The sequence below is a fragment of the Rhizobium sp. RHZ02 genome (genome assembly GCF_014851575.1).
GTDB lineage: Bacteria > Pseudomonadota > Alphaproteobacteria > Rhizobiales > Rhizobiaceae > Rhizobium > Rhizobium altiplani.
In genome coordinates this window covers 56,754-112,366 of record NZ_JACUZX010000014.1, presented here as the reverse complement: position 1 = coordinate 112,366, position 55,613 = coordinate 56,754, and the positions used below count along the sequence as shown (strand labels likewise).

56 protein-coding genes and 1 pseudogene (1 of these 57 only partly in view) are annotated in these 55,613 nt (G+C 61.1%); 32 read left to right on the top strand and 25 right to left on the bottom strand.

The window, feature by feature from the left end:
* Together IB244_RS19800 and IB244_RS19795 are read right to left on the bottom strand one after the other, a co-directional pair.
* A protein-coding gene (locus IB244_RS19800; RefSeq protein ID WP_018857509.1) for a DEAD/DEAH box helicase crosses the window boundary here: on the bottom strand, positions 1–1,340 show its 5' portion. The gene continues 343 nt to the left of window position 1, outside the view; 1,340 of the gene's 1,683 nt are visible here — the first part of the coding sequence; it begins with the start codon at positions 1,338–1,340; the stop codon falls past the left edge of the window.
* 321 nt (positions 1,341–1,661) lie between these two features.
* The gene (locus tag IB244_RS19795; RefSeq protein WP_082728539.1) at positions 1,662–2,048 is read right to left on the bottom strand and encodes a hypothetical protein; all 387 of its coding nucleotides are present in this window, start codon (positions 2,046–2,048) and stop codon (positions 1,662–1,664) included.
* A 283-nt stretch (positions 2,049–2,331) separates the two neighbouring features.
* Here IB244_RS19795 and IB244_RS19790 point away from each other — a divergent pair, with 283 nt between their 5' ends.
* Positions 2,332–5,178 carry a response regulator gene (locus IB244_RS19790; RefSeq protein WP_113471117.1) on the top strand — a complete coding sequence of 949 codons (2,847 nt, stop codon included), beginning with the start codon at positions 2,332–2,334 and terminating at the stop codon, positions 5,176–5,178.
* Here IB244_RS19790 and mnmD read toward each other — a convergent pair.
* Positions 5,168–5,884: a tRNA (5-methylaminomethyl-2-thiouridine)(34)-methyltransferase MnmD gene (mnmD, locus tag IB244_RS19785; RefSeq protein WP_113471116.1), complete on the bottom strand. Its 717-nt coding sequence runs from the start codon at positions 5,882–5,884 to the stop codon at positions 5,168–5,170. The genes IB244_RS19790 and mnmD overlap by 11 nt on opposite strands.
* On the opposite strand from mnmD, the gene IB244_RS19780 reads away from it, so the two are divergent.
* The 9 genes from IB244_RS19780 to IB244_RS19740 all read left to right on the top strand — a co-directional run bounded on the left by IB244_RS19780 (position 5,883) and on the right by IB244_RS19740 (position 11,727).
* A complete protein-coding gene (locus tag IB244_RS19780) occupies positions 5,883–7,061 on the top strand; it encodes an NAD(P)/FAD-dependent oxidoreductase (RefSeq protein WP_113471115.1) in 1,179 nt (392 codons plus the stop codon). The two genes, mnmD and IB244_RS19780, sit on opposite strands and share 2 nt — an antisense overlap.
* A 113-nt stretch (positions 7,062–7,174) precedes the next feature.
* Entirely contained in the window at positions 7,175–7,897 is a 723-nt protein-coding gene (locus tag IB244_RS19775) for a DUF1045 domain-containing protein (protein WP_018857513.1), read from the top strand.
* A gap of 99 nt (positions 7,898–7,996) precedes the next feature.
* Positions 7,997–8,920, top strand: coding sequence for an allantoinase PuuE (puuE, locus tag IB244_RS19770; protein WP_192305314.1), 924 nt, complete (start codon positions 7,997–7,999; stop codon positions 8,918–8,920).
* The gene (gene uraD / locus IB244_RS19765; RefSeq protein WP_018857515.1) at positions 8,920–9,417 is read left to right on the top strand and encodes a 2-oxo-4-hydroxy-4-carboxy-5-ureidoimidazoline decarboxylase; all 498 of its coding nucleotides are present in this window, start codon (positions 8,920–8,922) and stop codon (positions 9,415–9,417) included. Before puuE ends, uraD begins: the two co-directional genes overlap by 1 nt.
* 55 nt (positions 9,418–9,472) lie before the next feature.
* Complete coding sequence (locus IB244_RS19760) at positions 9,473–9,766, top strand: nucleotidyltransferase family protein (RefSeq protein ID WP_025660454.1); 294 nt, start codon at positions 9,473–9,475, stop codon at positions 9,764–9,766.
* A complete protein-coding gene (locus IB244_RS19755) occupies positions 9,763–10,125 on the top strand; it encodes a DUF86 domain-containing protein (RefSeq protein WP_018857517.1) in 363 nt (120 codons plus the stop codon). Before IB244_RS19760 ends, IB244_RS19755 begins: the two co-directional genes overlap by 4 nt.
* Positions 10,126–10,129: 4 nt before the next feature.
* Positions 10,130–10,630, top strand: a complete 501-nt coding sequence (locus tag IB244_RS19750) for an ureidoglycolate lyase (protein WP_192305312.1) — start codon at positions 10,130–10,132, stop codon at positions 10,628–10,630.
* Complete coding sequence (gene uraH / locus IB244_RS19745) at positions 10,627–10,983, top strand: hydroxyisourate hydrolase (RefSeq protein WP_018857519.1); 357 nt, start codon at positions 10,627–10,629, stop codon at positions 10,981–10,983. The genes IB244_RS19750 and uraH overlap by 4 nt, the downstream gene beginning before the upstream one ends.
* A 3-nt stretch (positions 10,984–10,986) precedes the next feature.
* On the top strand, positions 10,987–11,727 hold the full coding sequence (locus IB244_RS19740; protein ID WP_026371823.1) for a metallophosphoesterase family protein: 741 nt from the start codon (positions 10,987–10,989) through the stop codon (positions 11,725–11,727).
* A gap of 9 nt (positions 11,728–11,736) precedes the next feature.
* Here the strand turns inward: IB244_RS19740 and IB244_RS19735 are convergent, their stop codons facing one another.
* Together IB244_RS19735 and IB244_RS19730 are read right to left on the bottom strand one after the other, a co-directional pair.
* Complete coding sequence (locus IB244_RS19735; protein ID WP_018857521.1) at positions 11,737–12,879, bottom strand: alpha-hydroxy acid oxidase; 1,143 nt, start codon at positions 12,877–12,879, stop codon at positions 11,737–11,739.
* A gap of 76 nt (positions 12,880–12,955) precedes the next feature.
* Complete coding sequence (locus tag IB244_RS19730) at positions 12,956–13,924, bottom strand: quinone oxidoreductase family protein (protein WP_113471113.1); 969 nt, start codon at positions 13,922–13,924, stop codon at positions 12,956–12,958.
* 97 nt (positions 13,925–14,021) lie between these two features.
* Here IB244_RS19730 and IB244_RS19725 point away from each other — a divergent pair, with 97 nt between their 5' ends.
* Complete coding sequence (locus tag IB244_RS19725) at positions 14,022–14,873, top strand: LysR family transcriptional regulator (RefSeq protein WP_192305310.1); 852 nt, start codon at positions 14,022–14,024, stop codon at positions 14,871–14,873.
* 74 nt (positions 14,874–14,947) lie between these two features.
* On the opposite strand, the pseudogene IB244_RS19720 reads toward IB244_RS19725, so the two are convergent.
* The 3 genes and pseudogenes from IB244_RS19720 to IB244_RS19710 all read right to left on the bottom strand — a co-directional run bounded on the left by IB244_RS19720 (position 14,948) and on the right by IB244_RS19710 (position 17,114).
* Positions 14,948–15,690, bottom strand: a pseudogene (locus tag IB244_RS19720) (SDR family oxidoreductase).
* 24 nt (positions 15,691–15,714) lie between these two features.
* Positions 15,715–16,704: an aldo/keto reductase gene (locus IB244_RS19715; RefSeq protein WP_018857524.1), complete on the bottom strand. Its 990-nt coding sequence runs from the start codon at positions 16,702–16,704 to the stop codon at positions 15,715–15,717.
* A 14-nt stretch (positions 16,705–16,718) separates the two neighbouring features.
* On the bottom strand, positions 16,719–17,114 hold the full coding sequence (locus IB244_RS19710) for a cupin domain-containing protein (protein ID WP_018857525.1): 396 nt from the start codon (positions 17,112–17,114) through the stop codon (positions 16,719–16,721).
* A 123-nt stretch (positions 17,115–17,237) separates the two neighbouring features.
* Between IB244_RS19710 and IB244_RS19705 the strand changes: the two genes are divergently transcribed.
* A complete protein-coding gene (locus IB244_RS19705) occupies positions 17,238–18,131 on the top strand; it encodes a LysR family transcriptional regulator (protein ID WP_025660448.1) in 894 nt (297 codons plus the stop codon).
* Between the two features lie 56 nt (positions 18,132–18,187).
* Here the strand turns inward: IB244_RS19705 and guaD are convergent, their stop codons facing one another.
* Genes guaD through IB244_RS19690 form a run of 3 tightly spaced genes read right to left on the bottom strand, consistent with a single transcriptional unit; the run spans position 18,188 to position 21,206 of the window.
* The gene (guaD, locus tag IB244_RS19700; protein WP_018857527.1) at positions 18,188–19,495 is read right to left on the bottom strand and encodes a guanine deaminase; all 1,308 of its coding nucleotides are present in this window, start codon (positions 19,493–19,495) and stop codon (positions 18,188–18,190) included.
* A gap of 44 nt (positions 19,496–19,539) precedes the next feature.
* The gene (locus tag IB244_RS19695) at positions 19,540–19,971 is read right to left on the bottom strand and encodes a COG3650 family protein (RefSeq protein ID WP_192305308.1); all 432 of its coding nucleotides are present in this window, start codon (positions 19,969–19,971) and stop codon (positions 19,540–19,542) included.
* The gene (locus tag IB244_RS19690) at positions 19,968–21,206 is read right to left on the bottom strand and encodes a urate hydroxylase PuuD (protein WP_192305306.1); all 1,239 of its coding nucleotides are present in this window, start codon (positions 21,204–21,206) and stop codon (positions 19,968–19,970) included. Before IB244_RS19690 ends, IB244_RS19695 begins: the two co-directional genes overlap by 4 nt.
* A 199-nt stretch (positions 21,207–21,405) precedes the next feature.
* On the opposite strand from IB244_RS19690, the gene IB244_RS19685 reads away from it, so the two are divergent.
* Positions 21,406–21,576 carry a hypothetical protein gene (locus IB244_RS19685; protein WP_192305305.1) on the top strand — a complete coding sequence of 57 codons (171 nt, stop codon included), beginning with the start codon at positions 21,406–21,408 and terminating at the stop codon, positions 21,574–21,576.
* A 409-nt stretch (positions 21,577–21,985) separates the two neighbouring features.
* Positions 21,986–22,318, top strand: coding sequence for a hypothetical protein (locus IB244_RS19680; protein WP_018857532.1), 333 nt, complete (start codon positions 21,986–21,988; stop codon positions 22,316–22,318).
* Here IB244_RS19680 and IB244_RS19675 read toward each other — a convergent pair.
* Positions 22,315–23,220, bottom strand: a complete 906-nt coding sequence (locus IB244_RS19675; protein WP_113471110.1) for a LysR substrate-binding domain-containing protein — start codon at positions 23,218–23,220, stop codon at positions 22,315–22,317. The genes IB244_RS19680 and IB244_RS19675 overlap by 4 nt on opposite strands.
* A gap of 101 nt (positions 23,221–23,321) precedes the next feature.
* On the opposite strand from IB244_RS19675, the gene IB244_RS32320 reads away from it, so the two are divergent.
* Complete coding sequence (locus IB244_RS32320; protein ID WP_018857534.1) at positions 23,322–23,525, top strand: hypothetical protein; 204 nt, start codon at positions 23,322–23,324, stop codon at positions 23,523–23,525.
* Positions 23,526–23,573: 48 nt separating this feature from the next.
* Here IB244_RS32320 and xdhB read toward each other — a convergent pair whose 3' ends face one another.
* Genes xdhB through IB244_RS19660 form a run of 3 tightly spaced genes read right to left on the bottom strand, consistent with a single transcriptional unit; the run spans position 23,574 to position 28,190 of the window.
* Positions 23,574–25,913: a xanthine dehydrogenase molybdopterin binding subunit gene (gene xdhB / locus IB244_RS19670; RefSeq protein ID WP_192305303.1), complete on the bottom strand. Its 2,340-nt coding sequence runs from the start codon at positions 25,911–25,913 to the stop codon at positions 23,574–23,576.
* Entirely contained in the window at positions 25,913–27,379 is a 1,467-nt protein-coding gene (gene xdhA, locus IB244_RS19665) for a xanthine dehydrogenase small subunit (RefSeq protein ID WP_018857536.1), read from the bottom strand. Before xdhA ends, xdhB begins: the two co-directional genes overlap by 1 nt.
* Positions 27,380–27,413: 34 nt before the next feature.
* On the bottom strand, positions 27,414–28,190 hold the full coding sequence (locus tag IB244_RS19660) for a 3-hydroxybutyrate dehydrogenase (RefSeq protein WP_192305301.1): 777 nt from the start codon (positions 28,188–28,190) through the stop codon (positions 27,414–27,416).
* A 178-nt stretch (positions 28,191–28,368) separates the two neighbouring features.
* Here IB244_RS19660 and glpK point away from each other — a divergent pair, with 178 nt between their 5' ends.
* Entirely contained in the window at positions 28,369–29,862 is a 1,494-nt protein-coding gene (gene glpK, locus IB244_RS19655; RefSeq protein WP_113471108.1) for a glycerol kinase GlpK, read from the top strand.
* A gap of 39 nt (positions 29,863–29,901) precedes the next feature.
* Here the strand turns inward: glpK and IB244_RS19650 are convergent, their stop codons facing one another.
* Positions 29,902–30,984, bottom strand: a complete 1,083-nt coding sequence (locus IB244_RS19650; protein ID WP_018857539.1) for a hypothetical protein — start codon at positions 30,982–30,984, stop codon at positions 29,902–29,904.
* Positions 30,985–31,056: 72 nt separating this feature from the next.
* Between IB244_RS19650 and IB244_RS19645 the strand changes: the two genes are divergently transcribed.
* The 8 genes from IB244_RS19645 (at position 31,057) to map (ending at position 37,450) form a co-directional block, all read left to right on the top strand.
* Positions 31,057–31,464: an OsmC family protein gene (locus IB244_RS19645; protein ID WP_018857540.1), complete on the top strand. Its 408-nt coding sequence runs from the start codon at positions 31,057–31,059 to the stop codon at positions 31,462–31,464.
* Between the two features lie 125 nt (positions 31,465–31,589).
* Positions 31,590–32,516 (top strand): MYG1 family protein, encoded by a 927-nt coding sequence (locus tag IB244_RS19640; protein ID WP_025660439.1) that lies wholly within the window; start codon positions 31,590–31,592, stop codon positions 32,514–32,516.
* Positions 32,517–32,723: 207 nt separating this feature from the next.
* Positions 32,724–33,098, top strand: coding sequence for a YciI family protein (locus tag IB244_RS19635; protein ID WP_018857542.1), 375 nt, complete (start codon positions 32,724–32,726; stop codon positions 33,096–33,098).
* Positions 33,095–34,354 carry an RNA polymerase sigma factor gene (locus IB244_RS19630; RefSeq protein WP_192305299.1) on the top strand — a complete coding sequence of 420 codons (1,260 nt, stop codon included), beginning with the start codon at positions 33,095–33,097 and terminating at the stop codon, positions 34,352–34,354. The genes IB244_RS19635 and IB244_RS19630 overlap by 4 nt, the downstream gene beginning before the upstream one ends.
* 102 nt (positions 34,355–34,456) lie before the next feature.
* Entirely contained in the window at positions 34,457–34,924 is a 468-nt protein-coding gene (locus IB244_RS19625) for an SRPBCC family protein (RefSeq protein ID WP_192305297.1), read from the top strand.
* Between the two features lie 29 nt (positions 34,925–34,953).
* Positions 34,954–35,370 (top strand): DoxX family protein, encoded by a 417-nt coding sequence (locus IB244_RS19620; RefSeq protein ID WP_018857545.1) that lies wholly within the window; start codon positions 34,954–34,956, stop codon positions 35,368–35,370.
* A gap of 153 nt (positions 35,371–35,523) precedes the next feature.
* A complete protein-coding gene (locus tag IB244_RS19615; protein ID WP_192305295.1) occupies positions 35,524–36,585 on the top strand; it encodes an LLM class flavin-dependent oxidoreductase in 1,062 nt (353 codons plus the stop codon).
* A 106-nt stretch (positions 36,586–36,691) separates the two neighbouring features.
* A complete protein-coding gene (gene map, locus IB244_RS19610; RefSeq protein ID WP_192305294.1) occupies positions 36,692–37,450 on the top strand; it encodes a type I methionyl aminopeptidase in 759 nt (252 codons plus the stop codon).
* A 4-nt stretch (positions 37,451–37,454) separates the two neighbouring features.
* On the opposite strand, the gene IB244_RS19605 is transcribed toward map, so the two are convergent.
* Entirely contained in the window at positions 37,455–38,024 is a 570-nt protein-coding gene (locus IB244_RS19605) for a PadR family transcriptional regulator (protein WP_026371824.1), read from the bottom strand.
* A gap of 152 nt (positions 38,025–38,176) precedes the next feature.
* Between IB244_RS19605 and IB244_RS19600 the strand changes: the two genes are divergently transcribed.
* The gene (locus IB244_RS19600; RefSeq protein WP_210258319.1) at positions 38,177–39,361 is read left to right on the top strand and encodes a YbfB/YjiJ family MFS transporter; all 1,185 of its coding nucleotides are present in this window, start codon (positions 38,177–38,179) and stop codon (positions 39,359–39,361) included.
* 124 nt (positions 39,362–39,485) lie between these two features.
* On the top strand, positions 39,486–40,751 hold the full coding sequence (gene sbmA / locus IB244_RS19595) for a peptide antibiotic transporter SbmA (RefSeq protein WP_018857550.1): 1,266 nt from the start codon (positions 39,486–39,488) through the stop codon (positions 40,749–40,751).
* Positions 40,752–40,773: 22 nt separating this feature from the next.
* Here sbmA and IB244_RS19590 read toward each other — a convergent pair whose 3' ends face one another.
* Together IB244_RS19590 and IB244_RS19585 are read right to left on the bottom strand one after the other, a co-directional pair.
* A complete protein-coding gene (locus IB244_RS19590; protein WP_018857551.1) occupies positions 40,774–41,040 on the bottom strand; it encodes a DUF2277 domain-containing protein in 267 nt (88 codons plus the stop codon).
* Between the two features lie 134 nt (positions 41,041–41,174).
* Positions 41,175–42,173 (bottom strand): polysaccharide deacetylase, encoded by a 999-nt coding sequence (locus IB244_RS19585; protein ID WP_018857552.1) that lies wholly within the window; start codon positions 42,171–42,173, stop codon positions 41,175–41,177.
* Positions 42,174–42,290: 117 nt separating this feature from the next.
* Here IB244_RS19585 and IB244_RS19580 point away from each other — a divergent pair, with 117 nt between their 5' ends.
* The 3 genes from IB244_RS19580 (at position 42,291) to der (ending at position 45,103) form a co-directional block, all read left to right on the top strand.
* Positions 42,291–42,875, top strand: coding sequence for an NnrU family protein (locus IB244_RS19580; protein WP_018857553.1), 585 nt, complete (start codon positions 42,291–42,293; stop codon positions 42,873–42,875).
* Between the two features lie 104 nt (positions 42,876–42,979).
* Positions 42,980–43,663, top strand: coding sequence for a tetratricopeptide repeat protein (locus IB244_RS19575; RefSeq protein ID WP_018857554.1), 684 nt, complete (start codon positions 42,980–42,982; stop codon positions 43,661–43,663).
* Between the two features lie 15 nt (positions 43,664–43,678).
* The gene (gene der, locus IB244_RS19570; protein ID WP_018857555.1) at positions 43,679–45,103 is read left to right on the top strand and encodes a ribosome biogenesis GTPase Der; all 1,425 of its coding nucleotides are present in this window, start codon (positions 43,679–43,681) and stop codon (positions 45,101–45,103) included.
* Between the two features lie 14 nt (positions 45,104–45,117).
* On the opposite strand, the gene IB244_RS19565 is transcribed toward der, so the two are convergent.
* Entirely contained in the window at positions 45,118–45,555 is a 438-nt protein-coding gene (locus tag IB244_RS19565; protein ID WP_018857556.1) for a MarR family winged helix-turn-helix transcriptional regulator, read from the bottom strand.
* A gap of 159 nt (positions 45,556–45,714) precedes the next feature.
* On the opposite strand from IB244_RS19565, the gene IB244_RS19560 reads away from it, so the two are divergent.
* Positions 45,715–46,728, top strand: coding sequence for an alpha/beta hydrolase (locus tag IB244_RS19560; RefSeq protein ID WP_018857557.1), 1,014 nt, complete (start codon positions 45,715–45,717; stop codon positions 46,726–46,728).
* A gap of 5 nt (positions 46,729–46,733) precedes the next feature.
* Here IB244_RS19560 and IB244_RS19555 read toward each other — a convergent pair whose 3' ends face one another.
* Both IB244_RS19555 and IB244_RS19550 read right to left on the bottom strand, forming a co-directional pair.
* Positions 46,734–47,900, bottom strand: a complete 1,167-nt coding sequence (locus IB244_RS19555) for a glycosyltransferase family 4 protein (protein ID WP_083929858.1) — start codon at positions 47,898–47,900, stop codon at positions 46,734–46,736.
* A 156-nt stretch (positions 47,901–48,056) separates the two neighbouring features.
* The gene (locus IB244_RS19550) at positions 48,057–48,977 is read right to left on the bottom strand and encodes a sugar kinase (protein ID WP_018857559.1); all 921 of its coding nucleotides are present in this window, start codon (positions 48,975–48,977) and stop codon (positions 48,057–48,059) included.
* A gap of 151 nt (positions 48,978–49,128) precedes the next feature.
* Between IB244_RS19550 and IB244_RS19545 the strand changes: the two genes are divergently transcribed.
* Positions 49,129–49,362 (top strand): hypothetical protein, encoded by a 234-nt coding sequence (locus tag IB244_RS19545; protein ID WP_018857560.1) that lies wholly within the window; start codon positions 49,129–49,131, stop codon positions 49,360–49,362.
* 66 nt (positions 49,363–49,428) lie between these two features.
* A complete protein-coding gene (locus tag IB244_RS19540) occupies positions 49,429–51,078 on the top strand; it encodes an alpha-glucosidase (protein ID WP_192305291.1) in 1,650 nt (549 codons plus the stop codon).
* A 9-nt stretch (positions 51,079–51,087) separates the two neighbouring features.
* Here the strand turns inward: IB244_RS19540 and ade are convergent, their stop codons facing one another.
* The 3 genes from ade to IB244_RS19525 all read right to left on the bottom strand — a co-directional run bounded on the left by ade (position 51,088) and on the right by IB244_RS19525 (position 55,612).
* Positions 51,088–52,785, bottom strand: a complete 1,698-nt coding sequence (gene ade / locus IB244_RS19535) for an adenine deaminase (protein WP_018857562.1) — start codon at positions 52,783–52,785, stop codon at positions 51,088–51,090.
* A gap of 137 nt (positions 52,786–52,922) precedes the next feature.
* Entirely contained in the window at positions 52,923–54,026 is a 1,104-nt protein-coding gene (locus IB244_RS19530) for a branched-chain amino acid ABC transporter substrate-binding protein (RefSeq protein WP_018857563.1), read from the bottom strand.
* A gap of 257 nt (positions 54,027–54,283) precedes the next feature.
* Positions 54,284–55,612: an aspartate aminotransferase family protein gene (locus IB244_RS19525; protein ID WP_018857564.1), complete on the bottom strand. Its 1,329-nt coding sequence runs from the start codon at positions 55,610–55,612 to the stop codon at positions 54,284–54,286.
* Between the last annotated feature and the right edge of the window lies 1 nt (position 55,613).

Below are 55,613 nucleotides of genomic sequence, written 5' to 3'. Positions count from 1 at the left end.
CGACGCTCGCGGCGCTCCTCATTGTTGGCGCGGACTTCGTCGCCAGCTTCAGGGCGCGGACGACGCTCCGGGCGGCCACCTGCACGATGTCCTTCGCCACGGCGCTCACCGCCACGGTTTTCACCACCACGACCCTGGCCGCGGTTGCCGCCATTGCCATTGCTGTTGCCACTGCCATTGCCGCGGCGCGGAGTGGCGTTCATGTTGGCAGGCGCTTCACCACTGGCTACAGCGATGTTGATGTTCATCAGGCGTTCGATGTCGCGCAGGAGACGGGTTTCGTCAGGTGCACAGAAGGCGATCGCGATGCCGTCACGACCAGCGCGGGCCGTACGGCCGATGCGGTGGACGTAGGCATCCGGAACTTCCGGCAGGTCGTAGTTGTAGACGTGGCTGACGGCCGGGATGTCGATGCCGCGCGCGGCAACGTCGGTCGCAATCAGCGTCTTGACGTCGCCGTCACGGAAGGCCTTGAGGGCGCGCTCGCGCTGGCCCTGGCTCTTGTTGCCATGGATGGAAGTGACCGAATAGCCAACGTGGTCGAGGTGCTTCATCAGCTTCTCGGCGCCGTGCTTGGTGCGCAGGAAGACGATCGCGCGTCCGTCAGGGTTCTCGGTGAGTGACTTCTTTAGGAGGTCCGTCTTGTCGTTCTTGCCGTTGACGAAGTGGACATACTGCTCGACCTTGTCGGCAGCCTTGCCCGGAGGTGTCACTTCGACGGTGACCGGGTCCGTCAGGTATTCGCCGGCGAGGTCGGCGATCGATTTCGGCATGGTTGCCGAAAACAGCATCGTCTGGCGCTTCTTCGGCACCATCTTGGCGATCTTGCGCAGGTCGTGGACGAAGCCGAGGTCGAGCATCTGGTCGGCCTCGTCGAGAACGAGGTAGCGTACGGCGGTGAGGCCGATGGCGCGGCGGGCGACGAGGTCGAGCAGGCGGCCGGGCGTGGCAACGAGGATGTCGGTGCCCTTTTCGAGCTGCAGCTGCTGCTTGTTGATCGAGACGCCGCCCACGACGACGTTGATGCGCAGGTGCGACTTGCGCAGGAAGTTCTTAAGGTTCTGGGCGATCTGGTTCACCAGTTCGCGGGTTGGGGCGAGGATCAGCGTACGGGTGGTACGGTTGTCCGGACGCCGCTCTTCAGGGATGATCTTTTCGATGATCGGCAGGCCGAAGGCGGCCGTCTTGCCGGTGCCTGTCTGAGCAAGGCCGATAAGGTCGCGGCCTTCGAGAAGAAGCGGGATCGCCTTTTCCTGAATGGGGGTCGGCTTTTCGATGCCGAGCTGGAAAAGTGTGGCGACGATCGGCTTGGAGATGCCAAGCGATTCAAAATTGGTCAAGTCATAACCTTTTTAGGGCGCGCCAAAAAAATCGGCCGGATCGCAAAATGCGGCCCGGTGTCATTCTGGCGTCAAGAACCCCGCGTGAAGTGGGAACTTGTCTTGTTGGAAAAAGCTTTCCAGCGCTTCTTGCCCGCGTCTTGGGATGCGGCCTGTACGAAATGCGCTTTTGCCCTTCTTCCTGCTCCTATTTGCTGGCAGGGGCACGCTCACGCGGCGGCCGGAAGGTGAAAGCTGGCCTGCATTTGGTCTAGTTGGGGCCAAAAGTCAAGAGCACAGGCTCAACGCCCACCGCAGCGACACCCTATGCCAGCGCCGTTCTCAGTAGCAGACCCGTGTCCGGTAAGCGTCGCCCCAACCGTTGTGCCGCCATACGATATGGCACCGAGGCGCGTAGTAGTACCGCGAATAAGGCCTGTAATAGCTCCGATATGCCGGCCTGTAGTAGCCCCCATAATAGGGTTGGTAGTACGGCCTATAGTAGGACCTGTAATACGGCCGATAGTACGGTCGATAGTATGGGCCCGGATAGCCGTAATAGGCGTAGGGGCGCCCAACCTGCGACAGCAGCAGGCCGCCGACTGCTCCAACGGCAACGCCTCCCCAGAAGTCATGATTGGCGTTCGCGGGCGTTGCCGGGATGAGGGTTGTACCCGTCAGGGTCAATGCCATTAAGCCCGCCGCCATGCTTTTATGAAGTACGGACATGGTCGTCTCCTTTCGTAGACGATGCTTGTTCCTGAAGCCGTCAGGCGAAACCGTTCGGGTATACGGGCCAACTGAACGAGTTCATTTTAGAAACGAGTGAAACTATACCACAGTTCCGCAGGGTTTATTCGGTTTGAACTGCTGCATCGCAGCGGCCGCGCCGGCGCTAGAGCACAGGTTACCTGCGTCCTGCAGGGTGCCGCTGCATTATGGTTAAAGGGTTGTTAAAGAGCGCCCGTTATACTTGCTCGATGAGTAAGCTTTTCCTGACTGAGGACCAACTTTGACATCGAGCGGGGACCTTCTCGAGCTGGCCTGCCGCCGGATCGCGGATCTGGAGCGCCCCGCCTATGTCAAGAACAGCGAGCTTCGCTATGTGGCCGTCAACGAGGCCTATGCATCCTTCTTCGGAAGGGAGATCCCTGATTTCATCGGCTGCCGGAGCCGAGAACTTATCGATACGCCGGAAGAGGAGGCCCGCGAAGACAAGGAGCGGCGCGCGCTCGTCTTCGCGAGTGAGGAAAGTGCCGTTTGTTTGGACAGCAGGGGCTTCGGGCGCGAGCGGGTGCGGATCGAGAGTTTCTCGCCGTCCGAAGACCGCGTCTATGTGCTCGGTATTTTTGAAAGGACAGCTCCACATCAAGACGGCGGCGATCAGCTGACAGGGGCCAAGCCGACGCTTTCGGCATCCGACTTGGCTCGCAGCCGGGCGCTGACGGACGATCTTGAAGGCATTCTTCGTGCTCTCCCAGTCGGTGTCATGATCCTCGACGAAGAGCGCAACGTCCTCTACGCCAATGACGAGTTCTACGATGTCTGGGATCTACCACGTGACGACCGCTTCGACGGCTTGGCCTTCATCGACGTCATCCGTCGCAATCACCAACTCGGTCGCTATGGGGACAGGCTCACGCCGGAGCAGATCCTTGCCCGGCGCGAGAAGCATTTTGCTGCGGAACAGCAGCCGCCAATAGAACTGGGCTGGGTTAACGGCAAGCGGGTCCTGTTCGAGGGCGGCCGCCTTTCCAACGGTCGCGTCCTGCTTTCCTATACTGATGTCACTGCGGTCCGCCAGCGGGAGAAGGAAATTCACGAAACGCGGGCGGCTCTCGCGCATCTCGGCGACTTGATGGAGGACGCGACACGGGCGATGTCGCAGGGCCTCTTGATCGTTCAGGACGGCAACATCCTGCTTGCCAGCGAGCCACTCAGCGAGATCCTCGCCATACCACCTGAATATCTCGCAGTTGGACGGGGGTGGATCGATCTGTTCCGGTTTTGCGCCGAACGTGGCGACTTTCACGGGCAGGAAGATGAAATCCTGCAGAGCTGGCGCGATAACATCGCGGCCAAGAAGCCGATTTCGACGCCGTTCCATGTCGCCGGAGCGCGCTGGGTTAACCTGGATGCGACGATCAGCGAGCGGCAGCACTGGGTTGCGCTGTTCACCGATGTCACCGAAGCGAAGCAGCGTGAGGCCGAGCTTGAGCGGTTGCTATCCCGGGCGGAAGCCGCCGATCGCGTCAAGTCGGAGTTCCTGGCGAATATGAGCCATGAGATCCGAACGCCGATGAACGGCGTTCTCGGAATGGCCGAATTGCTGGCGAAGACCAATCTCGACACGCGCCAGAAGACGTTCATCGATATCATCGCCAAGTCGGGCAACGCCTTGGTGACGATTATCAACGACATTCTCGACTTCTCCAAGATCGACGCCGGCCAGATGACCCTCAGGCGCACGACGTTCGATTTGGTCGAGGCGATCGAGGACGTTACAACGCTCCTGTCTTCGCAGGCGGCTGAGAAGAACATAGAGCTGCTGGTGCGCGCGGCACCCGATTTGCCGTCGGCCGTGATCGGTGACGCCGGCCGCTTCCGCCAGATCATCGCCAATCTCGTCGGCAATGCCATAAAGTTCACCGAGCGCGGTCACGTCCTTGTGGACGTCGGCTTTACGCCGGGCGCGGAAGACGAAATCATGGCGCGCATCCGGGTCGAGGATACCGGCATCGGCATCCCGGGCGACAAGCTCGACTCCATTTTCGACAAGTTCTCGCAGATCGACTCATCCTCCACGCGTCGCCATGAGGGAACCGGGCTTGGCCTTGCCATCACGGCAGGGCTGGTCGACTTGTTCGGCGGCTACCTCGAGGTGGACAGCGAACCGGGGGAGGGCTCGGTCTTTACGGTAAACCTGCCTCTCACCGTGGCAGCGGCGCGCCTTGCTCCAAAGCCCTTGCCGGTCAACGTGACGGGTGCGCGCGTTCTCATCGTCGACGACAACGCGGTCAACCGACAGATTTTGGCCGAGCAGCTGGACCTCTGGGGCTTCGATGGGGCCGCCGCCGAGGACGGACCGGCGGCCATGGCAATAATCGCCGCAGCGAACGAGTTGGGCATCGAGATCGATGCGGTCGTGCTGGATTACCAGATGCCGGGCATGAACGGCGCCGACATCGCACGGAAGCTGCGCGCCGACAGCCGCTTTGAACGGCTGCCGATCATCTTCCTGACCTCAATGGACATTTCCGGGACGGAGAAAGAGTTCGCCGCGCTTAACGGTCAAGCCTATTTGATGAAGCCGGCGCGGGCCAACGTGCTGCGAAACACCATCGTTGACGTCGTGCGGGCAAGTCGCACGAAACAGATCGCTGCGGCGGGGAAGACGGTTCCGGAGGCAGCGCCGCCTCCGCTCGCCAAAGCTGAGCCTTCCGAATGGCCGCCGGCGGAGTTCATCGACGTGCTGGTTGCGGAAGATAACGAAGTCAACCAGATCGTCTTTACGCAGATATTGCAGGAAACCGGCCTCAGTTTTCTCGTCGTCGGCAACGGCGAGGAGGCGGTCGAGGCATGGGATCGCTGCGCACCACGCATCATCATGATGGATGTCTCGATGCCTGTCATGAACGGCCACGACGCGACGCGCGCAATACGCGATCGCGAACGCGTACAAGGTCATCGCGTGCCGATCATCGGAGTGACGGCGCATACGCTGGAGGTCGACCGCGATCTCTGCCTGGACGCCGGAATGGACGATTACATGTCAAAACCGATTAGCCCGGAACTGCTCGAAGAGAAGCTTGCGCTGTGGCTGCGCGCGAGCGAGCAGCACGCGGGGTCTAGGATTTGATGCCGCAGAGCATCTCGCGTTTTCCGGCAAAGCCGGCACGACGCTCCACCGCAAAGCCGGCGGCGATCAGGTTTCGTCGGACAAAGCCGGCCGCCGCATAGGTCGCGAAGGTTCCGCCTGGCTTCGTCTTCTCGCAGACGAGGCGCATCAATTCCTCAGACCACATGTCGGCATTGCGCGATGGGGCGAAGCCGTCGAGATACCAGGCATCGAAGCCGGCTTGCGCGGCCGCGACGCCTTCGAGAGCATGGCCGTGGATAACGCTGAGCGACGTCTGGTCATCGAGCCGCAGGAAGACGCTTGCTTCCGGCGTTTCCGGCCAGGCGGCCGCCAGGGCTTGCCGCTCGATGTCGATCTCGGCCCAATGAGAAAGCGCACGGTCGATTTCCCCACGCCGCATCAGATAAAGTTCAAACGACATGAAGTGTAGTTGCTGCCCGTTGCGCCGAAAGAGTTTCCATTGCCGCCACGTTTCGGCGAAATTCAAACCTGTGCCGAAGCCGAGCTCACCGATCAGGAAGTCGCCGTTATCCTGCCAGCGCTGCGGCAGGCCGTTGCCGGCGAGGAAAACGTGTCCGCATTCCAGCCGGCCATCGGTCTGGCAATAAAAATGGTCGCCAAAGGCCGGTGAATAGGGCATATCGCCGTCGCGCCACTCCAGCGGCTGGTGGGGGCCAGCACTCTTTTCGGGATCAGTATCTGTCATGCCAAAAGCCGATAGTCCGACCGCGCGTTCCGGTCAATCATCGACTGCCCTGCTGATCATCGGTGGCGGTATCATGGGGCTATGGGCAGCGGTTCAGGCGGAACGCCTGGGCATCAATGCATGGCTCATCGAAGCCGGCCGGCTTGGTCACGGCGCGAGCGGCGGTCTGCTCGGGGCGCTGATGCCGCACATGCCGGACAAGTGGAATGCCAAGAAGCAATTTCAGTTCGATGCGCTCGTTTCTCTGGAGGCGGAGATTGCAGCGTTGGAACGGCAGACCGGTCTTTCCGCCGGCTATAGGCGCTCGGGCCGCCTCATTCCGCTGCCGAAGCCGCATTTGCGCGAGATCGCGCTCGGTCATTCCCGGGATGCCAAGCATCGCTGGATCGCCGGCGAGCAGCGCTACCACTGGCGCGTGCTCGACAAGCCTCCCCAGGACAACTGGCTGGACGCAGCGGCAGGTGAAAGCGGCTTCGTGCACGACACGCTTGCCGCCAGAGTCGCGCCGCGGTCGCTCATCGCGCTCCTAGCGGCATCACTGCGCGACGCACGGAGCGTCCGCGTTGCCGAAAACGTTTCGGTCGATGATCTCGCTCTTGAGCGCAAGGTTGCGATTACCAGTGCAGGTGACATTGCTTTCAGACAGTGCATTGTCGCTGCCGGCCACCAATCCTTTCCATTGCTGCAGCGGTATACCGGTGGCCTTGTGAAGCCGCTGGGCCAGCCCGTCAAAGGCCAGGCAGCCCTGCTGAAAGTCGACATAGCCCCGTCCTTGCCGACGATCTTTCGCGACGGGCTGTATATCGTTGCGCATGAGGGCGGCCATGTCGCCGTCGGCAGCACCAGCGAGAATCGCTTCGACGAACCATTCTCGACGGACGAGCAGCTCGACGCGCTGCTTGAGGCATCTGCCCAATTGGTGCCGGCGTTGCGAGGCGCGCCCGTTGTTGAGCGGTGGGCCGGTCTGCGGCCGAAAGCGATCGATCGTGATCCGATGATCGGCGTCCATCCCGACCATGCCGGCCTGATCGCATTGACCGGCGGCTTCAAGGTCAGCTTCGGCCTGGCGCACCGTCTGGCTGCGGCAGCGATCCACCTCGCGGCCGGCCGCCAGCCGCCCTTCGCGCTGCCGGAAAGCTTCTTGCTCGCCAATCACATCTGCGTCGCTTCACGCTAAACGTGAATTAGCACCTCCTGCCTTTCGTTATTCTGTCATGCAAATCACCTATCTGCTAGCGCAACCGCGGCGCCGACGGAGGGCTGTGCCGTTTGTTCGACGGAGGAAATTGGATGCGCTATGCCATTTGCTTTACACCCGCTGCGAGCGACCCGCTTTCGCACGTGGCTGCAAACTGGTTGGGTCGAAACGTGTTCTCTGGCGAGATGGTCGAGCCGACAGCGATCCGCGGCCTGAGCATTCACGAGATTGCCTTCCATACGGCGCTACCGCGCCGCTATGGCTTCCAAGGTGTTCTGAAGGCGCCCTTCCGCCTCGCCGCCGACGTAACGGAGGCGCAACTTCTGCGGGATCTGATGCGCTTCTGTGGAACGCTGACGCCGTTTCACATCCATCAGCTTGAGGTGGCGAGGCTCGGTGTATTCTACAGTCTCGTTCCGTCGCGGCCTTGCGAACATGTCCACTATCTTTCCAGTGCCGTCGTTCAAGAGTTCGACCGATTCCGGGCGCCGTTGAGCGAGGCAGAAATCGAGCGGACGGACCCGGGTGGCCTGTCGGCGGCGCAGTTCGCCAATCTGTATCGCTGGGGCAGCCCTTTTGTGATGGACGAGTTTCGCTTTCATATGCCGCTGACCGGTCCTGTCAGCCACTGCGACATGCCACGGGTCGAGCAGGCGCTTCGGAACGCCTTCGAGCCAGTCCTCGCCGATCCCGTCAAGGTCGCCAATGTCGCGCTGATGGTCGAAGAGGGGAATGGCGGGCCGTTTAGCGTGCATTCGCTGCATCCGATGGGCAAGGTCAGCGCACGTCGAGATCGTGTTCCTACACTGGCCTAAGAGTTTGCGCCGCAAAGGCAAAACTCTGTTGCGTACTTTCCGTCTCGACATTCCTTCTCTGGATGCTACCGTTTCGCCGACTTTCAGGAAGGTGATTTCATGGTATCCGAAACTTATCCGCGCAATCTGATCGGTTACGGTCGCAACACGCCCGACCCGAAGTGGCAGGGCGATGCCTGCGTGGCCGTTCAGTTCGTTATCAATTACGAAGAAGGCGGCGAAAGCTGCATTCTCGATGGCGATCCTGCCTCCGAAAACCTTCTGTCGGAAATTGTCGGTGCCGCGTCCTGGCCGGGTCAGCGAAACCTCAATATGGAATCGATTTACGAATATGGCTCGCGCGCCGGGTTCTGGCGCTTGTGGCGCATGTTCACGGAGCTCAAGGTTCAGGCCACCGTTTATGGGGTGACGCTTGCTATGGCGCGCAACCCGGAGGCGGTCGCGGCCATGAAGGAAGCCGGTTGGGAGATCGCCAGCCACGGGTACCGCTGGCTTGAGTACAAGGACTTCCAGGAAGACGTCGAGCGCAAGCATATCCAGGAAGCCGTGCGCCTCCACACGGAACTGACCGGCGAACGTCCCTACGGAATGTACCAAGGCAAGCCTTCGGACAACACGCTGCGCCTCGTCATGGAAGAGGGCGGTTTCCTTTATTCCTCTGACTCTTATGCCGACGATCTGCCGTTTTGGGTGAAGGGTGTCGATGACAACCCGTTCCTGATCATACCCTATACGCTCGAGACGAACGACATGCGCTTTGCAACGCCGCAAGGCTTCAATTCCGGCGATCAGTTCTTCACTTACCTCAAGGATGCCTTCGATACGCTGTATGAAGAGGGGAAGGCCGGCAGCCCGAAGATGATGTCGGTTGGCCTGCATTGCCGTCTCGTCGGTCGTCCCGGTCGCGCCGCAGCGTTGAAACGCTTCATCGAATATGTGCTGAAGCACGACAAGGTGTGGATACCCAGGCGAATCGAGATCGCGCAGCATTGGCATGCCCACCACAAGCCGGAGACAATCTGATGCTTTCGCGGGACGAGTTCGTGTCACGCTACGGCGGTGTCTTTGAACATTCGCCGTTCATTGCCGAGCGTGCCTATGACGACGGTTTCGTCGGCGACGAACTGACGGTGGATCGTGTCCACACGGCGCTCGTTGCCATCTTCCGGGCGGCGAGTCCGGAGGAGCGGCTCGGCGTGCTGCGTGCCCATCCCGATCTTGCCGGACGTCTCGCGATAGCGGGTGAGCTTACCGAAGACAGCAAGAAAGAGCAGGCAGGCGCCGGGCTCGATCGGCTGAGCGCCGCGGAACATGGCCGCTTCACCGAGCTCAACACGGCCTATGTCGAAAAGTTCGGCTTTCCCTTCATCATCGCGGTTAAGGGCCTGAACAAGGATGACATTCTGGCTGCCTTCGAAAAGCGCATCGACAACACGCGCGATGAAGAGTTCGAAACAGCCACCGCACAGGTCGAGCGTATCGCGTTTCTGCGCCTTGAGATGATACTGCCGGGGCGTTGAGACAGGCAGCTCCTTGGTGCTTTTCTCTTTTGCGCCCGTGACTTATAGTTGCGCCATGAGGCCATCCGAAGTGCTGGAGAAGAACAGGCAGGCGATCCGCGAAGTGACGAAGCGCTTCAACGCGGCGAACCCACGTGTCTTCGGCTCCGTGGCGCGCGGCGAGGACCGGCCGGACAGCGATCTGGATATTCTGGTGGATGCGCTGCCGGGCAGCACATTGTTGACGCTGGGCGGCTTGCAGGACGCACTGGAACAGATGATGCTGGGTACGTCCATCCATCTGCTGACGCCCGGCGACTTTCCCGAACCCGTGCGTATCCGTGTCCTTTCGGAAGCGAAGCCCATATGAGCCTCGAGCGAATTTCCTACCTGCTGGAGCGCATGCGGCAAGCCGCTACCGATGCCCATCAAATGGTCACCGATGTCAGTAAGGAGCACTTTCTGGCTGATATCATCCTTCAGCGGGCGGTCGGAATGAGCCTCCTGATGGCTTCGGAGATCGCTGCACAACTCATAAAGATCCATCCCGAGTTTATGGTAGAGCACCCCGAGTTCCCTTGGGGCGCGATGCGAGGCATGCGCAATCGTATTGCTCATGGCTATTTCGACATCGATCTCGACAAGATTTGGGCGACCGCGAAAGACGATGTTCCCGACCTGCTCTACAGACTTGACCTCGTGCGCAATTGGCGTGCCGAAGGCGAATAAAGACATGTCTCAAATCCTCGATATTGTTCCGCTGACCAAATCCGCCTTTGCGCCCTTCGGTGATATCATCGAAGCCGATCCGGTAACGATGCGCTATATCAACAACGGAACGACCGAGCGCTTCCATGCGCTTGCCGCTGCCGAAGCGGCAGGCGAGGGCGCGCGCGTCATCATCAACCTGTTTCGCGGCCAGCCGCGCCACTTTCCCTATGAAGTTGGCATGATGGAGCGGCATCCGTTCGGCAGCCAGAGTTTTTCGCCTATCTCCGGCCGCCCCTATCTCGTCGTCGTCTCCGAGGACGAGGGCGGCAAGCCCGGTCGTCCGCGGGTGTTTCTGGCGCGGGGCGATCAGGGCGTGAACTATCGCCGCAATACCTGGCACCACCCGTTGATGTCGCTTGGCGCCGTAAGCGATTTCCTTGTTGTCGACCGCGAGGGACCCGGCAACAATCTGGAAGAATACTTCTTCGAAAGGCCCTTCATCATCAGCGAGCCGAGCCTATGACCGGACTGACCACCCACGTACTAGATACCGCGTCCGGCAAGCCGGCCGAGGGATTGCGGATCGATCTCTTTCACCTTGAAGGAGAGGTCCGTCGCCATATGAAGACGGTCAAGACCAATTCCGACGGCCGCGTCGACGGCGGGCCGATCCTGATCGGCGATAGCTTCAAGGCGGGGACTTATGAACTCGTCTTTCATGCCGGAGACTATCTGCGCGCCGAGGGTATTGCTCTGCCACACCCGGCCTTTCTGGATCTCGTGCCCATCCGCTTCGGTATTGCCGACGTCACCGCGCATTACCACGTGCCCTTGTTGATCTCGCCTTACGGCTATTCGACCTATCGCGGTAGCTAGGTGATGCGGTTTGCGGCGATCGCGGATGTACACGGCAACCATCTGGCGCTCGAGGCGGTGCTGGCCGATATCGCGGCGCAGGGCGTTACCGAGATCGTCAATCTCGGCGATTGTTTCAGCGGCCCGCTGACGGCAGGGCGAACTGCGGAGCTTCTGCGGGAGCGAGACATGCTAACCGTCCGCGGCAATCACGATCGCTATCTGATCGAACAGCGGCGCGAGGCCATGCATCTTTCGGACACGGCAGCGTTTGATCAGCTGACGGCGGACGACCTGCAATGGTTGCGCGGCCTGCCGACGAGCGCCGTTTATCGGAGCGAGGTCTACCTTTGCCACGCGACGCCTGCGAACGACAGCACCTATTGGCTGGAATCCGTGTCTACGGAAGGCCATGTCTTCCTGAAGCCGCTTGCAGAGATCGAGGCGTTGGCCACGGGCGCGGATTTCCCGCTGATCCTCTGTGGCCATAGCCATATCCCGCGACTGGTTCGCCTCAGCGATGACAGGCTGATCGTCAATCCCGGCAGCGTCGGCTGCCCGGCCTATGACGACGATCGACCGCATTACCACAAGGTCGAGACCGGCCACCCGCTGGCGTCCTATTGTATCCTGGAAAAGGGCGAGACCGGCTGGCTCCCTGCCTTCCGCACGGTCGCCTACGACTACATGGCCATGTCGCGCCTCGCAAATGAAAACGCCCGCCCGGATTGGGCAGGCGCGCTCGCGACCGGTTGGATGCCGTAGCTTCTTTTCTTACTGCCGACCGAGCAGTATGGAAGAATTGACGTCGTTGATGTCGCGCTTGCCGCAGAGCGCCATGGTGATGTCCATCTCCTTGCGGAGGATGCTGAGCGCGAGTGTAACGCCGTCCTTACCCATGGCGCCGAGGCCGTAAAGGAAGGGGCGGCCGATATAGGTGCCCTTGGCGCCGAGGGCGACTGCCTTCAACACGTCCTGGCCGGAGCGGATGCCGCCGTCGAGATGCACTTCGATCTTGTGGCCGACCGCATCGACGATTGGCTCCAGCATGCTGATCGAAGAGGGGGCGCCGTCGAGCTGGCGACCACCATGGTTGGAAACGATGATGGCGTCGGCGCCTGTTTCTGCTGCTGCCTTGGCGTCCTCGACGTCGCAGATGCCCTTGATGATCAGCGGGCCGCCCCACTGCTCCTTGATCCAGGCGACGTCGGCCCAGGAGAGCTGCGGGTCGAACTGTTCGGCGGTCCAGGAGGAGAGCGACGAGAGATCGGAAACATTCTTGGCGTGGCCGACGATGTTGCCGAAGCTGCGGCGCTTGGTCTGCAGCATGTCGAGGCACCAGAAGGGGCGTGTCGCCATCTGCCAGATGTGCTTCGGCGTGAACTTCGGCGGGGCGGAGAGACCGTTGCGCAGGTCCTTGTGGCGCTGGCCGAGGATCTGCAGGTCAGCGGTCAATACGAGAGCCGAGCACTTCGCCGCCTTGGCGCGGTTGATCAGGTTGAGCACGAAATCCTTGTCGCGCATCACGTAGAGCTGGAACCAGAATGGCCTGGTGGTAACCGAGGCGACATCCTCGATCGAGCAGATGCTCATCGTCGACAGCGTGAAGGGAACGCCGGCTTCTTCCGCAGCACGGGCTGCCAGCATTTCGCCGTCTGCGTGCTGCATGCCAGTCATGCCAGTCGGGGCGAGCGCCACTGGCATCGACACTTTCTGGCCGATCATGGTCGTTTCAAGTGTCCGGTTCGTCATGTCGACGAGGACGCGCTGGCGCAGCTTGATCTTGGCAAAATCGCTCTCGTTCGCCTGGTAGGTCGACTCCGTCCAGGCACCCGAATCCGCATAGTCGAAAAACATCTTCGGGACGCGGCGCTGGGCGAGGCTCTTGAGGTCGGCGATTGTGAGAGGAGTGGCCATGGATAAGACTTTCACATCTGAATAACGCCATGGCCCTTAACATGATTTCCGAGGCTTTGTGTATCTCTTTCGTCGCCTATGGGACAAGAATCAGGCTGCCTGCCGCCCGTCCTTCCTCAAGGAATTGCTGGGCTTCCGCAGCCGCCTCTAGAGGGTATTCGCGGGCAATTGTCGACGTTATGCCTGAAGCCAGCATTCCGACCACGGCTTCAGCTGCCGTCAGGTAGGCTGCAGTGTCCGTGATGTAAGCCATGACGCTGGGATGTGTCAGCGATTTTCCGGGGCGAAGCTCATCAACTGAGACAGGCGGGATCGGCCCGCCGGCCTGTCCGATTGTGGCGACGACACCGAAGGGACGAACGGCCGCTATGGATTTTGCCAGCATGCCGCCCCCGATGCCGTCATACGCGACATCGACGCCGCGGCTGTCCGTCAACCGCTTCACTGCGGCGACGACATCTGCGTCTCGGCCGATGATCAGATGGTCCGCACCGTAGCTGCGGGCGAGATCGGCCTTCTCCTCCGAACTCACGGTTCCGATGACTGTAGCGCCGAGATACTTTGCCCACCGCACGAGAATACTTCCAAGCCCGCCGGCGGCGGCATGAATGAGAACGGTCGTTCCGGGCTCGACGCGATAGGTCTTCGTCAAGAGCATGTACGCTGTCAGCCCCTTGAGCATGGACGCGGCCGCAACCTTTGAAGGTACGCCATCGGGCAGGAGAACGGCGCGGGCCGCCGGCAAGAGCCTTGTCGCGGCATAGGCGCCGACAGGCGCGCCGGCATAGGCTACGCGATCGCCGGGTTTCAGTCTCGTGACGGCGCTTCCAACGGCTTCGACAGTGCCTGCTCCCTCGACCCCGAGTACGGCGGGATAGGCCGGCAGGGCGTAGAGCCCGCGACGGTGGTAGATATCGAGGAAATTCATACCGATCGCGTCGTGACGGATGCGGATCTCGTTTGCGCCAGGCTCCTGCGGCTGCTGTTCTGATACCTGTAGTTGCTCGATGCCTCCTGGTGCGAGAAGCGTAACGGCCTTATCCATGAAACGTGCTCTCCGATTGCTGCTGCAGCCATCATCGCCCATGGCGTTATGGTCGAAAATTCCCTATCGTTTCTCATTGCATGGGAAAAAATGAACAATGATCGATTGGGAAAACCTTCGCTACTTCGCGGCGCTCGCTCGTGCCGGAACGTTGCTCGGAGCTGCGCGCGCCCTCGGAGTGGAGCACGCGACAATTGCCCGTCGAGTGGCCGGGCTCGAGGAGCAGATGGGTGTGAAGCTGGTCGACCGGCGCGGTCGGCGCATCGTGCTGACGCCGGAGGGCGAGCGGGTGGCGGGCATGGCGGAGCGGATGGGGCAGGAGGCGCAGGCCATCGAACGCTTGGGGCTTGCGGCCGGCGCGACGCTTGCCGGCGAGGTCAGGATCAGCGCGCCACCGACGCTCGCGGCTGCAATGTTGCCGGCAGCGCTGGTCGCCTTGCGAGCCCGCCACCCAGATATTGGTATCACCATCGTCGGCGAGACCCGCTATGCGTCACTCGACAGGCGGGAGGCGGATATTGCGGTCCGCATGACGAAGCCGGAACAGGGCAATTTCGTCATCAGCAAGCTTGGGAATGTCGGCTTCGGCTTCTATGCCACGGCTGCCTATCTGGCCGCGACGTTGGAGGAACAGCGGACTTTCATCGCCTACGATGAAACGATGGCGAGCGCACCGCAGTCGATCCGGCTCGCCGACGCGACTGAGGGAAGGAAGGTGGCACTAAGGGCAACGACGCTGGAATTCCAGCTGGCGGCGGCGCGCGCTGGCGGCGGCATCGCCATGCTGCCAAATTTCATGCTGGCGGGTCGTGATGATCTCGTCGAGGCTATTCCTCAGCGGCAGCCGCTGACTCGGGAGTTCTGGCTCGTCGTCCATGCCGACATCCGCAACGTGCCGATCATCCGGGTTGTGATGGAGGCACTGAAGTCGATTCCGTGGTCCGGCTAGCAGCTGCGGGCATTTCCGTGGGCAATAGCGCAGGTGGTTGGGGCTAAGAGGCGGCCTGAGCCGGCCGCCCCTAGTCAATATTCTTGCTTGGTCGGCCTGACAGGATCTCGTTGACGTCGACATCCTCCGGCTGGCTCATGGCGAAGGCAACCATACTCGCGAAAGAGTCGGCCGGGATCGCCATTGCGTAGACCTTGCGGACGCGCTCGGCGACGTCAGGTTCAGTGATGCTGTCGGGCAGCTCGGTCGCAACGGCGCCCGGCGAGATGATCGTCGTGCGGATGTTGAAGGGCTTTACCTCCTGCCGCAGCCCTTCGGAAATGATGCGCACGCCATGCTTGGTCGCGGCATAAACGGCGCCGCCCGGATTGACCTTGTGGCCGGCGACCGACGAGACGTTGATGACATGGCCACTCTTCTGCTGCTTCATATAGGGCAGCGCTGCGGCAATGCCGTAGAGCACGCCCTTGAGGTTGACGTCGATCATGCGGTCCCAACCCTCGACCTTGCCGCGCTCCAGCGGAGAGTGCGGCATCAGGCCGGCATTGTTGATGATGACGTCGACGCGGCCATGCAGCCGAACGGCGTGGTCGACCAGGCGTTTGACCTGATCGACCTTAGTTACGTCGGTCTCGACGACGGCGTCGCTGCCGGGGCCGAGTTCGTCGGCGATCGCATTCAGCCGGTCGAGACGCCGGGCGCCGAGAACGAGTTTGGCGCCGTCTCGCGCCAGGTGTCTGGCCGCCGCTTCACCAAGGCCGCTGCTCGCGCCGGTGATCACGACGACCTTGTCCTTGATACTGTAGTCATGACAGATCCTTTCCCTTCGCTTGGTCACCGCTCAGCGGTCGACCCTTGCCTGTAGGTGTGCCGGATAGCGGTCACCCTCGACCTTTATGCCGGCGAGCGCGGTTTCGATGGCGGCAAGGTTTTCCGCCGTCAGCTGCGCGGCAGCGGCGCTGATGTTCTCTTCCAGACGGTGCATCTTTGTCGTTCCGGGGATCGGAACGATCCAGGGCTTGCGGGCCAGCAGCCAGGCAAGCGCGATCTGTGCCGGGGTCGCGCCCTTGTCGCGGGCGATCTCGCCGAGGCGATCGACGAGCGCTTGATTGGCCTTGCGGGCTTCGGCGGAAAAGCGCGGAACGACGTTGCGGAAATCCTTGCTGTCGAAGGTGGTCGTCTCATTGATCGCGCCGGTCAGGAAGCCCTTGCCGAGGGGGCTGAACGGAACGAAGCCGATGCCAAGCTCCTCGAGCGTCGGCAGGATGTCCTGTTCTGGCTCGCGCCACCACAGCGAATATTCGCTCTGCAGCGCGGCGACCGGCTGCACTGCATGCGCGCGGCGGATCGTCCTGGCGCCGGCTTCCGAAAGGCCGAAGTGCTTGACCTTGCCTTCGCTGATCAGGTCCCTGACCGTGCCGGCGACATCCTCGATCGGCACGTCAGGATCGACGCGGTGCTGGTAGAAGAGGTCGATCACGTCGGTGTTGAGGCGCTTCAGCGCCGCATCGGCAACCTCTCTGATATGAGCAGGGCGGCTGTTCATGCCGCTCTGGCCGCCATCCGGGCCGAAGTTGAAGCCGAACTTGGTGGCGATGACGACCTTGTCGCGGAATGGCGCCAGCGCCTCGCCAAGCAGGGTCTCGTTCTTGTAGGGACCGTAGGCTTCCGCGGTGTCGAAGAAGGTGACGCCGCGTTCGAAGGCGGCGCGGATTAACTTGATCGCGTCCGCGGTGTCCATTGCCGGGCCGTAGCCATAGCTTAAGCCCATGCATCCGAGGCCGAGCGCGGAGACTTCGAGGCCGCTTTTTCCGAGTGTGCGCTTCTGCATGGAATTTCCCTTTCCTAGCCCTGGTATTGTTCGTCGGTGACCGTTTCCATCCAGTCGACCACCTTGCCGTCGAGGGCTTCGGCGATCGCGATGTGGGTCATGGCTGTTGTCGCGGATGCGCCGTGCCAGTGCTTTTCGCCCGGTTCGAACCAGATGATGTCGCCGGCGCGAATTTCTTCCACAGGTCCGCCGTCACGCTGTGCGCGGCCGGTACCGGAGAGGACGATCAGCGTCTGACCGAGCGGATGGGTGTGCCAGGCGGTGCGGGCGCCGGGCTCGAAGGTCACCGTTGCACCGCCGACGCGTGCTGGCGCCGCCCCGTTGAACGGCGCATCGATGCGGACCGTCCCAGTGAAATAATCCGCCGGTCCCTTGGCGGATGGATCGGAGCCGTTTCGCTTGATTTTCATCTTTCGTCCTTTCGTGAGCTCAGGAGCGTGCTGCTCGGCCGACGTTCGGAAGAAGATCTAGTGCGGATGCTTTCCTGCGATTAGATGGTATAAACGGCATAAACTTATGAGTGAGATTCATGAATGACGCGGCAATCGATCAACGACCTCATCGCCTTTCTGGCCGTGGCGCGGGAGAGAAGCTTCACGAAGGCCGCAGCCAAGCTCGGCGTGTCGCAATCGGCGCTCAGCCATACCGTCCGCGGCCTTGAAACACGCCTCGGCCTGCGGCTGCTGACGCGCACGACACGCAGCGTGTCGCCGACGGAGGCAGGCGAGCGTCTGCTGAGCTCGATCGGGCCGCGTTTCGATGAGATCGAGAGCGAGTTGGCTGCGCTCAGCGAATTTCGCGAGAAGCCGGCGGGTACGATCCGCATCACGGCGGGAGAGCACGCCGCTGACGCCATACTCTGGCCCGCGCTGGAGAGGCTGTTGCCTGATTATCCCGATATCAATGTCGAGATCATCGTCGACTACGGGCTGACCGACATCGTCGCCGAGCGCTATGACGCCGGCGTCCGCCTTGGCGAGCAGGTGGCGAAGGACATGATCGCTGTGCGCATCGGGCCGGACATGCGGATGGCTGTCGTCGGAGCGCCTGCCTATTTCGACCGGCAGCTCAAGCCGCAGGCGCCTGCCGAACTCACCGACCACAACTGCATCAACCTGCGCCTGCCGACCTATGGCGGGGTCTATGCCTGGGAGTTCGAGAAAGAAGGGCGAGAGGTAAAGGTGCGGGTGGAGGGGCAGTTGGTGTTCAACAACGCGCAGTTACGGCTGAACGCAGCGCTTTCTGGCCTCGGTCTGGCGTTTATGCCGGAGGCGCTGGTGTGGCAGCCACTGTCCGATGGACGGCTCGTTCGCGTCCTTGAGGATTGGTGTGCGCCGTTCCCCGGATATCATCTCTATTATCCGAGCAGCCGGCAGACGTCGCCGGCCTTCGCCCTGCTGGTCAATGCGCTTCGCTACCGGGGGTGAGGCATACGAAATTCGCCTGCTCGCTGCGGACCGATGCCGACCTCAACGGGCAGATCTCAGATCGCACTCTTGGCGGCGACGCCTGCCACATAGGTCTCCACGATCGCGCGGTCGTCGCCCATGGTTTGCAGCAGGAAGAGTTCTTCCGGCAGCGTCTTCACGACCTCCATCTTGAGCGCCATGGCGGGCGTTGCGGCGGCGTTGAGGACGACGATATCGGCGTCGGAGCCGACATCGAGCGTACCGATCCTGTCGGCAAGGGACAGTGACCGGGCGTTGCCCAATGTTATGTGATAGTAGCTCTCCAACGGGTTCAGGCGTTCGCCGAGCAGCTGCTGGATCTTGTAGGCCTCGTCCATCGTGCGCAGCATCGAATAGCTGGAGCCGCCGCCAATGTCGGTCGCGACCCCGATGCGCACCGGCTTTTCGCGGCGCGCAAGCGCCTTCAGCGGGAAAAGACCCGAGCCGAGGAAGAGGTTCGACGTCGGGCAATGCACCGCGACCGAGCCTGCTTCGCTCATCGCATCGGCCTCGCGATCCGAAAGATGGATGCAGTGGCCGAAGAGCGTCTTGTCGCCGAGCAGGCCGTAGCGCGCGTAGATGTCGGTGTAGTCGATCGCCTCGGGATAAAGCTCGCAGGTGAACTTGATCTCGTCGTGGTTCTCGGAGAGGTGAGTCTGGATGTGGAGGTCGGGAAACTCGCGGGCAAGCGCCTGGGTGGCCTCCATCTGTGCGGGCGTCGAGGTAATCGCGAAGCGCGGGGTGATGGCGACGTGGCAGCGCGCCTTGCCGTGCCAGTCCGCGATGATCTGGCGGGTCTCGTCATAGCCCATCTGAGGTGTGTCGAGCAGCCCCTGCGGGGCGTTGCGGTCCATCATCACCTTGCCGCCGATCATGCGCATGCTGCGCCTCAGCGCTTCTGCGAAAAAGGCGTCGGCGGAGGTCTTGTGGACGGAGCAGTAGGCGACGGCCGTCGTCGTGCCGTGGCGCACGAGCTCATCGTAGAAATGCGTGGCGATGCGCTGGGCGTGATCGCTTTCGACGAAGCGGCATTCCTCGGGGAAAGTATAAGTGTTCAGCCATTCCAGCAGGTTTGCCGCATAGGAGGCAATGACCTGCATCTGCGGGAAATGCAGGTGCATGTCGATGAAGCCAGGCATGATCAGATGAGGACGATGGTCGACGGTTACGGCATCGGCGGGGGCGTGCGGACTCACCTTGTCATACGCGCCGCAGGCAACGATCAGGCCATCCTTGATCAGGAGGGCGCCGTCGCTTTCGTAGAGATAGCTTCCACTATCGCCAAGATCTTGGGGTGCGCGCAGGAAGGAAAGCAGGCGGCCGCGGAGGAGGGTATGTGTCATGGCTTTCTGTCTCTGTCGATTGTCTTCTTGTTGCGCCGTTGGCGTCAGGGCGCCGGCTGGGCGGCAATGGCCGCCGGAGTGTCGGCGCAGCCGTACATGGTCTTGTCTCTGAATGCCAGAACCGCGTTCAGCGTGTAGTGACGATCGGACATGCCGTCTGAGCAATCCCCTTTGGTCAGCGTCAGCTTGAAGGGTGCCGGCCCGTCGGCGATCGTCCACGTGGCGCGATCGTTCTCGATGACCGGACCGGAGTTGGCGCTTTTGACGTCCTCGATACCTGGACGGCTGAACGTGAGCCCGTCGGTGCGGATCTTGATCGCCCAGAAGGGCTCGGTGCCAAGGGCGTTCAGATCGCCGGAAAAATTGCCAGCGGCTGGTGCCGCGCCGCCCTCCGATCCCGAAGCATCCGCTCCGCTCTGCCCGCAGGCGGTCAGGGTGGCGGCGAGGAGAAGGGCGCGAAGGGCGGCTGAGATCATTCCTGTTTGCCTTCGACTGCGCTTTCGAACCAGGCGACGAGCAGCTTGCGCTCATCCGGGGTGATATCGGTCACGTTGCCGGGCGGCATGGCGTGGCTGCGGCCCGCCTGTATATAGATCTCGCGCGCATGAGCGGCAATTTCCGCATCGGTTTCGAGGACGACGTCCTTTGGCGGCCGCGCTAGCCCTTCATAAACCGGTTCGGCGGCATGGCACATGGAACAGCGCGTGCCGACAAGCTGCTTGACCGCGGGGAAATGCGGGTCGCCGGCGAATTGCTGAAAGGCGGGGGCAACCGCTTGCGCATCCTTCTCGCCGGTTAGCACCTGCGGCACCGTGGACAGCCACATGATCAGGATGAAAAGGATCACGGTGACGATCCAGGTCCAGGTCGGGCGGCCCTTCCTCGCATGCGTCGTGTTGAACCAGTGGCGGATGGTGACGCCCATCAGGAAGACGAGGGCGGCGATTACCCAGTTATAGGCGGTGCCGAAGGCCAGCGGATAGTGGTTCGACAGCATGAAGAAGATCACGGGCAGCGTCAGGTAGTTGTTGTGGAGTGAGCGCTGCTTGGCGATCGCGCCGTACTTGGCATCGGGCGTGCGCCCGGAGATCAGGTCGGCGACGACGATCTTCTGGTTCGGGATGATGATCATGAAAACGTTGGCCGACATGATCGTTGCCGTAAAGGCGCCGAGATGCAGGAAGGCGGCGCGGCCGCTAAAGAGCTGCGTGTAGCCCCAGCCCATGAAGACGATCACGGCGTAGAGAACCGCCATCAAGCCCCAGGTGTTCTTGCCGAGCGGCGACTTGCACAAGAGGTCGTAGATGACCCAGCCAACCGCAAGCGAGGCGAGCGAGATCAGGATCGCGACCGGAGCGGTAATGTCGAGCACATGGCGGTCGATGAGGAAGAGATCGGCGCCGCCATAGTAGACGATGCAGAGCATCAGGAAGCCGGAGAGCCAGGTAAAATAGCTTTCGTATTTGAACCAGGTCAGGTGCTCGGGCATCTGCGCGGGCGCCACCAGATACTTCTGGATGTGATAGAAGCCGCCGCCGTGAACCTGCCATTCCTCGCCATAGGCGCCGGGCGGAAGGTGCGGCCGCTTCACTAGGCCGAGGTCGAGCGCAATGAAATAAAAGGACGAGCCGATCCACGCAATCGCGGTAATGACGTGAAACCAGCGGGCCGCAAAAGCCAACCATTCCCACGCTATGGCATATTCATACATAGAGTTCCCCTGTTCTTCCCTCGACTCGTCACTTTGCAGAAAGACGCGCCCGGAGGAAAGAGGATTGCGGTTACTCGGAGCTATTGCCGAGAATAACGTAGAGCCGATCACGGTAACGAACTTTTGAAAAGGCGGCGTGCGATCCGTCCGCGCACGCTCGAGGCTCGAAACCTGCCGGTAGAGCCAGGTGGTTCCCTTCATGATCGTTGAGGAGATCAAGGTTGCGGGAGCGACCTACCCGGAGCATGTCGACGTGGGAGCCGGTGATGGACAGCACCGCTCAACTGCCTTCGTCGCCCTTGTAACCGATCGTGTCGAGTGTCTCGTTGACCTGTCCCGGCCCTCGAACGCGAAGAAAATCCGATCCTGATAAGGCTGCAATACATAAACCATATCAACGCCGTTTTCCGGGCTGCTCACCTTGCGGACCTCGCCGACGTCGATCGCCATCAGATCCTCTACCTGAAGCCTGCGCTCCTGGGCATGCAGCGCGAGCGGCATCGAGACAAAGCATACTAGGCCAACATGTCGACGTTTTTTCATTGGATGCTCTCTGTGCCGGCGACGCTCGGCACTCTAGAGACCGCTTGCCGGCTGTCGAGAGGTGGGCGCGCGAAATGGTACGGCGCCCCCGAACAAAGGGGGCTGTCAGCGCCGCTGTGCAGCATGGAAAGTGGCTTGAAATGTCACGTTTCGATTACAATTTCATTTTGAGGCCGTCGGGCTGAGGTGGAAACCGCTTCGTCCCGGCGGCGCTTTCATCAACGGAGATGATGCCCATGCGCAGCATTCTTGTGTGTGTGATGATTGCATTCGCATCCTGTGCTTACGCGCATGATGCGCCGTCGGGCTGGAGCTATGAGCCGTTCTGTTGCAATGGTGACAGCGAGACCGGCGACTGCCAGATGATCCCACCAAAGAGCGTAGCGATCACGCCGCACGGCTATCGAGTGACGCTGCTGCCGGGGGATCACCGGCTTGTCACGCATGCGCATGTGTTCCTTCTACCCATGGGCAAGGCGATGCGTTCGGGCGATGGCGACTACCATCTCTGCCTGTTCCCGAACGAGGATACGCCGCGCTGTTTCTACGCGCCACAGATGGGCTATTAGCTGCCGTCGATCCGGGCGGCGTTCATTTCCGCAAGAATCCAATTTCGGAATGCCTTGATCTTAGGGACGTTGCGACGGTTCTCCGGATAGGCGAGCCAATAGCCTCGGCCATCGGTGCATTGCAGTTCGAATGGGCGGATCAGCTTCCCGCTTGCAAGCTCTTCCGGATAGAAGTCGGGCGTCAGGATCGCGACACCCTGGCCGGCGACGGCAGCCGCGGCCTCATAGGCCTGAGCGCCGTAGAAGCTTGTGCTTCGCTTCTCGAGGCTGGGAATCGGTACACCAGCTGCGTCCAGCCATTGGTGCCACCAAGGATCAGTGGGATCGAAAATCCGAAGCTTCAATAGGTCGGCGGGCTCATGAATGCCGCCAATGCTTTCCGCGAGTGCCGGGCTCAGCATAGGCGTGAAGTAGACGTCCATCAGTTTGTCCGCCCGCAGGCCGGGCCACTCGCCCCTGCCTGAGCGTATGCCGACATCGACCGCTTCGCGGCCGAAATCGACCAGCGAATCCGAAGTGCTGAGCCGTACGGCGATATTCGGATTGGCGAGCTGAAAATTGCCGAGCTTACGCGCAAGCCATTGGGACGCGAATGTCGCCAGGCAGGTGATCTGTAGCGTTACCTCCGTTTCGCCGCGTGCCTCGGCCATCGCGAGTTGCAGCATTTCGAAGGCTTCTGTGACCTGTGGAGCCAGCCGTTCTCCAGTCTCGGTCAGACTGATGTGACGTGGACGACGCAGGAACAGCGGCTCGCCGACATTCTCCTCCAGCAGCTTTATCTGGTAGCTCACGGCAGTCTGAGTCATGCCGAGTTCTTCGCCCGCGCGCGTAAAACTGCCGAGCCGCGCGACCGCCTCGAAGACCCGCAGGGCGTTCAACGGAAACTGCTTCGACAGCTTCATGGATAAGTTCTCTTTATGTGGTCCGGCGATTGTTCGATTGGAATTGCAGCATTTATTGGCGCAATCTGCAACTCAACGGATAAGATTATTGAGGTGAAGTTATGGATTGCGCCGTTATCGAACAAGAGAGCCATGCAAGGGCTGCCGGGACTTCCAGTTGGCTCTCTGGCTTTGGCCGAAGGCTGCTGCGCCGGCTTTCGGAATGGGACAGGTTGGAGCTTGAGGGTATGCCGGATCGCGTGAAGCGCGACCTTGGTTTCATGGATGGACGCGAGCCGCGCTACGACAGGGAATTCTGGCGGTAGGGCCCGGGATGGGAACGATGGCAGCACCGCGACGTGCTGCCCGTCATGTCAGGCCCTCTTCATCCGCTCGACGGCCATCAGCACCCGCTCGGGCGTTGCCGGTGCATCGAGCTTCGGGCAGACCTTGTAATTTGCGACGCTGGCGACAGCCATCGAAATGGCCTCGAGCACCGAAATCGCCAGCATGAAAGGCGGTTCGCCGACTGCCTTGGAGCGGCCGATCGTGTGCTCGGCATTCTCCGACCATTCGGCAAGCCGTACGTTGAAGACCTTCGGTCGGTCAGAGGCGAGCGGAATCTTGTAGGTTGATGGTGCGTGCGTGCGCAGCCGGCCCTTTTCATCCCACCACAATTCTTCCGTCGTCAACCAACCCATGCCCTGCACGAAGGCGCCCTCGACTTGTCCGATGTCGATCGCCGGGTTCAGAGAACGCCCGACGTCGTGCAGGATATCGGTGCGGTCGATGAGGTATTCGCCCGTCAGTGTATCAATCGATACCTCCGAGCAGGCTGCGCCATAGGAATAGTAGTAGAAGGGCGTGCCGCGGCCGGCGGCCCGATCCCAGTGGATCTTCGGGGTCTTGTAGAAACCGGCAGCCGAAAGCTGGACGCGGGCGAGGTATGCCTGCTTGACGAAATCCGCAAATGCGAACTCCTTGTCGCCAACGCGCACGCGGTTTGGCAGGAAGACGACGTCCGTTGGAGGGACGCCCCACTTGTCGGCGGCAAAGGCGACTAGCCGTTCCTTGATCTGGCGCGCGGCATCGTAGGCGGCCATGCCGTTCAGGTCGGAACCCGAGGAGGCTGCCGTCGCCGAGGTGTTCGGCACCTTGCCTGTTGTCGTCGCCGTGATCTTCACATGCTCGATATCGACCTGGAAACTGTCGGCCAGCACCTGCGCGACCTTGGTGTAAAGACCCTGGCCCATCTCCGTGCCGCCGTGGTTCAGATGGATCGAGCCATCCTGATAGACATGCACGAGCGCGCCCGCCTGGTTGAAGGCGGTCATGGTGAAGGAGATGCCGAACTTCACCGGCGTCAGGGCAATGCCCTTGCGGATGTAGCGGCTATTGCGGTTGAACTCGATGATGGCGTTGCGGCGCGCCTGGTACTCAGCGCCTTCTTCCAGTTCGCCAACGATGCGTTCGAGGATGTTGTCTTCGACCTCCTGGTGGTAAGGCGTCAGTGTGCGGCCAGAGCCGGGCTGGCCGTAGAAATTCAGCTTGCGGATCTCCAGCGGGTCCTTTCCGATCGCATAGGCGATCTCTTCGATGAAGCGCTCGGCCCCGAGCATGCCCTGCGGTCCGCCGAAGCCGCGAAAGGCAGTGTTGGAGACTGTATGGGTCTTCAGCGGTTTCGAGCTTAGATGAACATGCGGATAGAAGTAGCTGGAATCCGCATGAAAAAGAGCGCGGTCCGTGACCGGGCCTGAAAGGTCGGAAGAAAAGCCGCAGCGCGCCGCATAGGTCGCGTCGACCGCGTAAATGCGGCCGTCATCATCGAAGCCGAGTTCGTAGTCGACAAGGAAGTCATGGCGCTTGCCGGTGGCCGTCATGTCCTCATCGCGATCAGGTCGGAACTTGATGGCACGCTTCAGTTTCTTGGCGGCGATCGCTGCCAGGGCCGCGAACTGGTTGCCCTGGGTTTCCTTGCCGCCGAAACCGCCGCCCATCCGGCGGACATTGACGGTGATGGCATTCGACGGAATATTCAGCACGTGACCGACGATATGCTGGATTTCGCTCGGATGCTGGGTGGACGACCAGATGACAACGTCGTCGTCCTCGCCGGGGATGGCCACGGCGATATGGCTTTCCAGATAAAAGTGCTCCTGGCCGCCGATCCGCATCTGGCCATTCAGCCGGCGCGGGGCATTTTCCATTTTCGCCTTCGCATCGCCGCGCTGCAGGGTCATTGGCGTGATGACGAGTGGGCTGCCGTTCTCGAGCGCACCGTCAATATCGCTCCAATGCGGCAGGTCGCGATACTCGATCTTCGCCTTGCGGGCGGCCCGCCGGGCAATCTCGCGCGTCTCGGCGATGACGGCGAAGATCGGCTGGTTGTGGAATTCGACCTTCTTCTCGGCGAGCAGCGGCTCGTCGTGGCTACCGTTGGAACTGACATCATTGACGCCGGGAACGTCCTTGCCGGTGAGAACCCAGACAACGCCGGGCGTCGCTTCGACCTCCGAGAGATCCATGCTGACGATTTCGGCGTGCGCCCGGTCTGACAGGCCGAGTGCGCCGTGCAACAGGCCGGCGGGCTCCGGAAGGTCGTCGATGTAGTCGGCCGATCCGGTCACATGCTTGTGCGCGGAATCGTGGCGCAAGGCATCGTGCATCGCGCCGTTGATGATGAATTTGGGATCGGCGAAAGTCGACTTGTCCATTATGCCACCTCCTCGAAGCGGTGGAGCTCAGCTGGTGCGCCGGATGTTTCCAGGAAGAAGCGCGTCAACAGGTTCTTCGTCGTCAACTGACGATACTCGGCCGTTGCGCGCCAATCGCTCAGCGGTTGGAAGTCGGCGTCGAACTCTGCACGCACTTCTTCGATCGTTTGTTCGTTCCATGGCCGGCCCATAAGCGCATTCTCGACGTTGCGCGCACGCTTCGGCGTTGCGGCCATGCCGCCGAAGGCGATGCGGATGTCGTTAACGTCGCCTTCGCCGTCCAGCGTCAGATAGAAGGCGCCGAGAACCGCCGTGATGTCTTCATCGCGGCGCTTGGTGATCTTGTAGACCGCAAACTGGGTTTCTTCTGCCGGGTAGGGCACGAAAATGCTCTCGACGAATTCGCCGGGGCGCCGATCCTGCTTGCCGTAGTCGATGAAGAAATCTTCCAGCCGCAGCATGCGCGTTCCGGCCAGGGAGCGCAGCTTCACCGTCGCTCCAAGGGCAATCAACGGTGGTGGCATATCGCCGATCGGCGAACCATTCGCGATATTGCCACCGATAGTACCCATGTTGCGCACCTGATCGCCGCCGATGCGGTTGATGAGGCGGCCAAGCGTCGGAACCTTACCGGCGATAGTCTCGAAGGCGCGGCTGTAGGTGACACCCGCGCCGATCGTGAAGCCGCCGTCGCCAGCGGTGATCGACTGCAGATCGGTCAGATGGTTGATGAAGACGACGGGGTCCAGGGCACGCATCTGCTTGGTTACCCAGAGGCCCACGTCGGTCGATCCGGCGACGATCGTGGCGTTCGGCTCTTCGGACAGCACACGGGCCAGCGCGTCCAGTGATCCGGGCAGAATCAGTCGGCCCTCCGCCGTGGTGATCGTGACGGTCTCACTGTTTCGCATCGCCCAGAGGCGCGAGATGATCTCGGAGCGGGTTTTCTCCAGCGGATCAAAGAGCGCGCTCGGGCGGGTGTGGCTCACCTGCTCCGCCGCCTTCACGATCGGCTCATAGCCGGTGCAACGACAGAGATTGCCTTGCAGTGCCTTTTCGATGTCTGCGCGGCTCGGCTTGTCGTTGGAAAGCCAGAGGCCATACATCGACATGATGAAGCCCGGCGTGCAAAAGCCGCATTGCGACCCATGGCAATCGACCATCGCCTGCTGTACCGGATGAAGCGTGCCGTCCTTGGCGGCCACATGCTCGACAGTGACGACATGGGTGGCGTTCAGCGACCCCATGAAGCGAATGCAGGCGTTGACGGACTCATAGTGTAGCTTGCCGTCTATCAGCCGTCCGACAAGGACGGTGCAGGCGCCGCAATCGCCCTCCGCGCATCCTTCCTTCGTGCCGGTCAGCCGGCGCTTCAACCGGAGATAATCGAGAAGCGTCTCGGTCGGCCGGACATCGCCAAGCGTGATGTCCTCGCCATTCAGGATGAAGCGGATGCTGTCGTTCATATTGTTCCCTGGTTTTTATCTTTGTTTTGAATGGTTATGCCGCGGTCCAGCCTCCGTCAATCGAGATGTGGGTCCCGGTCACTTGCCGAGCCTCGTCGCTTGCGAGGTAGAGAGCGAGCGCGCCAATCTCTTCGGCCTTGACGAATTCATGCGTTGGTTGCGCCTTTAGGATCACCTCGGTCTTGACCTGTTCCTCGGTGATGCCGCGCGCCTTGGCCGTATCCGGGATCTGCTTCTCGACGAGGGGCGTCAGCACGTAGCCTGGGCAAATCGCGTTCACAGTTATGCCGAATTCGGCAAGTTCGAGCGCGGCGGTCTTCGTCAGGCCCAATATACCATGCTTTGCCGCGACATAGGCGGATTTGAAGGGTGAGGCGACCAACCCGTGCGCGGAGGCGACGTTGATTACGCGGCCTAGCTTCTTTGCCTTCATCAACGGAATCGCCGCCCGCATCGTGTGAAACGAGCTGGACAAATTGATGGCTATGATCTGGTCCCACTTTTCGATCGGGAAGTCTTCGATCTTCTCGACATGCTGAATGCCGGCGTTGTTGACCAGCACATCCACACTGCCGAAGGTCTTGGCGGCCGTTTCGATCAGATCCGCGATTTCGGTCGGCTTTGTCATGTCTGCCGGATGGTAGATCGCCTTTGCCTCCGAGACTGATTCAAGCTTCTCGACTATCGCCTTGATTTCCTCGGGCTTTCCGAAGCCGTTGATGACGACGTTGTCGCCCTTGCCGGCAAAGGCTGTCGCGATCGCAAGCCCGATGCCGCTGGTGGATCCGGTGACGACGACTGTTCTGGCCATGCGCTTCTCCTCAGGGTGTTTTGCGACGCAATAGAGCTGAGGTTATGCGCAAAGCATCTCTGCTGGCAATTGCGGTCAAGGCAAAACTCCTGTGTCGAAGCGATGGCGGGTTCTTTCCTCAATCGCCCTCCTGTCCTATTGATTTCTCCCGACAATCACGATCAGCGGGAGGGCTGGCATGAGCGGGTATGTTCTGGCAATCGATCAGGGGACGACGTCGACACGGGCGATCGTCTTCGACGGCGAGATGAAGATCGCCGGTGCGGGCCAGAAGGAGTTCCGCCAGATCTATCCGCGATCCGGTTGGGTCGAGCACGATCCAGAGGAAATCTGGGATTCCGTCATCTCGACGATCAAGATGGCGATCCGTGAGGCCAGGATCACGGCAAAGGACATTGCGGCGCTTGGCATTACCAACCAGCGCGAGACGGTTGTGGTCTGGGAACGCGAGAGCGGCAAGCCGATCCACAACGCGATCGTCTGGCAGGATCGCCGCACCGCAAGCTATTGCGACAAGCTGAAGAGACAGGATCTCGAAAAGACTTTTACGAAGAAAACCGGCCTTCTCCTCGATCCGTATTTCTCCGGCACCAAGCTTTCGTGGCTGCTCGCGAACGTCAAGGGCGCACGGGCACGCGCCGCCAAGGGCGAATTGTGCTTCGGCACGGTCGATACGTTCCTGATCTGGCGGTTGACCGGCGGCAAGGTGTTCGCGACCGATGCGACGAACGCCTCTCGCACGCTGATGTACAACATTACCGACAACACGTGGGACAGGGATCTCCTCGACATCCTGCGCGTTCCGGTAGCCATGCTGCCCGAGGTAAAGGACTGCGCCGACGATTTCGGCACGACCGAGAAAGCAATCATCGGAGCGGAGATCCCGATCCTCGGCGTCGCCGGGGATCAGCATGCCGCGACCATCGGGCAGGCCTGCTTCGAGCCGGGCATGATGAAGTCGACCTACGGCACCGGCTGCTTCGCTCTGCTCAACACCGGCAGCGACATGGTTCGCTCGAAGAACCGGCTGTTGACGACGATCGCCTATCGGCTGAATGGCGAGACCACCTACGCGCTCGAAGGCTCGATCTTCATCGCGGGAGCCGCGGTGCAGTGGCTTCGCGACGGGCTTGGCATCATCGATACCGCCTCGCGCACCGGCGAGCTGGCCGATGCCGCGGATCCGACGCAAGAGGTCTACCTGGTTCCCGCCTTCACCGGCCTCGGCGCGCCGCATTGGGATGCCAACGCCCGTGGGGCGATCTTTGGCCTGACGCGCAACAGTGGGCCGAAGGAATTCGCTCGGGCCGCGCTCGAGGCGGTCTGCTACCAGTCCCGCGATCTGCTCGATGCCATGCACAAGGATTGGAAGGGCGGCGTGGAGAGCACCGTCCTTCGTGTCGATGGCGGCATGGTCGCCTCCGACTGGACGATGCAGCGGCTTGCGGACATTCTCGACGCGCCTGTCGATCGGCCGGTCATCCTCGAAACCACGGCGCTTGGCGCTGCCTGGCTTGCCGGCAGCAAGGCCGGTGTCTGGCCGGACCGCGTTGGGTTTGCCAAGAGTTGGAAACGCGACCGCCGTTTCGAACCAAGCTTGGACGAGAAGACGCGTGCGGCGAAGCTGAAGGGATGGCGGAGTGCCATCAAACGCACGCTTGCCGACATCTGACGAGCGTGGTCCCGTTCGCTGAGGGTGCAGGTAGGTCGGCTATTCCTCGATCTCGCCAGCGGCTCGGCTCATGCGATGCTCGAGAAAAGTCAAACGGTTCTCCTTGATGGCTTGCAGGGCGGACATGTCGCTGCCCGCTATCTTCAGGTGTGGCAGATGCTCTCGGTAAACGAGTTCGAATATTGCGGCGCGCGTGCCCGGATCGACAGGGTTGGCCTCGTAGACGGGTAGGTCCGCGTGGATCGAGGGGCGGCCCGTCGCCTGTTCGACGCGCGTGGAATAGACTGGCTTGCCTTTGATCCGCGTTGTCGTTGCCGACATGTCGGCGCAGATTTCAAGCGCCTGCAGGATCGTAAACCTCTCCTGTCTTGTGGGCAGAACAAACCGGTGCATGATGTCCATCGAGCGGCCACTGTCGCTCAGGTTGGCGATGATGGCGAGATCGCCGAGACGGATCATGATGGTTTGCGTTTCGTGCACGGTGACGAAGTCGAAGTCCTCACGATAGCGATCGTCGTCAATCGCCAGGATGACGATCGAGCCCAACACCTCTGGCGCGATGTGCGCGCCGGTGTAGGGGGATCTGGCGAGGCAATGAATGTGATGCAGCGTCGCCCAGTCGGTGTTCTTGTCTTGCATCACCGCTTCCACGCGGTGATCGGGGTTGATCGGGATGGCGCCGTCCTTGATCAGGAACTTCAGGAAGATCCAGGAAAGCCAGGCAAACAGCAGGCGTTGTGTGTCACCGTCGAGATGGCGCAGAAGTTTCGAGTGTCCGCCTTCCATTAATCGCCGCACCGGTTGTTCAAGCTTTCTTCCGAGCATCGAATTGCAGTCCTTGCAGCAGGGGATCGTGTGGCGACCGTATCGCCGACCATGGTATTCGTGCGGCAGGCTGACCTCCTTGTCGTAGAGGTCGTACTTCCGCAGGATCCACTTGGGCAGGACGTGTTCCCGGTTGACCACTTTACTGTCGAGGGGTTCGCAGCAGATCAGGCACCGTGTCTTTTTGCTGACGAGGTCAATGAAGGTGTCGGTATCGATGTAGACCTTGGGGTCATTCAAATACGGTGAAGGCGTCATGTCCTTGTCTCCCGTCGGATCGATGAGGATAATATGCACCGAGTTTCCCGTCAGGTCGCGCGAAACTGCGGCGTGTTCGGACTTGCCTGTTTCAGTCACGGAGGAGTTGGCATGGTTGCGGTCACGGTGGAGCTGCGGAATGTCGAGGGTACGCAAGCGGCGATGGGGTGGGCCGGTCCGCACACCATCATTGTCGATCGTCCGGAGGGGAAGGCCGGTGGGCAGGGGCTCGGCTTCAACGGCGCACAGCTTTTGGCGCTGGCGCTCGGCGGGTGCTTCTGCAACGACCTGCGCTATGTCGCCGAAGAGATGGGCGTCTTGCTTGGCAGGATTGCAGTCTCGGTAGTCCTGGAGCTCGAGGGGAGCCCGCTGCTCGCCAAATCGGCCAAGATGACCGTTCTCTGCGAAAAGCAGGATGGCGACGGCGCCGAACGTGTGATCGAACGGGCGAAGGAGGTCTGCATGGTCGCCAATTCGCTGGGGCGTGGGGTTGCAGTTTCGATTGAGCATGCCGCCTAGTCTAGGCCCTATAGCCGGAACTGAAGCGGGCACGACGGGCAGTGACGGGTTGAGATGATCGCCAGCAAAGGCTATGAGCTGCCGACCGCAAGCGGCTTCCGCAAACCAACAAGGGCGCATCCTGCATGACTCCAGAGTTCCTCGTCACTCATTCCGGTGGCTTCCATGCGGATGAGGTGCTGTCGAGCGTCATCCTCACCCGGCTCTTCCCGCAGGCTCGAGTGATCCGCAGCAGGGCGCCGGAGTGGATCAAGCCGGGCGCCGACCGCATCATCTATGACGTCGGCGGCGCGTATGATGCCTCTCAGCGTATCTTCGACCACCATCAGCGTGGCGCACCGCTGCGTGACGATGGGCAGCCCTACAGTTCGTTCGGCCTGGTCTGGAAGCACTACGGCCACGACTATCTTGTTGTCACCGGCATTCCAGAGGCTCACGTCGCGGCCTTGCATGCCTCGTTCGACCTCTCCTTCGTGCTGCCGGTCGATCTGACTGACAATGGTGCGCTCAGCCCGTCCGGACCGCTGGCCGGGCTGACGCTACCGACCTTGCTGGAAACCTTGAAGCCGGTGTTCGACGAAACGGACGCGAATGCCGATGATCGCAGATTTCAGGATGCCGTCGCCATCGCCCGCAGTTTCGTCGAGGCGAAGATCGCTCAAAGCGCCGCCAAACTGCGGGCAGAGACGCTTGTGCTTCAGGCGATAGAGCGTACGGGGCAGGGGCGCGTGCTCGAACTTCCGATGGGAATGCCTTTCCGTCCCGCGATCGTCAAGGCGGGCGCCGATCACCTGCTCTTTGTCGTTCATCCGCGAGAAAGGGATTGGTGCGTCACCGGCATTCGCCGCGGGGACGAGGGGTTCGAACTTCGTGCGGATCTGCCTGCTGCCTGGGCCGGCCTGACCAATCACGATCTGGAGGCCGTTTGCGGCGTCGATGGCGCAACCTTCTGCCACAACGGCCGATTCGTCGCTGCAGCCAAGACACGCGAGGCCGCGTTAGCGATGGCCGAGCTGGCCGTGCAGGAGGCCATCAACGTCGGATCAGGCTGACTAGATGGAGAGGAGATAGCTGGCGCTCGTCAGGCCCGACCGTTTTAGCAAGAAAGGCTGCGACCGCAGACGTCGTCCGTTTGCCGCATTCGGCACGCCAGCCCCTGCCGTCAGGGCGGCGGCATCTCCTTTTGCGCGCTGCAATTTTTTGCTGCGTTCTGTCGGATGTCACGCTACTCCTTCGTCATTCAGGAAGAGGAGTAAGACATGCTTTATGCAATCCTTTGTTACGCCAATGAAGAAACGGTGTTCTCCTGGACCAAGGAGGAGGAAGACGCCGTGATGGCGAAGCTTTATGCGGTTCAGGCACCTTTGGCCGAGCGCGGCAAGCTTGGTCCTGTCGGCCGGCTGATGCCGACGACAGCGGCGACCACCGTGCGAAAGGGCAAGGAGGAACCGCTCGTTCTCGATGGCCCCTTCGCGGAAACGAAGGAAGCACTCCTCGGTTTTTACGTGGTTGATTTCGACACTCTGGAGGAAGCCGTTGCGTTTTCCAAGGAGCTCTCCACGGTCAACCCGGGTTCTACCTCTTACGAAATTCGGCCGTTCTACGTGTTCCGACCGGGAGTTTCTTCGGCATGACAGACATTGCCTGGATCGACGTGACGCTTGCTTCGGCCCGACCGAAAGCGCTTGGTGCGCTGCTCAGATACTTCCGCGATCTCGATATCGCGGAGGAGGCCTTCCAGGAGGCCTGTTTGCGCGCCATCCGTACCTGGCCGGACAAGGGGCCGCCGCGCGATCCGACGGCATGGCTAATCTTCGTCGGCCGCAACAGTGGCATCGACGCCGTGCGCAAGCGTTCGAAGACGCAGGCACTTCCTGATGAAGAACTGATCTCCGATACCAGCGATGCTGAGAGCGATATTGCCGAACGGCTTGATGATTCCAACTATCGCGACGATATCCTGCGGCTGCTCTTCATCTGCTGCCACCCGGATCTGCCGGCGACGCAACAGATCGCATTGGCGCTGCGCATCGTCTCGGGCCTGTCAGTACAGCAGATCGCGCGTGCCTTTCTTGTTGGCGAAAGCGCGATGGAGCAGCGGATCACGCGGGCCAAGGCTCGCGTTGCCAAGGCCGGTGTACCCTTCGAGACGCCGGACGCGCAGGAGCGGGCCGAGCGGCTCTCGATCGTCAGCACAATGATCTACCTGATCTTTAACGAGGGCTACAGCCAGGCGGATCCGAAGCACGACGCCTGTGCGTTCAGCGACGAGGCGATCCGGCTCGCGCGGCTCCTGCTGCGCATCTTCCCCGGCGAGCCTGAACTGATGGGTCTGCTCGCATTGATGCTCCTGCAGATCTCGCGGCGCCAGGCCCGTTTCAACGGTGATGACGATATCGTGCTGCTCGAGGATCAGGATCGTTCGCTGTGGAACCACGAGCTGATCAACGAGGCGCTGGCGCTGCTCGACAAGGCGATCCGCCATCGCCAACCGGGGCCTTACCAGCTGCAGGCGGCGATCGCTGCCCTGCATTCGCGGGCCAGGCGCGCCGAGGATACGGACTGGGAAGAGATCGAGCTGCTTTATCGGGCGCTGGAGCGTGTTCAACCGTCGCCGGTCATTACGCTCAACCGCGCCGTCGCCGTCTCCAAACTCAAAGGGCCGGACGTGGCGCTGGCACTCGTCGAAACGCTTGGCGAGAAGCTCGATGGCTACTTCTACTATCACGGCCTGCGTGGCGGTCTGCTGAAGCAGATCGGTCGTGCCCGAGAGGCGCACGAGGCCTTCGATCGCGCCATAGCACTTGCTCATTCGGCAGCGGAAGCCGCGCATATCCGCCAGCAGATCGACAGCCTCGCCCATGGGGCCGCGCAGCCGATCGCCAAATAATTCCAGAAATAATTGCGCCGGGTTGTCGGAACCGGAAAACCTCCCACGTCCTTGTAACAACTTGATCGAAAACAGGTTTCACTCAATAGGAGGAATGCCGAGATGACCGCAGAAGCCCAACACGAACTGGTTCTCGTCCGGGAATTCGACGCTCCGCGCGAGAAGGTCTTCAAGGCCTGGACCGATCCTGTCCTGATGAAGGAATGGTTCGTACCACGTCCCTGGACCCTTGCTGATGTGAAAGTCGATGCACGGCCGGGCGGCTCGAACCTCATCGTCATGCGCAGCCCCGAGGGCCAGGAATTTCCGAACCGCGGTGTCTATCTGGAGATCGTCGAAAACGAGAAGATCGTCTTCACCGATGCGTTCACCAGCGCCTGGGTGCCATCCGAAAAGCCGTTCTTCGTCGGCATCATCCTGCTCGAAGACCTCGGCAACGGCCGGACGAAATATACCGCGAAGGCGCGGCACTGGACTGCGGCCGACAAGGAACAGCACGAGCAGATGGGCTTCCACGAAGGCTGGGGCAAATGCGCCGACCAGCTCGCCGAGCTGCTGCCCAGGATCTGAGACTAGAATCGAAACAGGGGGATAGAGGCATGTCTGCAATTGTTGATTCAACTGCCGGGCTTCCGCGCTGGCAGACCGTCACCGGCACTGTCATGAGCGGGCTGATCGTGGCCTTCCTGGTGTTCGACGGCGCGATCAAGCTGGTGCCGATCGTGCCGGTCACGGAGACTATGACGGCGCTCGGTTATTCGGGCGACCCGATGCTTGCTCGCGGCCTCGGTTCCCTGACGCTGTTGTGCGCGCTGCTCTATGCAATTCCGCGGACGTCGGTGCTCGGCGCAATCCTACTCACCGGTCTGCTCGGAGGCGCGATAGCGACGCATCTGCGTGTCGGGAGCCCGGTCTTTTCCCATCTGCTGTTCGGCGGCTATCTCGGGCTCATTGCATGGGGTGGCCTTTATCTCAGATACGAAGCCGTTCGGAAAATGATTCCATTCAGGCGCTGAAACCGTTGATTTCAGAATCAAAGTTCCGCCGCGATCCCAGGTCGCGGCGGTACTGCTTATCGATATTTTTCGAACGATCGGTTCCAGAATTTATGTTTGCCCTGAGGCCGCTCAGTCCTTATCTCCATCAGTAGATACAACGGGATGCGAGCGATGGAACTGGGCCTCTACACCTTTGCCGACGTGAACCCGAACCCGAGCCGAAGCAAGGGTGAGGAAGGGGCCGAGCGGCTGAAGCATCTGATCGATGAAATCGAACTCGCGGACCAGGTGGGGCTCGACGTATTCGGATTGGGCGAGCACCACCGGCCCGATTATGCGGCCTCGGCTCCGGCAGTCGCTCTCGCGGCCGCTGCGATGAAAACGAAGAACATCAGGCTGACCAGCGCAGTGACCGTGCTGAGTTCAGACGATCCGGTTCGGGTCTTCCAGCAGTTCGCAACACTCGACCTGCTTTCGAACGGGCGTGCCGAGATCATGGCCGGACGAGGCTCGTTCATCGAGTCCTTCCCGCTGTTCGGCTACAATCTCGAGGACTACGACCAACTGTTCGAGGAAAGGCTCGACCTGCTGATGGCCCTCCGCGACGAGGAAGTGGTCACCTGGTCGGGTGAATTGCGTGCGCCGATCAATGGGCGTGGCGTTTACCCGCGGCCGCTGCAGGACCCCTTGCCCTTGTGGATCGCCGTTGGTGGCACGCCGCAATCGGTTGCGCGCGCGGGCGCGTTGGGCTTGCCAGTGGCACTGGCGATCATCGGCGGCGAGCTGCGCCGTTTCGCGCCGCTGTTCGACCTCTATCGCGAGGCGGCTCGCCGAGCCGGGCAGGAGGCATCGAAGCTCAAGACCAGCATCAACGTGCACGGCTTCATCGCCGATACGACGGACGCTGCTGCCGATCAGTTCTACGGCCCGCAGGCCGAGGTCATGAACCGAATTGGCCGCGAGCGCGGCTGGGGGCCGACGAACAGGGCGCATTTCGACATGTCCCGCGGACCTAGCGGCGCGCTCTTCGTGGGCGATCCGGAATTGGTCGCGGAGAAGATCATCGCGCACCATCGGTTGTTCAAGAACGACCGTTTCCTGCTGCAGATGGCGATCGGCTTGATGCCCCACGACCAGATCATGCGCGGGATCGAACTCTACGGCACGAAAGTCGCGCCGCTCGTCAGAAAGGCATTGACTGAAAGCGACGAAGAGGCGAAAGCCACCGCCTGAAGCTGGAGCATGATGCCGTAAAGGATGAATTGGATTCTGAACGCCGTCGTGCTCTCATCGTGATCGAGAGCCGGCCGACCGGCCGAAGAAGGCCGGGTAGACATTCATGATCATTGAAAGCGAAGACGAACTCCTCAAGCTAAAGGAAATCGGGCGAATCTGCGCCAATGCCCTGCAAGTGATGAGCGCATCGCTTGAACCGGGTATCACGACCCTGGAGCTCGATCAGATCGGCCGCAAAGTGTTGGAAGATGCCGGTGCGCGTTCTGCGCCCGAACTTTGCTACCAGTTTCCCGGTGCGACCTGCATCAGCGTCAATGAGGAAATCGCCCACGGCATTCCAGGCCCGCGCGTCATTCGCCCGGGGGATCTGGTCAATATCGATGTCTCAGCGGAGAAGGACGGATTCTTTTCCGACACCGGCGCGTCGTTCAGTGTTCCGCCGCACAGGTCCAAGATCGAAAAGCTCTGCCGCGACGGCAAAAGGGCGCTGTGGGTTGGGCTTAACCAGGTGAAACCGGGCGAGCCGCTGGCCAAGATCGGGCAGGCTGTCGGCGCCTTCGCCCTGAAGAATCGCTATACGCTCGTTGCCAATCTGGCGAGCCACGGGATCGGCCGTTTGCTGCACGAGGAGCCGGCCGAGCTCTCGACCTGGCCGGATCCGTCCGAGAAGCGAATGATCACGGAAGGCCTCGTCTTCACGGTCGAGCCGTTCCTCTCGCTCGGCGCAACATGGGCGGAAGGCGGCGACGACGCCTGGACGCTCTACGCGGACCCGGAGGCCCCGACCGTGCAATACGAGCACACGGTCGTCGCCACGCGAAATGGCCCGCTGATCCTGACGCTGCCGGAAGGCGGCGCCTGAGGCCTCACTCGCCCGAACGTCCGCCGGCAAGAATTTCGCCGGCCGCGCGCTCCAGAATGCCGGCGATGCGCTTGGCCTCGTCCTTCGACCAGGGAAAGCGGAGCCGGAGGGCCGATTTCAGCAGCATTCGTGCAGCTGCGACTTCGCTTTTGTCTTCCGGAAATGCGTCCTCGTCCCGATCGCCATTGCGGCTTTCTGGGTCGAAAATCTTGCGGACATGCGCCATCTTCGCGCCGATTTTCTCCAGCTTTCCGAGCGTCATGTCGATCATCGACTGGTTCTCCTCGACGAGCCTGCGGCCGCTCTCCGTGATGCGGTAGAGCTTCTTGGTGCCTTCGCTCTCCACGTCGGCAAGGCCGGTTTCTTCCAGGTAGGTTAGCGCCGGATAGATTACGCCGGGGCTTGGAACATAGAAGCCGCCCGAACGCTCTTCCAAGAGCTTGATCAATTCGTAGCCGTGGCGGGGCTGCTCCACCAGCAAGGCCAGGATCACCAGTTGCAGGTCGCCTGATGCGAATTTCCGCCCCATGCGAAAACCGCCACCACCCATCATTCCGCCTCTAAAACCTCTCATAGGTCACTCTTAAGATGTATCTTCCACTATGTCGTAAAACATATATCGTAAGATAGTCGCTTTCAAGGGCTGGCTTTATGATTTCGTGAGATTGATCAATCGATCAGAAATTCTTGATTGTCGGCGCCGTGTTGCAGCGCGATAAACACGCCATGTTGGCACGCAATGAAACTTTCCCCGAAAACTTGTTTCGAACTGGCCTTGCAGGCGCCATCGCCATGGCCGCCGCGATGGGCTTTGGACGCTTTTCCTACACGCCGATCCTGCCGAGCATGATCAGCGGCGTGCCGCTCTCGGCCGCCGATGCCGGCTTCATCGCCTCTGCGAACTTCGTCGGCTATCTGGTGGGCGCTGTTCTCGCCGCCTACGGGTGGGCAACAGGATGTGAGCGCAAGGTCGCACTCCTTGCGCTTGCGGCGACAGCATTGCTTCTTGCTGCCATGGCCACGACGACATCCGTCATGGTCTTTGCAGTCATCCGCTTCCTGGCGGGTGTTGCGAGTGCCTTTGCTCTCGTATTCAGTTCGCAGATTGTACTTAGCCACGGAGCCATGGCCGGTAACGACCATGTGCAGGCAGCCCATTTCGGCGGCCCGGGTGCCGGCATCGCGCTTTCATCGGTGATGGTTCTGCTGGTCGGGTTGTTCTTTGATGGAAGCAGCGACGCCTGGCGGGCGTCCTGGGTTGGAGGCGCGATCTATTCGGCTCTCAGCCTGCTGGCAGTCTGGTGGCTGCTGCCGTCGGGCCCGGCTGCCGCGGCACAGACCGGCAAGGAACCGCGGATCGCTTGGAGCCTGCCGATGCTGCTTGTCACGGCGTCCTATGGCCTGTTCGGGTTCGGCTATGTGATTACAGGCACATTTCTGGTGACGATCGCGCGCATGGATGCCGCCGGGCCGATGGTTGAGTTTCTCTGCTGGTTCATCGCCGGCCTGACAGCTTCGGTCGCGCTTTTTGCATGGAAGCCGTTCGTCCGTCCGCTAGGATTGGGCTGGGTCTACGTGGCGGCGCTGCTTATCGAGGCGGTCGGTGTGTTGGCGACTGTTCTACTGCCGCACTCTGTTGCGCCGCTGATTGGGGGAGCGTTGTTTGGAGCGACCTTCCTCGCGATCACCGCCTATGGCCTGCAGATCGGCCGTAAACTTTCGCCGGCCAGCCCGCGCCGGATATTGGCGACGATGACGGCAGCATTCGGAGTCGGGCAGATTGTGGGCCCCATTGTTGCTGGCTGGATGGCAGAGCGAACCGGCAGCTTTACGACGCCGACTTACGCTGCCGCGGCGGCGCTGCTGGTGTGCGCAATGCTGGTGATGCCGGTCGCCAAAAAGCTGTCATAGCGCGTTACAAGTGCGTAACAATGGGGTGAGGCCATTGCCGCTCTTTGCGAACTGCCGTAGTTTTCGCCGCAATCTGTCTGTTTAGAGACACCGAAGACTCCAGTTCAGGAAAGCAAGCTCTCCCGTGTTCGTATCGTATTTCCCCAGGCCCAGGCTTTTCTTCATCTCAGCTGTTGCTTGGGCACTTCTGGCCGTTCTCTTTTGGTATTTCGTGGGTTCCGGCCTAGGCTCGGTGATCGGCCTCCCGCCGCTGGCTCCAGGGGCGGAGGCTCCAATCGGTGTTTCGGTCTTCTGGTCGGCTCCGTTCCTGTGGTTCTACATCTATTATGCTTTGGCCGTGGCGCTCTTCGCCGCCTTCTGGTTTACCTACAGCCCGCATCGCTGGCAGATGTGGTCGGTGCTCGGCTCGGCACTGATCATCTTCAACACCTACTTTTCGGTTCAGGTGAGCGTCGCCATCAATGCGTGGTATGGACCGTTCTATGACCTGATCCAGCAGGCGCTCGCAAAGACGGCGCCGGTGACCGCAATGCAACTCTACCTCGGCATGTTGGGCTTTGCCGGCATCGCCTTCGTGGCGATCACCGTCGGCGTGCTCAACCTCTTCTTCGTCAGCCATTGGATCTTCCGCTGGCGCACGGCGATGAACGAATACTACATGGCACACTGGCCGAAGCTCAGGCACATCGAGGGCGCCTCGCAGCGTGTCCAGGAAGACACGATGCGCTTTTCCTCCACGGTCGAAAGCCTTGGCGTCAGCCTCGTCAGCTCGGTCATGACGCTGATCGCCTTTCTGCCGGTGCTATTCAAGATCGGCGCTAATATCACCGAGTTGCCGCTGATCGGCGAGGTGCCGCACGCGCTCGTCTGGGCCGCAATCTTCTGGTCGATCTTCGGAACAGTCTTCCTCGGATTGGTCGGCATCAAGCTGCCGGGCCTCGAGTTCCGCAACCAGCGCGTCGAAGCCTCCTACCGCAAGGAACTCGTCTACGGCGAAGACCATGCCGACCGCGCGACGCCGCCGACTGTCGCCGAGCTTTTCGCCAATGTGCGCCGCAACTATTTCCGGCTCTATTTCCACTACATGTATTTCAACGTCGCCCGCATCTTCTATCTGCAGGCGGATAACCTCTTCAGCCTGATCGTGCTCGTGCCGTCGATCGTCGCCGGCAAGCTGACGCTCGGCTTGATGACGCAGATCAACAACGTCTTCGACCAGGTGCGCGGCTCGTTCCAGTATCTCGTCAATTCCTGGACGACCATCGTCGAGCTGTTGTCGATCTACAAGCGCCTTCGCACCTTCGAATCCGCGATCGAAGGCGAGCCGCTGCCGGATATCGACCAACGCTATCTGGAGCGCGAGGCTGGCATCGTTCACGCCGACGGCTAGAGTCGTCGGCTGTGAGGCCCTCTTAGGCGAACCGCATCGCTGTTCTCGCGCGAGCCTTTGCGGCCACTTCTTCACGGTCACGAGGAGGCTGGGAAGTCTCCAGTGAATCAAGCAACTCGTGGGCGCATTTCGCGATCGAATTGACCGCACGTTCGAACGCCGCCTCATTGCGTTTCGATGGTTTGGTCGTTCCGCTCAGCTTCCGCACGAACTGAAGCGCCGCATCATGGATCTCCTCGTCCGTTGCTGGCGGATCGAAATTGAAGAGGGGTTTGATATTCCGGCACATGACTAGCTCCCGGTCGTCTTCTCTCCGCCACTACGAGGAGGGTGGCGTAGGACAGAAGGTAGTCGCGTAAGCGCTAATTGCAAACGGACCAGATGGCCGCGCCGGCAAAAGGCGGAAGGGATGGCAATGCCTGCTTAAAGACCCGATGTTTGCGTCTGGTCCTGCAGCTTACCCCGCGCTTCGATCATCGGGATCGCCTTCGAATAGCTGACGCAGGCTACGTCCGCGCGACGGCAGACATCGCTGACCAGCCGGTCGAGCGCGCGCCAATAGGCGCCGCCGTTCATCTCGACGAAGTGAAAGCCCAGCTGCAGCGGGATGCGGCTGCCTGAATACTGCTTGTCGAAGGCTTCCTTGAAGGCGGCATAGGAGCGGTCTTCGAATGCCTTCGAATCGGCCTTGTCTTCCTCGCCGTTGGAGTGGCGAACGAAGAGGTTGTAGTCCATGCCGATGATCGGTTTTTCGCGCGGGCCCTCGGGGATCAGTGGCAGGCCGAAGCGGATGATGCCGTTTTCCTCGACCGGCAGGGTCGGCCCCTTGGTCACCAGGCTGGCGTCATAGGTGAAACCGGCCTTCCTTTCCGCGGCGATCATATCGGCGCCCGGCGTTGCCGAGAGATAGGGCGCGCGGAAGCCGTGGATGCCATGGTCGACCAGATCCTGCCAGCCCTTGGGTTCTTCGAGGTCGACGCTCTTCCAGGCATTCTTCAAGGTGGCTTGGAAGGTGGCGAACTCCTTGCCCCAATCTGCCTCGCTCCACTGCCGTCCATCGAAGTGGCCGCAGGCGTGGCTCGAGATGTCGTGCCCCTCGAGGTGGGCGTGCCAGATGTTGCCGAGCCGCTCGCGAATCTCGTCGTCGCCCTGGGCAAAGCCGACATTGGATTTGCCAAGCTTCTGGTGCGGCGCCTGATAGGCCTTCTTGGTCGCCTGGTTCATCAGGAAGGTGCAGGAGAGGAAGTAGGTGAAATGGGCGCCGTTCTTGGCGGCCATCTCACGGCTTTTCTGCCAGAGCGCATTGTCGTGCGCACCGTCGAACGAGATCATCACCAGCTGTTTCGGCTGGTCGACAGCGCCCGCTGTGCCTGGAATAAACAAAGAGAGGGCGAGGGAGGCCTGGAAAAAAGAACGAAACATGGACACCGCGAGAATTTGTTTGCGGCTTTCCTGTTACAGAAATGCGGCGAAGCTGCGGTGACGCTGGCGTTTTTGCGCGGCTCCGGCTAAGTCTCGGAAAACGCACAGGAGATCGCCATGACATTGCTTATCGTCGGCATCATCATTTTCCTCGGACTTCATCTCATACGCGTCATCGCGCCCGGCTTTCGACAGTCCATGATCGATAGTCTCGGCGAGAACGGCTGGAAGCTGGCGTATTCCATCGTCAGCATTCTCGCGCTGATCCTGCTGATTTACGGCTTTGGTCAGGCCCGTCAGGTGACCGGCTTGCTCTACACGCCGCCGGTCTGGATGGCGCACATCACCCTGACCCTGATGCTGCTCGCAATGATCTGTCTGGTCGCCGCGCTGCTGCCGGCGGGGTATATCGCCGTCAAGGCGAAGCATCCGATGGTGCTTTCGGTGAAGATCTGGGCCTTCTCGCACCTGCTGGCCAATGGCGAGACCTCTTCGGTACTGCTGTTTGGTGCTTTCCTGGCATGGGGTGTGATCCTGCGGATTGCGCTGAAGCGTCGTGAGCGCGCCGGCGAGCTCACCCTTCGTCCGTTCGTCTCGGGCAAGTATGATCTCTATGCCGTCATCATCGGCGCGATCGCCTGGGCGCTCATCACGTTCAAGCTGCACGAGCTATTGATTGGCGTGGCTCCGATCGTTATGTGACGAATCTTTCCAATCCCCCTTACAACTGCTGAAAAATGGGGTAGAAGGCGCCACAATGTGCGTGCAACCCGCATGCCGAAGCATATCCGCGGCCGGAGACGAGAATGGCATTCAACGACGACAGCTTCATTCGTGAAGTTAATGAGGAACTGCGTTCCGACCAGGTGAAAGGCGCATGGCGCCGGTTCGGCCGCTACCTGATCGCGCTCGCCGTCCTGATCGTTCTCGGCACCGTCGGCTACAAGGTCTATGAATATTGGGACGACAACCAGTCCTCCGGCGCGGGTGACAAGTTTATCGCTGCCATGAAACTCGCCGACGAGAACAAGCACGACGAGGCGCTGGCAGCGCTTGAGACGCTCGAAAAGGAAGGCCACGGAGCCTATCCGATCCTCGCGCGGATGCGTGCCGCAAGCGTTCTCGCCCAGAAGGGCGATACGGCGGGTGCTGTGGCGGCCTTTGAGGTGATCGGCAAGGATAACGCCGCGCCGGCAGCTGTGCGCGATGCCGCCAGAATGCGCGCCGGCTGGCTGCTGATCGAAGGTGGCACCTACGAACAGGTCTCGGCCCAGGTTGAGGAAATGGCTGTTCCCGGCAACGCCTTCCGTCACTCCGCCCGCGAAGCACTCGGCCTTGCTGCCTACAAGGCTGGCAACATGCCGCAGGCACGCCAGTGGTTCCAGGCGATCGCCGACGACGCGCAGAGCCCGCGCAATGTTGCCAATCGCGCCCAGATGATGCTTGATAACATCACCGCATCCGGCAAGGCGCCCGCCGCACAGGGCTGAAAGTAAGGAATATCAATGAGCTTCACGGTCGCCATCGTCGGTCGCCCGAATGTTGGCAAGTCGACGCTTTTCAACCGCCTGGTTGGGAAGAAGCTGGCGCTTGTCGACGACACGCCGGGTGTCACCCGCGACCGTCGCCCCGGCGAGGCGCGGCTCGTCGACCTGCGTTTCACCATCGTTGATACCGCCGGTCTTGAAGAGGCCCATGAAGAGAGCCTGCAGGGCCGCATGCGCGCCCAGACCGAAGCGGCGATCGATGAAGCCGACCTTTCTCTGTTCGTCGTCGATGCCAAGACGGGCCTGACGCCTGTCGACACGGCGCTCGCGGAAATGCTGCGTCGTCGCGGCAAGCCGGTCGTGCTCGTGGCCAACAAGTCGGAAGCTCGCGGCTCGGACGCTGGGTTTTACGACGCTTATTCGCTCGGCCTTGGCGAGCCGACTCCGATCTCGGCGGAGCACGGGCAGGGGATGCTCGATCTTAGGGATGCGATCGTTGCCGCGCTTGGCGAAGACCGGGCGTTTCCGCCGAAGGAAGATGTCGCCGTCACCGACGTCGATATCCCTCAGTCGTCCGGCGAGGAAGGCGAGGAAGAGGAAGAACCCGTATACGACGACACCAAGCCGCTGCGTGTGGCGATCGTCGGCCGCCCGAATGCCGGCAAGTCGACCCTGATCAACCGCTTCCTGGGTGAGGACCGGTTGCTGACCGGACCGGAAGCCGGAATCACACGCGACTCCATCTCGGTTGAATGGGACTGGCGCGGCCGCACCATCAAGATGTTCGACACGGCAGGCATGCGCCGCAAGGCCAAGGTGATCGAGAAGCTGGAAAAGCTTTCGGTTGCAGATACGCTCCGCGCTATCCGCTTCGCCGAACTTGTCGTCATCGTCTTTGACGCGACGATCCCCTTCGAGAAACAGGATCTGCACATCGTCGATCTCGTGCTGCGCGAGGGCCGGGCTGCCGTGCTCGCCTTCAACAAGTGGGACATGATCGAGGAGCCGCAGGCGGTTCTCGCGGACCTGCGCGAAAAGACCGACCGGCTGCTGCCGCAGGCGCGAGGAATCCGCGCCGTACCGATCTCCGGCCAGACGGGTCGCGGGCTCGACAAGCTGATGCAGTCGATCATCGATACGGACAAGGTCTGGAACAAGCGCATCTCGACCGCTCGCCTCAACCGTTGGCTGGAGCAGCAGCAGGTTCAGCATCCGCCACCGGCAGTCTCCGGTCGCCGTATCAAGCTCAAGTATATGACGCAGGTGAAGGCTCGCCCGCCGGCCTTCATGATCTCCTGCACGCGCTCGGACGCGTTGCCGGAATCCTATACGCGTTATCTGATCAATGGCTTGCGCAACGATTTCGACATGCCGAGCGTGCCGATCCGCATTCACTACCGCTCGCCCGAAAATCCGTACGAATCGAAGAAAAGACGGAGCTGATCAAGCGAGCAATCTTACGTCTCATAACGCGACAGCGTATCGCGTAGTGTGATGATATCTGCCGCCAGCCGCTTCAGTTCTGCAAATTCCCGGCCCGATGCATCCAGAATGCAGCCGGGAATGGATGCCGCACGCTTCCTGAGTTCGCGGCCTTCCTCAGTCAGGCCAATAATGACGACACGCTCGTCCTCCTTGCCGCGCTGCCGCTTGATGTAGCCGGTCGCTTCCATGCGTTTGAGGAGGGGGGTAAGGGTGCTCGACTCGAGATGCAGCTTCTCGCCGATGCCGCCGACAGTCTGTCTGTCTTCCTTCCAGAGAGTGACCATTACCAGATATTGCGGGTATGTGAGATCCAGTGCGTCAAGCATCGGCTTGTAGACGCGGTTCATCGCGTGGTTCGCGGTGTAGAGGGCGAAGCACATAAAATCGTCGAGGTTGAGATCGTCGCTCATGTCGTGTTCTCCGGAAATGATCTAATTATATCGCGCAATAAATAATCGCAATCAAGTTTGTTGCATAGGAGTTATGCCAGAATGTTTATCGTGCGATAAACAATAGTGCGATAAACAAATGGTGTGTTCACGACGAACCGCAACCAAGAGGACTGGACAATGTCGACCATCAAGACCGCACTCTCCGCAGCCACGATCCTGGCAGCCACCACATTCGGCGCCGCTGCCGATCCGGTATTGGAACCGACGACGCAGAAGTTCATCGACGCGCTGGCCGGCGCCAAGCCGATCTACACGCTGTCTCCGTCCGACGCCCGCGACGTACTTGCCGGAGCGCAGAAGGGCGATGTCAAGAAACTCGCCGCCAAGGAAGAGAACCTCACGATCAAGGCTGGTCCGACCGGCAGCATCAAGCTGCGCGTCGTCCGTCCGGAAGGCGCGAAGGGCAAGTTGCCCGTCGTGATGTATTTCCACGGTGGCGGCTGGGTTCTCGGCGATGCCGAGACGCATGACCGGCTCGTTCGCGAGATCGCCAACGGCGCCAAGGCCGCCGTCGTCTTCGTTGATTATGAGCGCTCGCCTGAGGCACGCTATCCGATCGCGATCGAGCAGGCCTATGCCGCTACGAAATACGTCGCTGAGCATCAGAAGGAATTCAACGTCGATGCGAGCCGCCTGGCAGTGGCCGGCGATAGCGTCGGTGGCAACATGACGGCAGCAGTGACCCTTCTAGCCAAGGAGCGGGGCGGTCCCGCAATCGATCAGCAGGTCATGTTCTATCCCGTGACCGACGCCAACTTCGAGACCGGCTCCTACAACCAGTTCGCCAATGGTCCCTGGCTGACCAAGGAGGCCATGAAGTGGTTTTGGAACGCCTATCTGCCTGACGAAGCCAAGCGCAAGGAGCCGACCGCTTCGCCGCTCCAGGCATCGCTCGACCAACTGAAGGGCTTGCCGCCGGCATTGATTATTACCGATGAGAACGACGTGCTGCGCGACGAAGGCGAGGCCTATGGCCGCAAGCTGACGCAAGCCGGCGTCAAGGTAACCTCCATCCGCTACAACGGTACGATCCATGACTTCGTGCTTCTGAACGCCATTGCCGAGACACCGGCAGTGCGCAGCGCGGTCTCGGTCGCCAGCCAGACGCTGCGCGAGGCGCTCAGCAAGTAACGCCTTCAGGTTCCCGAAGAGACAGGCCCGGCGGCTTCGCCGGGCTTTTTCGTTCTTGGCAGCGACTTGGCGGCAAATTGCCAGGCCTTTTTCCATTTCGGCGTAATGACACCGTTGGCAGCGCGGATGTTGTTGATGAACTGCGTGGTTGCCGCTTCCCAGGAATATTGAAGCGCGAGTTCGCGTGCTTTCTCGCGGGAAGCAGACAATGCCGTCAGGCAGGCCGTTTTCAGGTCGTCGTCGAGTGCTCCGACTTCGTTGTCGTCTCCGATGATGTCGAACGGGCCGGTGACAGGGTAGGCGGCCACGGGAACGCCTGACGCGAGGGCCTCGAGGATCGTATTGCCGAACGTATCCGTCAGCGACGGGAAGACGAAGACATCGGCCTGGGCATAGGCCTTTGCCAGCTCCTCGCCGACTTTTAGGCCGGTGAAATGCACATCGGGATAGCGTTTCTCGAGTTCCGTGCGGGCCGGCCCGTCACCGACGACGACCTTCGATCCGGGCAGGTCGAGATCCAGGAAGGCCGGCAGGTTCTTTTCCAGGGCAACGCGGCCGACTGTCATGAAGATCGGGCGGGTAAGGCTGAACGGCGCATCTTCCGGGGGCATGGGGCGGAAATGATCGGCATCAATGCCGCGGCTCCACGGCATGAGGTTTCGAATGCCCTTTTCGGAGAGTTCGCGCGCGAGGCTTGGGGTCGCGACCATGCAACCGGCGCCCGAGTTGTGAAACCAGCGAACGAAGGCGTAAAGCCAGCTCTTCGGTATGGGCAGGCGAGCCGAAACGTATTCCGGAAAGCGAGTGTGGTAGCTGGTGGAGAAAGGCATGCGATTCTTCAGACACCAGCGCCGCGCCGTCAGTCCCAACGGGCCCTCCGTCGCGATATGAACGTAGGAGGGCATGTGTTTCTTGATCTCGCGCGCGACGCGGCGGTAGCTCGCTATCGAGAGACGAATTTCGGGATACGTGGGGCAGGGCACGCTGTGAAAGCCCTGCGGCGTCACCATCGCCACGTCGATGCCCATCTTCGCCAGTTCGCGATTGGTGTTCTCGATCGAACGGACGACGCCGTTGACCTGCGGATGCCAGGCATCGCTGACAATCACCAGCCGTTCCGCCATGCCCAGCCGAGATGCATACCGGCCTTCGTTGCCTCCAACATCCGACATATGTTGCAGCACGCCCCAATCCCATCCATGCCGCGCCCGCGGGGGCGCCGGCCCAATTCCCGGCTGACCCGGAGACTCGATTCCCGCGCCTCACATTCTGGCGGTCGTCGATGATGGAAATATTACAGTCGCACTGCGCCGATCGTTCGATGTTGCTCAGGTCTTGTCGATGCCGAGCTTTTCCCATGCGACGAGGGCGCCGTGTTCGCTAACCACGCGTGCGGCGACCTTCGCGGCAAACGCCGCTGCAGCAGGGGCGTCCTTCGTTTCGAGATAGCGGGCGAGAAATGCGCCGTTGAAACTGTCGCCGGCGCTGGTCGTGTCGACGACCTGTTCGACCTTTTCGGCTGGGACGAAGCTCTCCACGCCGTCGAAGCTCAGGGTCGCTCCCTCTGCGCCGTTCTTAACGACCACATCGGTCGCGCCAAGCGTGCGATACCGCTGGATCGTCGCAGCGATCGAGACGTCGCCGAAGTGCGTTGCTTCGTCGTCAAAACTCGGCAGCACCAGGGACGAGGCGCGCGCACCTTCGCTGATCGTCGCATGCATCACGTCATAGCCGGACCAAAGCCGCGGGCGGATATTGGGGTCGAAGGCCACGATCTTGCCGGCGGCCTTGGCGCGACGGACTTCGGCGAGCAACGTATCGGCGTCATTGCGAGACAGGATCGCAAGTGTGATGCCGGAGAAATAGATGACATCGCATGCCTCGATCGCCTCGCGCAGGAGCTCCGCATCGGCTGCCAGCTGGCGGGCGGCCGAGTTGTCGCGCCAGTAGCTGAAGGAGCGCTCGCCGTCCTTGAGGCTGATCATGTAGAGACCGGGCGCCTTACCCTTGATGCGCCTGATAAATTCCGTGCCGATGCCAGCCTGCTTGTAGAAGGCGATCATCTCATCGGACATGGCTTCGTCGCCGAGCGCGGTAAAATACTCCACCGACCAATCTGCCGGCAGGCAGGCGCGAGCATACCAGGCGGTGTTCAGCGTATCGCCGGCAAAGCCCTTGCGTAGCAATCCGGCGCCTGCCTGCGAAAGCTCCACCATGCATTCACCGATCGATAAAAAACGCCCGCTCACAGAAAGCCTCCCTGAATTTTCCCGTTTCGCTGATACGCGCAGAGCACCTTCCTGACAAGCCGCGAGCGGCATGTGCCTGCGGCATTAGGCCGGATTTGTTGACCGTGTGGACGGGGCGCATAATGACGCGCGTAGCTATGGGGATATGTTCATGCAGAAGATCCCAGTTTCTCTGATCGCCATTTCACTTATCGCGGGACTATCCCTCTCAGCTATTCCCGCTTTCGCACGCGGCGGAGGCAAGGGCCGAAAGATGGATTGCCAGACACTCGCCATGCAGGAGCGCAACTCCGTGGGCGGCAAGCTACCGAGCAAGGACATCAAGCGCCGCGACAAGATAAAGCGCAGAATGCAGAAACTTGGATGTGCGACGGATCCCGGCTGAAGGTTGTTTTTTGGCGCGCCCGCTTTAGTCTTGGCATGATTGCGTGATGCGGGAGATGATTGGCTGATGTCGGTTGCAGGCAAGACGGCGGACTGGTGGCGGGGTGCTGTCATTTATCAGGTCTATCCGCGATCCTTTCAGGATACCAACGGAGATGGTCTCGGAGACCTGAAGGGCATTACCCGGAGATTGCCCTATATCGCCAACCTTGGCGTAGATGCGATCTGGCTCTCGCCGTTCTTCAAGTCACCCATGGCCGACATGGGTTACGATGTTTCGGATTATTGCGATGTCGATCTGATCTTTGGCACGCTTGATGATTTCGATGAAATGATGGCGGCCGCCCATGGGCTCGGCCTCAAGATCATCATCGATCAGGTCATTTCCCATACCTCCGATGTTCATCCCTGGTTTGTCGAAAGCCGCTCGAGCCGGACCAATCCCAAGGCGGACTGGTATGTGTGGGCGGACCCGAAACGGGATGGGACGGCCCCCAACAACTGGCTCTCGATCTTCGGTGGACCAGGATGGGAATGGGACGGCGTGCGCCGGCAGTATTACCAGCATAACTTCCTGACCTCGCAGCCGGATCTCAACTTCCACAGTCCGGAGGTTCAGGATGCCGTGCTTGCCACCGTGAAGTTCTGGCTCGACCGCGGCGTCGACGGCTTCCGCCTCGACACTGTCAATTATTACTTCTGCGACAGGCTGCTTCGCGACAACCCTCCGCATGCGCCCGATGAGAGCGATACCGGTCTCGATGCGCCGGATACCAACCCGTACGGCATGCAGAACCACCTCTACGACAAGACGCAGCCGGAGAATGTCGGCTTCCTCCGGCGGTTCCGGGCGCTGCTTGATCGCTACGAGGCGCGCGCGACGGTCGGCGAGGTCGGCGACGGTGCCCGCTCGCTGAAGACCGTCGCCGCCTATACGGGCGGCGGCGACAAGCTGAACATGTGCTACACCTTCGACCTGCTCGGACCGGACTTTACCGCGACGCATATTCGAAACTGCGTCGATGCCTTCCAGAAATCGGTTGCCGATGGGTGGGTATGCTGGGCGTTCTCGAACCACGACGTCAACCGTCATCTGAGCCGCTTTGCCAAGGCGGCAGCAGAGCGGCCCGTGATCGCCAAGCTCGCCATGTCTGTGCTGGCGACGCTGCGCGGCTCGATCTGCCTCTACCAAGGAGAAGAACTTGGGCTTCCCGAGGCCGAGCTCGCCTTCGAGGATCTGCGTGATCCCTATGGCATCCGCTTCTGGCCGGCGTTCAAGGGACGTGACGGATGCCGCACTCCGATGCCCTGGGAGGCTGCCAAGGCGCATGCCGGCTTTACGAGCGCCGAGAAGTCATGGTTGCCGGTGCCTTATGAGCAGGCGGCGCTTTCCGTCGATACGCAGGAGAGCGATCCGAATTCCGTGTTGCACCACTACCGGCAGACGCTCAATTTCCGGAAAAGCCACCCGGCTTTGCTCAATGGCACTATGGAATTCATCGGTACCAATCAGGACCTTCTCGCCTTCACGCGCAGCAAGGGAAGCGAGAAGCTGCTCTTCGTCTTCAACCTGACGCGCAAGCCCGCGCAGTTCATCCCGCCGGCCGGAATGGTGATCGGAGAACGGCTGGCGATGCCGGGCTTCGCGGCGGCAGCCGGAACCGGTCCAATCAAGCTGGCCGCACTCGATGCATTCTGCGCACGGGTGGCTGGCTAAATTAGACGCTCACCCGACGAGGGCGAACTTGTCGACGTCCACCATTCCGCGATCCGAGATCTTCAGGTGCGGAATGACCGGGAGCGGCAGGAAGGCCACCTGCAGGAAGGGTTCCTCAAGCGTCGTGCCGAGCGCGTAGGCGGCCTTGCGTAGATGGTGGAGTGTGTCGCGCACCGTCTCGTAGGTCTCGAGGCTCATCAGGCCGGCAATGGGCAGGGCGATCTCGCCGGTGACCTTGCCATCCTCGACGACAACGAAGCCGCCGTTGATTTCGCCGAGGCGATTGGCGGCGAGGGCCATGTCATCCTCGCTGACGCCGACGACGCAGATGTTGTGACTGTCATGCCCGACGGTCGAGGCGATCGCACCTTTCTTCAGGCCGAAGCCCTGGACGAAACCATTGGCATGGTTGCCGTTCTTGCCGTGCCGCTCGATGACGGCGACTTTGATGATGTCATTGCCGAGATCGACGTCAGTCTGGTTGCCCTTCACCGGTAGCCGGTAGCGGCGATGTTCGGTGATGATCTTGCCGGGCGTGACGCCGATCACAGGGGTTTCGCCGTCGGCGACGGGAACGCCGAAGTGCGCGGCGTTGACGGGCCGGGCCTTGACGCTATCAAGGCCGACCGGTTCGACGGGCTTGCGCGTGGCGAAAAGCTCTGGGGTCACTTGGCGCCCAGCGGCAAAGACGAGATCTGCGCGGCAGTTTTCGAGGCTGTCGATGACCACGAGGTCTGCACGCCAGCCGGGGGCTACGAGACCGCGGTCCCTCAGGCCGAAGGCACGGGCAGCCGAGATCGACGCGGCGCGATAAATGGCCAGCGGCTCGACGCCGTTCTTGATCGCGGTCCGGATCATGTAGTCGAGATGGCCTTGCTCGGCGATGTCGAGGGGATTGCGGTCATCAGTGCAAAGGGCGAGGTACGGCGACAGGCGCTCGGTGATGATGGGCATCAGGGCCGCCAGATCCTTCGACACGGAACCCTCGCGCACGAGGATATGCATGCCCTTGCGCATCTTTTCTAGCGCTTCGGCAGCACTGGTGCATTCATGCTCGGTGCGGATGCCGGCGGAGAGGTAGCCATTCAGGTCATTGCCCGAGAGCAGGGGGGCGTGGCCGTCGATATGCTGCCCCTGGAAGGCATCGAGCTTGGCCATGCAGATGGGATCCTTGTGGATCACACCGGGGAAGTTCATGAACTCGGCGAGGCCGATGACCTTCGGATGATGGCGAAATGGAAGGAGACGTTCGATCGGCAGATCTGCGCCCGATGTTTCCAGATGTGTGGCGGGCACGCAGGAGGAGAGTTGGACACGGATGTCCATGATCGTTTCGAGGGACGAATCGAGGAAATACTGAATGCCTTCGGTGCCGAGAACATTTGCAATCTCGTGCGGGTCGCAGATGACTGTCGTTACGCCATAGGGCAGGACGCAGCGGTCGAATTCGTGCGGCGTCACCAGCGACGACTCGATGTGGAGATGCGTATCGATGAAGCCCGGCACCACGATCTTGCCCGAGATATCGATCTCGGTTTCGCCGTCGTAGCTGCCGCACGTGCCGACGATACGATCCTGTGCGATCGCGACATCGGATGCCACCAGTTCGCCGGTCACGAGGTCGAAGAAGCGTCCGCCTTTCAGAACGATGTCGGCGGGCAGGCGGCCCGTCCCTTGGTCGATAAGGCGTTCGAGCTTGGCGGTCATGGCATCCTCGTGCTGGCGTTTCACCAGTTATAGCCCATGTGTCTGACAAAGCGAGATCGGCTTTGTCGGCCGGTCCACAAACGAAAACCGGGCGCCCCAGAGGGACGCCCGGCGATCGAAATCGGAAGATCGAAGGCTTATTCGGCCGGAACGATCTTGCCAGCTTCCCACTTGTAGAGCGCGAAGCTCTGCGAAGTCAGGTCGCCGGTTTCGCCGTAGGTCAACTTGCCGATTGCCGTCGGGATCGCTTCGCCGCCCTTCAGCGCCTTGGCGACTGCTTCGGAATCCTCAGCGCTGCCAGCCTTCTCGATACCTGCCTTCAGGACTTCGACTGCGGCGTAGGCGTTGAGCGTGAAGGCTTCGGCCGGGATGCCCTTGGCCTTCAGCGCATCGGCAGCTGCCTGCGAATCCGGGCTCTTGGTCGCATCCATGGCATTGGTGAAGATCGTGCCGCCGGCTGCGTCGGTACCGATGTTCCAGAACTCGCTGTTCGAGAGGCCGTCGCCGCCGATGATGACGGCCTTGACGGACAGGTCATGCAGCTGGCGGGCCAGCAGGCCGCCTTCCGGGTGATAGCCGCCGAAATAGACGACATCGACGTTCTCGGCCTTCAGACGGGTGGTCAGCGCGCTGAAATCCTTGTCGCCAGGGGTCAGGGAGTCGTCGAGCACTTCCTTGATGCCGCCAGCATTCAGTGTGGCCTTGAATGAATCGGCCAGGCCCTTACCGTAGGCGCCCTTGTCGTTGATGATCGCAACGCGCTTGTCCTTGAAGTTCTTCAGGACGTAGTTGGCGGCGACTTCGGCCTGCTGGTCGTCGCGACCGCAGGTGCGCAGGACGTTGGCGAGGCCACGCTTGGTGAGGTCTGGTGCGGTTGCCGTCGGGGTGACCATCAGCACGCCGTTCTCAGCAAGAACGTCGGAAGCCGGGATCGCGACGCCCGAGGTGACCGGGCCGACGACGAAGCGGATACCGTCGCCGACGAGCTGGTTTGCAGCGGAAACGCCCTGCTTGGGTTCGCCGGCATCGTCGGCATATTTGAGGATGACTTTCTCGCCGAGGATGCCGCCCTTCTTGTTGATCTCGTCAACAGCAGCCTGCGCGCCATTCTTCACCTGATCGCCATAGGCGGCAACGGGGCCAGTCAGCGGCGCGATGAGGCCGATGGTGACGTCAGCATGGGCGAGCGGCGCAAAGGCAAGCGAGGCGACGAGGGCCGCCGACAAAGTCTTCAGACTCATTTTCTTTCTCCTTGGGTGGGTATCAAAACCCGCGATTTAAGTGCCGCGGCGGCGAGCCCAGATCGTCAACAACCCTTGCAGGGGGATGCGCCAAGAGACGATGAGCAGCCGCGCGCCGAAACACCCGCCCTCCATATTTGGCTTCGACGGACGCTTTGCAAGTTTCTTAGGAATTTACCGTCGATTTCGCAAGAAGATAAAGAAATAGGGCCCGCTTTTGCCTGATTTGACAAAAGCGGGCCCCGAAAACGCGTCGTTTAGATGTTATTTTGCAAAATTTCGCGCAGTTTTCCGAAGAGCTCGTCGATGTGGTGCTTTTCGATGATGAGCGGCGGCGAGAGCGCGATGATGTCGCCGGTAGTGCGGATCAACAGGCCCTTCTCATAGGCCTTCAGGAAGGCGGTAAAGGCGCGCTTGGTCGGCTCGCCGGCGATCGGATCGAGCTCGATCGCGCCGATCAGGCCGGTGTTTCTGATGTCGATGACATTCGGGCAGTCCTTCAGGGAGTGCAGCCCGTCGGCCCAGTAATCCGAGAGCTCGGCGGCGCGGGTCAGGAGGCCTTCTTCCTTGTATGTGTCGAGCGTGCCGAGTGCTGCGGCGCAGGCGATCGGGTTGCCGGAGTAGGTGTAACCGTGCATGAACTCGATCATGTGCTCGGGGCCGCTCATGAACGCGTCATGGATCTCTGCGGTCACGAAGACCGCGCCCATAGGAATCACACCGTTGGTCAGGCCCTTTGCGGTGGTGATCATGTCCGGCTTGACGTCGTAGTACTGGGCAGCGAACGGCGCGCCGAGGCGGCCAAAGCCGGTGATGACTTCGTCAAAGATCAACAGGATGCCGTGCTTGGTGCAGATTTCGCGGAGCTTCTGCAGGTAGCCCTTCGGCGGGATCAGCACGCCGGTCGAACCGGCAATCGGCTCGACGATGACGGCGGCAATCGTCGAAGCGTCGTGTAGCGTGACGATGCGCTCGAGCTCGGTCGCCAAGTCGCCGCCATGCTCGGGCTGGCCGCGGGTGAAGGCGTTCTTGCCCGGCTGATGCGTGTGGGGCATGTGGTCGACGCCCGTCAGCAGCGTGCCGAACATCTTGCGGTTGGAAACGATGCCGCCGACGGAGATGCCACCGAAGTTGACCCCATGATAGCCGCGTTCGCGGCCGATCAGACGGAAGCGCGAGCCGTTCCCCTTCACACGATGGTAGGCGAGGGCGACCTTCAGCGCCGTCTCGACCGATTCAGACCCCGAATTGGTGTAGAGAACGTGGTCCATGCCTTCGGGTGCGATGTCGACGAGGCGGTTCGCGAGTTCGAACGCCTTGGGGTGGCCGAGCTGGAAGGCCGGCGCGTAGTCGAGCTCACCAGCCTGTTCGCGGATCGCTTCGGTGATCTTCGGCCGGCAGTGGCCAGCATTCACGCACCAGAGGCCGGCGGTGCCGTCGAGCACCTGACGGCCGTCATGGGTCTGGTAGTACATGTCCTTGGCGCTGACGAAAAGACGCGGCTCCTTCTTGAACTGGCGGTTCGCAGTGAAGGGCATCCAAAAGGCCCGAAGGTCGTTTGGCGTGGTATTGAGGCGATTGGACATG

Bases quoted from the DNA above. Each gene is read 5' to 3' on its own strand.
- IB244_RS19795 (WP_082728539.1), bottom strand. From the start codon at position 2,048: ATGTCCGTACTTCATAAAAGCATGGCGGCGGGCTTAATGGCATTGACC.
- IB244_RS19780 (WP_113471115.1), top strand. From the start codon at position 5,883: ATGCCAAAAGCCGATAGTCCGACCGCGCGTTCCGGTCAATCATCGACT.
- mnmD (WP_113471116.1), bottom strand. From the start codon at position 5,884: ATGACAGATACTGATCCCGAAAAGAGTGCTGGCCCCCACCAGCCGCTG.
- IB244_RS19775 (WP_018857513.1), top strand. From the start codon at position 7,175: ATGCGCTATGCCATTTGCTTTACACCCGCTGCGAGCGACCCGCTTTCG.
- puuE (WP_192305314.1), top strand. From the start codon at position 7,997: ATGGTATCCGAAACTTATCCGCGCAATCTGATCGGTTACGGTCGCAAC.
- uraD (WP_018857515.1), top strand. From the start codon at position 8,920: ATGCTTTCGCGGGACGAGTTCGTGTCACGCTACGGCGGTGTCTTTGAA.
- IB244_RS19760 (WP_025660454.1), top strand. From the start codon at position 9,473: ATGAGGCCATCCGAAGTGCTGGAGAAGAACAGGCAGGCGATCCGCGAA.
- IB244_RS19755 (WP_018857517.1), top strand. From the start codon at position 9,763: ATGAGCCTCGAGCGAATTTCCTACCTGCTGGAGCGCATGCGGCAAGCC.
- IB244_RS19750 (WP_192305312.1), top strand. From the start codon at position 10,130: ATGTCTCAAATCCTCGATATTGTTCCGCTGACCAAATCCGCCTTTGCG.
- uraH (WP_018857519.1), top strand. From the start codon at position 10,627: ATGACCGGACTGACCACCCACGTACTAGATACCGCGTCCGGCAAGCCG.
- IB244_RS19740 (WP_026371823.1), top strand. From the start codon at position 10,987: ATGCGGTTTGCGGCGATCGCGGATGTACACGGCAACCATCTGGCGCTC.
- IB244_RS19735 (WP_018857521.1), bottom strand. From the start codon at position 12,879: ATGGCCACTCCTCTCACAATCGCCGACCTCAAGAGCCTCGCCCAGCGC.
- IB244_RS19730 (WP_113471113.1), bottom strand. From the start codon at position 13,924: ATGGATAAGGCCGTTACGCTTCTCGCACCAGGAGGCATCGAGCAACTA.
- IB244_RS19725 (WP_192305310.1), top strand. From the start codon at position 14,022: ATGATCGATTGGGAAAACCTTCGCTACTTCGCGGCGCTCGCTCGTGCC.
- IB244_RS19715 (WP_018857524.1), bottom strand. From the start codon at position 16,704: ATGCAGAAGCGCACACTCGGAAAAAGCGGCCTCGAAGTCTCCGCGCTC.
- IB244_RS19710 (WP_018857525.1), bottom strand. From the start codon at position 17,114: ATGAAAATCAAGCGAAACGGCTCCGATCCATCCGCCAAGGGACCGGCG.
- IB244_RS19705 (WP_025660448.1), top strand. From the start codon at position 17,238: ATGACGCGGCAATCGATCAACGACCTCATCGCCTTTCTGGCCGTGGCG.
- guaD (WP_018857527.1), bottom strand. From the start codon at position 19,495: ATGACACATACCCTCCTCCGCGGCCGCCTGCTTTCCTTCCTGCGCGCA.
- IB244_RS19695 (WP_192305308.1), bottom strand. From the start codon at position 19,971: ATGATCTCAGCCGCCCTTCGCGCCCTTCTCCTCGCCGCCACCCTGACC.
- IB244_RS19690 (WP_192305306.1), bottom strand. From the start codon at position 21,206: ATGTATGAATATGCCATAGCGTGGGAATGGTTGGCTTTTGCGGCCCGC.
- IB244_RS19685 (WP_192305305.1), top strand. From the start codon at position 21,406: ATGATCGTTGAGGAGATCAAGGTTGCGGGAGCGACCTACCCGGAGCAT.
- IB244_RS19680 (WP_018857532.1), top strand. From the start codon at position 21,986: ATGCGCAGCATTCTTGTGTGTGTGATGATTGCATTCGCATCCTGTGCT.
- IB244_RS19675 (WP_113471110.1), bottom strand. From the start codon at position 23,220: ATGAAGCTGTCGAAGCAGTTTCCGTTGAACGCCCTGCGGGTCTTCGAG.
- IB244_RS32320 (WP_018857534.1), top strand. From the start codon at position 23,322: ATGGATTGCGCCGTTATCGAACAAGAGAGCCATGCAAGGGCTGCCGGG.
- xdhB (WP_192305303.1), bottom strand. From the start codon at position 25,913: ATGGACAAGTCGACTTTCGCCGATCCCAAATTCATCATCAACGGCGCG.
- xdhA (WP_018857536.1), bottom strand. From the start codon at position 27,379: ATGAACGACAGCATCCGCTTCATCCTGAATGGCGAGGACATCACGCTT.
- IB244_RS19660 (WP_192305301.1), bottom strand. From the start codon at position 28,190: ATGGCCAGAACAGTCGTCGTCACCGGATCCACCAGCGGCATCGGGCTT.
- glpK (WP_113471108.1), top strand. From the start codon at position 28,369: ATGAGCGGGTATGTTCTGGCAATCGATCAGGGGACGACGTCGACACGG.
- IB244_RS19645 (WP_018857540.1), top strand. From the start codon at position 31,057: ATGGTTGCGGTCACGGTGGAGCTGCGGAATGTCGAGGGTACGCAAGCG.
- IB244_RS19640 (WP_025660439.1), top strand. From the start codon at position 31,590: ATGACTCCAGAGTTCCTCGTCACTCATTCCGGTGGCTTCCATGCGGAT.
- IB244_RS19635 (WP_018857542.1), top strand. From the start codon at position 32,724: ATGCTTTATGCAATCCTTTGTTACGCCAATGAAGAAACGGTGTTCTCC.
- IB244_RS19630 (WP_192305299.1), top strand. From the start codon at position 33,095: ATGACAGACATTGCCTGGATCGACGTGACGCTTGCTTCGGCCCGACCG.
- IB244_RS19625 (WP_192305297.1), top strand. From the start codon at position 34,457: ATGACCGCAGAAGCCCAACACGAACTGGTTCTCGTCCGGGAATTCGAC.
- IB244_RS19620 (WP_018857545.1), top strand. From the start codon at position 34,954: ATGTCTGCAATTGTTGATTCAACTGCCGGGCTTCCGCGCTGGCAGACC.
- IB244_RS19615 (WP_192305295.1), top strand. From the start codon at position 35,524: ATGGAACTGGGCCTCTACACCTTTGCCGACGTGAACCCGAACCCGAGC.
- map (WP_192305294.1), top strand. From the start codon at position 36,692: ATGATCATTGAAAGCGAAGACGAACTCCTCAAGCTAAAGGAAATCGGG.
- IB244_RS19605 (WP_026371824.1), bottom strand. From the start codon at position 38,024: ATGAGAGGTTTTAGAGGCGGAATGATGGGTGGTGGCGGTTTTCGCATG.
- IB244_RS19600 (WP_210258319.1), top strand. From the start codon at position 38,177: ATGTTGGCACGCAATGAAACTTTCCCCGAAAACTTGTTTCGAACTGGC.
- IB244_RS19590 (WP_018857551.1), bottom strand. From the start codon at position 41,040: ATGTGCCGGAATATCAAACCCCTCTTCAATTTCGATCCGCCAGCAACG.
- IB244_RS19585 (WP_018857552.1), bottom strand. From the start codon at position 42,173: ATGTTTCGTTCTTTTTTCCAGGCCTCCCTCGCCCTCTCTTTGTTTATT.
- IB244_RS19580 (WP_018857553.1), top strand. From the start codon at position 42,291: ATGACATTGCTTATCGTCGGCATCATCATTTTCCTCGGACTTCATCTC.
- IB244_RS19575 (WP_018857554.1), top strand. From the start codon at position 42,980: ATGGCATTCAACGACGACAGCTTCATTCGTGAAGTTAATGAGGAACTG.
- der (WP_018857555.1), top strand. From the start codon at position 43,679: ATGAGCTTCACGGTCGCCATCGTCGGTCGCCCGAATGTTGGCAAGTCG.
- IB244_RS19565 (WP_018857556.1), bottom strand. From the start codon at position 45,555: ATGAGCGACGATCTCAACCTCGACGATTTTATGTGCTTCGCCCTCTAC.
- IB244_RS19560 (WP_018857557.1), top strand. From the start codon at position 45,715: ATGTCGACCATCAAGACCGCACTCTCCGCAGCCACGATCCTGGCAGCC.
- IB244_RS19555 (WP_083929858.1), bottom strand. From the start codon at position 47,900: ATGTCGGATGTTGGAGGCAACGAAGGCCGGTATGCATCTCGGCTGGGC.
- IB244_RS19545 (WP_018857560.1), top strand. From the start codon at position 49,129: ATGCAGAAGATCCCAGTTTCTCTGATCGCCATTTCACTTATCGCGGGA.
- IB244_RS19540 (WP_192305291.1), top strand. From the start codon at position 49,429: ATGTCGGTTGCAGGCAAGACGGCGGACTGGTGGCGGGGTGCTGTCATT.
- ade (WP_018857562.1), bottom strand. From the start codon at position 52,785: ATGACCGCCAAGCTCGAACGCCTTATCGACCAAGGGACGGGCCGCCTG.
- IB244_RS19530 (WP_018857563.1), bottom strand. From the start codon at position 54,026: ATGAGTCTGAAGACTTTGTCGGCGGCCCTCGTCGCCTCGCTTGCCTTT.
- IB244_RS19525 (WP_018857564.1), bottom strand. From the start codon at position 55,612: ATGTCCAATCGCCTCAATACCACGCCAAACGACCTTCGGGCCTTTTGG.